The 57257-nt window shown below is 70.6% G+C and carries 49 protein-coding genes and 1 pseudogene; 25 read left to right on the top strand and 25 right to left on the bottom strand.

Annotation, left to right across the window (positions count from 1 at the left end; all coding sequences use genetic code 11):
• Window positions 1–1013, bottom strand: a pseudogene (gene rho / locus I004_RS34765) (transcription termination factor Rho); the annotation flags it as partial.
• A gap of 371 nt (window positions 1014–1384) precedes the next feature.
• Here rho and I004_RS34770 point away from each other — a divergent pair.
• The 4 genes from I004_RS34770 (at window position 1385) to katG (ending at window position 6390) form a co-directional block, all read left to right on the top strand.
• A complete protein-coding gene (locus tag I004_RS34770) occupies window positions 1385–2908 on the top strand; it encodes an MFS transporter (RefSeq protein ID WP_078511440.1) in 1524 nt (507 codons plus the stop codon).
• A gap of 71 nt (window positions 2909–2979) precedes the next feature.
• Complete coding sequence (locus tag I004_RS0118860) at window positions 2980–3603, top strand: LysE family translocator (protein WP_028436776.1); 624 nt, start codon at window positions 2980–2982, stop codon at window positions 3601–3603.
• Between the two features lie 121 nt (window positions 3604–3724).
• A complete protein-coding gene (locus tag I004_RS0118865; RefSeq protein ID WP_486580141.1) occupies window positions 3725–4129 on the top strand; it encodes a Fur family transcriptional regulator in 405 nt (134 codons plus the stop codon).
• A 29-nt stretch (window positions 4130–4158) separates the two neighbouring features.
• Window positions 4159–6390 (top strand): catalase/peroxidase HPI, encoded by a 2232-nt coding sequence (gene katG, locus I004_RS0118870; protein ID WP_028436778.1) that lies wholly within the window; start codon window positions 4159–4161, stop codon window positions 6388–6390.
• Between the two features lie 90 nt (window positions 6391–6480).
• Here katG and I004_RS34775 read toward each other — a convergent pair whose 3' ends face one another.
• Window positions 6481–7488 carry a GNAT family N-acetyltransferase gene (locus I004_RS34775; protein ID WP_051345232.1) on the bottom strand — a complete coding sequence of 336 codons (1008 nt, stop codon included), beginning with the start codon at window positions 7486–7488 and terminating at the stop codon, window positions 6481–6483.
• Between the two features lie 368 nt (window positions 7489–7856).
• On the opposite strand from I004_RS34775, the gene I004_RS0118885 reads away from it, so the two are divergent.
• Entirely contained in the window at window positions 7857–8435 is a 579-nt protein-coding gene (locus I004_RS0118885) for an FHA domain-containing protein (protein ID WP_028436780.1), read from the top strand.
• On the opposite strand, the gene glgX is transcribed toward I004_RS0118885, so the two are convergent.
• On the bottom strand, window positions 8383–10590 hold the full coding sequence (glgX, locus tag I004_RS34780; RefSeq protein ID WP_051345187.1) for a glycogen debranching protein GlgX: 2208 nt from the start codon (window positions 10588–10590) through the stop codon (window positions 8383–8385). The genes I004_RS0118885 and glgX overlap by 53 nt on opposite strands.
• Window positions 10591–10801: 211 nt before the next feature.
• Here glgX and I004_RS0118895 point away from each other — a divergent pair, with 211 nt between their 5' ends.
• The 3 genes from I004_RS0118895 (at window position 10802) to I004_RS0118905 (ending at window position 14159) form a co-directional block, all read left to right on the top strand.
• Window positions 10802–12064, top strand: a complete 1263-nt coding sequence (locus I004_RS0118895; protein WP_028436781.1) for an SAV2148 family HEPN domain-containing protein — start codon at window positions 10802–10804, stop codon at window positions 12062–12064.
• A gap of 49 nt (window positions 12065–12113) precedes the next feature.
• Entirely contained in the window at window positions 12114–12641 is a 528-nt protein-coding gene (locus I004_RS0118900; protein WP_028436782.1) for a DUF1697 domain-containing protein, read from the top strand.
• A gap of 285 nt (window positions 12642–12926) precedes the next feature.
• Window positions 12927–14159: a S8 family peptidase gene (locus tag I004_RS0118905; protein WP_028436783.1), complete on the top strand. Its 1233-nt coding sequence runs from the start codon at window positions 12927–12929 to the stop codon at window positions 14157–14159.
• A 78-nt stretch (window positions 14160–14237) separates the two neighbouring features.
• Here the strand turns inward: I004_RS0118905 and I004_RS39520 are convergent, their stop codons facing one another.
• Window positions 14238–14417: a hypothetical protein gene (locus I004_RS39520; RefSeq protein WP_028436784.1), complete on the bottom strand. Its 180-nt coding sequence runs from the start codon at window positions 14415–14417 to the stop codon at window positions 14238–14240.
• Between the two features lie 58 nt (window positions 14418–14475).
• Here I004_RS39520 and I004_RS40380 point away from each other — a divergent pair, with 58 nt between their 5' ends.
• Complete coding sequence (locus I004_RS40380; RefSeq protein WP_343070934.1) at window positions 14476–14559, top strand: putative leader peptide; 84 nt, start codon at window positions 14476–14478, stop codon at window positions 14557–14559.
• Window positions 14560–14866: 307 nt separating this feature from the next.
• Entirely contained in the window at window positions 14867–15418 is a 552-nt protein-coding gene (locus tag I004_RS0118915) for a winged helix-turn-helix domain-containing protein (protein WP_028436785.1), read from the top strand.
• A 91-nt stretch (window positions 15419–15509) separates the two neighbouring features.
• Here I004_RS0118915 and I004_RS0118920 read toward each other — a convergent pair whose 3' ends face one another.
• The 9 genes from I004_RS0118920 to I004_RS0118960 form a co-directional block, all read right to left on the bottom strand.
• On the bottom strand, window positions 15510–16274 hold the full coding sequence (locus tag I004_RS0118920) for a sirohydrochlorin chelatase (RefSeq protein ID WP_028436786.1): 765 nt from the start codon (window positions 16272–16274) through the stop codon (window positions 15510–15512).
• A gap of 135 nt (window positions 16275–16409) precedes the next feature.
• Window positions 16410–17792 (bottom strand): GTP-binding protein, encoded by a 1383-nt coding sequence (locus I004_RS0118925; protein WP_028436787.1) that lies wholly within the window; start codon window positions 17790–17792, stop codon window positions 16410–16412.
• 2 nt (window positions 17793–17794) lie between these two features.
• A complete protein-coding gene (gene cysD / locus I004_RS0118930; RefSeq protein WP_051345188.1) occupies window positions 17795–18730 on the bottom strand; it encodes a sulfate adenylyltransferase subunit CysD in 936 nt (311 codons plus the stop codon).
• On the bottom strand, window positions 18727–19284 hold the full coding sequence (cysC, locus tag I004_RS0118935) for an adenylyl-sulfate kinase (protein ID WP_028436789.1): 558 nt from the start codon (window positions 19282–19284) through the stop codon (window positions 18727–18729). The genes cysD and cysC overlap by 4 nt, the downstream gene beginning before the upstream one ends.
• Before the next feature lie 28 nt (window positions 19285–19312).
• A complete protein-coding gene (locus I004_RS0118940; protein ID WP_028436790.1) occupies window positions 19313–20023 on the bottom strand; it encodes a phosphoadenylyl-sulfate reductase in 711 nt (236 codons plus the stop codon).
• A complete protein-coding gene (locus tag I004_RS0118945) occupies window positions 20020–20259 on the bottom strand; it encodes a hypothetical protein (RefSeq protein ID WP_028436791.1) in 240 nt (79 codons plus the stop codon). Before I004_RS0118945 ends, I004_RS0118940 begins: the two co-directional genes overlap by 4 nt.
• Before the next feature lie 115 nt (window positions 20260–20374).
• Window positions 20375–22072, bottom strand: a complete 1698-nt coding sequence (locus tag I004_RS0118950) for a nitrite/sulfite reductase (RefSeq protein ID WP_028436792.1) — start codon at window positions 22070–22072, stop codon at window positions 20375–20377.
• Window positions 22073–22518: 446 nt separating this feature from the next.
• Window positions 22519–23157, bottom strand: coding sequence for a GNAT family N-acetyltransferase (locus I004_RS34785; RefSeq protein ID WP_051345189.1), 639 nt, complete (start codon window positions 23155–23157; stop codon window positions 22519–22521).
• Window positions 23154–25067, bottom strand: a complete 1914-nt coding sequence (locus I004_RS0118960; protein WP_486580127.1) for a P-loop domain-containing protein — start codon at window positions 25065–25067, stop codon at window positions 23154–23156. The genes I004_RS34785 and I004_RS0118960 overlap by 4 nt, the downstream gene beginning before the upstream one ends.
• A gap of 288 nt (window positions 25068–25355) precedes the next feature.
• Here I004_RS0118960 and I004_RS0118965 point away from each other — a divergent pair, with 288 nt between their 5' ends.
• Window positions 25356–26315, top strand: a complete 960-nt coding sequence (locus I004_RS0118965; protein WP_028436794.1) for a carbohydrate kinase family protein — start codon at window positions 25356–25358, stop codon at window positions 26313–26315.
• Between the two features lie 454 nt (window positions 26316–26769).
• Here I004_RS0118965 and I004_RS0118975 read toward each other — a convergent pair whose 3' ends face one another.
• Window positions 26770–28215, bottom strand: coding sequence for an NCS2 family permease (locus tag I004_RS0118975; protein WP_028436795.1), 1446 nt, complete (start codon window positions 28213–28215; stop codon window positions 26770–26772).
• Window positions 28216–28476: 261 nt separating this feature from the next.
• On the opposite strand from I004_RS0118975, the gene I004_RS0118980 reads away from it, so the two are divergent.
• Window positions 28477–29151 (top strand): DNA-binding protein, encoded by a 675-nt coding sequence (locus I004_RS0118980; RefSeq protein WP_028436796.1) that lies wholly within the window; start codon window positions 28477–28479, stop codon window positions 29149–29151.
• Window positions 29152–29218: 67 nt separating this feature from the next.
• On the opposite strand, the gene I004_RS0118985 is transcribed toward I004_RS0118980, so the two are convergent.
• Complete coding sequence (locus I004_RS0118985; RefSeq protein WP_028436797.1) at window positions 29219–30919, bottom strand: acyl-CoA dehydrogenase family protein; 1701 nt, start codon at window positions 30917–30919, stop codon at window positions 29219–29221.
• Between the two features lie 18 nt (window positions 30920–30937).
• Between I004_RS0118985 and I004_RS0118990 the strand changes: the two genes are divergently transcribed.
• The 5 genes from I004_RS0118990 to I004_RS34800 all read left to right on the top strand — a co-directional run bounded on the left by I004_RS0118990 (window position 30938) and on the right by I004_RS34800 (window position 37553).
• On the top strand, window positions 30938–32065 hold the full coding sequence (locus I004_RS0118990) for a YihY/virulence factor BrkB family protein (protein WP_028436798.1): 1128 nt from the start codon (window positions 30938–30940) through the stop codon (window positions 32063–32065).
• A 529-nt stretch (window positions 32066–32594) separates the two neighbouring features.
• Window positions 32595–33707 carry a ribosome small subunit-dependent GTPase A gene (gene rsgA, locus I004_RS0118995; RefSeq protein WP_028436799.1) on the top strand — a complete coding sequence of 371 codons (1113 nt, stop codon included), beginning with the start codon at window positions 32595–32597 and terminating at the stop codon, window positions 33705–33707.
• A gap of 221 nt (window positions 33708–33928) precedes the next feature.
• Window positions 33929–34477: a hypothetical protein gene (locus I004_RS34790; protein WP_486580142.1), complete on the top strand. Its 549-nt coding sequence runs from the start codon at window positions 33929–33931 to the stop codon at window positions 34475–34477.
• 153 nt (window positions 34478–34630) lie between these two features.
• Window positions 34631–35962 (top strand): MFS transporter, encoded by a 1332-nt coding sequence (locus I004_RS34795; protein ID WP_078511444.1) that lies wholly within the window; start codon window positions 34631–34633, stop codon window positions 35960–35962.
• Window positions 35952–37553 (top strand): AlkA N-terminal domain-containing protein, encoded by a 1602-nt coding sequence (locus I004_RS34800; RefSeq protein ID WP_078511446.1) that lies wholly within the window; start codon window positions 35952–35954, stop codon window positions 37551–37553. Before I004_RS34795 ends, I004_RS34800 begins: the two co-directional genes overlap by 11 nt.
• On the opposite strand, the gene I004_RS0119015 is transcribed toward I004_RS34800, so the two are convergent.
• Window positions 37540–37929, bottom strand: coding sequence for a PPOX class F420-dependent oxidoreductase (locus I004_RS0119015; protein WP_028436800.1), 390 nt, complete (start codon window positions 37927–37929; stop codon window positions 37540–37542). The genes I004_RS34800 and I004_RS0119015 overlap by 14 nt on opposite strands.
• A 151-nt stretch (window positions 37930–38080) precedes the next feature.
• Here I004_RS0119015 and I004_RS0119020 point away from each other — a divergent pair, with 151 nt between their 5' ends.
• Window positions 38081–39766: a protein phosphatase 2C domain-containing protein gene (locus I004_RS0119020; protein ID WP_028436801.1), complete on the top strand. Its 1686-nt coding sequence runs from the start codon at window positions 38081–38083 to the stop codon at window positions 39764–39766.
• 33 nt (window positions 39767–39799) lie between these two features.
• On the opposite strand, the gene I004_RS0119025 is transcribed toward I004_RS0119020, so the two are convergent.
• Both I004_RS0119025 and I004_RS0119030 read right to left on the bottom strand, forming a co-directional pair.
• On the bottom strand, window positions 39800–40828 hold the full coding sequence (locus I004_RS0119025; RefSeq protein ID WP_028436802.1) for a DUF2637 domain-containing protein: 1029 nt from the start codon (window positions 40826–40828) through the stop codon (window positions 39800–39802).
• 161 nt (window positions 40829–40989) lie between these two features.
• Entirely contained in the window at window positions 40990–41850 is an 861-nt protein-coding gene (locus tag I004_RS0119030; protein ID WP_028436803.1) for a (2Fe-2S)-binding protein, read from the bottom strand.
• A gap of 114 nt (window positions 41851–41964) precedes the next feature.
• Between I004_RS0119030 and I004_RS34805 the strand changes: the two genes are divergently transcribed.
• The gene (locus I004_RS34805) at window positions 41965–42855 is read left to right on the top strand and encodes an FCD domain-containing protein (RefSeq protein WP_078511448.1); all 891 of its coding nucleotides are present in this window, start codon (window positions 41965–41967) and stop codon (window positions 42853–42855) included.
• Window positions 42856–42977: 122 nt separating this feature from the next.
• On the opposite strand, the gene I004_RS34810 is transcribed toward I004_RS34805, so the two are convergent.
• A complete protein-coding gene (locus I004_RS34810; RefSeq protein WP_486580128.1) occupies window positions 42978–43793 on the bottom strand; it encodes a hypothetical protein in 816 nt (271 codons plus the stop codon).
• Between the two features lie 629 nt (window positions 43794–44422).
• Here I004_RS34810 and I004_RS0119045 point away from each other — a divergent pair.
• Together I004_RS0119045 and I004_RS0119050 are read left to right on the top strand one after the other, a co-directional pair.
• Window positions 44423–44626 carry a cold-shock protein gene (locus I004_RS0119045; RefSeq protein ID WP_028436804.1) on the top strand — a complete coding sequence of 68 codons (204 nt, stop codon included), beginning with the start codon at window positions 44423–44425 and terminating at the stop codon, window positions 44624–44626.
• Window positions 44627–44992: 366 nt separating this feature from the next.
• Window positions 44993–46540 carry a DEAD/DEAH box helicase gene (locus I004_RS0119050; protein ID WP_028436805.1) on the top strand — a complete coding sequence of 516 codons (1548 nt, stop codon included), beginning with the start codon at window positions 44993–44995 and terminating at the stop codon, window positions 46538–46540.
• Window positions 46541–46621: 81 nt separating this feature from the next.
• Here I004_RS0119050 and I004_RS0119055 read toward each other — a convergent pair whose 3' ends face one another.
• The 3 genes from I004_RS0119055 to I004_RS38285 form a co-directional block, all read right to left on the bottom strand.
• Complete coding sequence (locus I004_RS0119055; RefSeq protein ID WP_028436806.1) at window positions 46622–47203, bottom strand: HhH-GPD-type base excision DNA repair protein; 582 nt, start codon at window positions 47201–47203, stop codon at window positions 46622–46624.
• A gap of 532 nt (window positions 47204–47735) precedes the next feature.
• Complete coding sequence (locus I004_RS34815; protein WP_051345191.1) at window positions 47736–48203, bottom strand: SsgA family sporulation/cell division regulator; 468 nt, start codon at window positions 48201–48203, stop codon at window positions 47736–47738.
• Window positions 48204–48558: 355 nt separating this feature from the next.
• The gene (locus I004_RS38285) at window positions 48559–49143 is read right to left on the bottom strand and encodes a LysR substrate-binding domain-containing protein (protein ID WP_486580129.1); all 585 of its coding nucleotides are present in this window, start codon (window positions 49141–49143) and stop codon (window positions 48559–48561) included.
• Window positions 49144–49216: 73 nt separating this feature from the next.
• Here I004_RS38285 and I004_RS0119070 point away from each other — a divergent pair, with 73 nt between their 5' ends.
• Complete coding sequence (locus I004_RS0119070; protein ID WP_028436808.1) at window positions 49217–49768, top strand: TerB family tellurite resistance protein; 552 nt, start codon at window positions 49217–49219, stop codon at window positions 49766–49768.
• A 330-nt stretch (window positions 49769–50098) separates the two neighbouring features.
• Here the strand turns inward: I004_RS0119070 and I004_RS37610 are convergent, their stop codons facing one another.
• Window positions 50099–50992 carry a LysR family transcriptional regulator gene (locus I004_RS37610; protein ID WP_051345192.1) on the bottom strand — a complete coding sequence of 298 codons (894 nt, stop codon included), beginning with the start codon at window positions 50990–50992 and terminating at the stop codon, window positions 50099–50101.
• 135 nt (window positions 50993–51127) lie between these two features.
• On the opposite strand from I004_RS37610, the gene I004_RS0119080 reads away from it, so the two are divergent.
• The 3 genes from I004_RS0119080 to I004_RS39525 all read left to right on the top strand — a co-directional run bounded on the left by I004_RS0119080 (window position 51128) and on the right by I004_RS39525 (window position 54071).
• Window positions 51128–52315 (top strand): CoA transferase, encoded by a 1188-nt coding sequence (locus I004_RS0119080; RefSeq protein WP_028436809.1) that lies wholly within the window; start codon window positions 51128–51130, stop codon window positions 52313–52315.
• Window positions 52316–52330: 15 nt separating this feature from the next.
• Window positions 52331–53686 (top strand): SLC13 family permease, encoded by a 1356-nt coding sequence (locus I004_RS0119085; RefSeq protein WP_028436810.1) that lies wholly within the window; start codon window positions 52331–52333, stop codon window positions 53684–53686.
• A 124-nt stretch (window positions 53687–53810) separates the two neighbouring features.
• On the top strand, window positions 53811–54071 hold the full coding sequence (locus tag I004_RS39525; RefSeq protein WP_158677054.1) for a WD40 repeat domain-containing protein: 261 nt from the start codon (window positions 53811–53813) through the stop codon (window positions 54069–54071).
• Window positions 54072–54247: 176 nt separating this feature from the next.
• Here the strand turns inward: I004_RS39525 and I004_RS0119090 are convergent, their stop codons facing one another.
• Both I004_RS0119090 and I004_RS0119095 read right to left on the bottom strand, forming a co-directional pair.
• Window positions 54248–55135: an aminoglycoside phosphotransferase family protein gene (locus tag I004_RS0119090; RefSeq protein WP_028436811.1), complete on the bottom strand. Its 888-nt coding sequence runs from the start codon at window positions 55133–55135 to the stop codon at window positions 54248–54250.
• Window positions 55136–55448: 313 nt separating this feature from the next.
• Window positions 55449–55973 (bottom strand): hypothetical protein, encoded by a 525-nt coding sequence (locus I004_RS0119095; RefSeq protein ID WP_158677055.1) that lies wholly within the window; start codon window positions 55971–55973, stop codon window positions 55449–55451.
• Between the last annotated feature and the right edge of the window lie 1284 nt (window positions 55974–57257).

The following is a 57257-nucleotide window of genomic DNA, read 5'->3' on the forward strand; positions in this document are numbered from 1 at the left end:
GCGGGGAAGATCCGCTTCTCCGAGAGCTTGCGGTCCAGCTTCAGCTCCATGTTGCCGGTGCCCTTGAACTCCTCGAAGATCACCTCATCCATGCGCGAGCCGGTCTCCACCAAAGCGGCGGCCAGAATCGTCAGCGACCCGCCGTCCTCGATGTTCCGCGCCGCACCGAAGAACTTCTTCGGCGGATACAGCGCCGTGGAATCCACACCACCGGACAGGATCCGCCCCGAAGCCGGAGCCGAGAGGTTGTAGGCACGGCCCAGACGCGTGATGTTGTCCAGCAGCACCACCACATCGTGACCCAGCTCCACCAGCCGCTTCGCACGCTCGATCGCCAGCTCCGCGATCGTGGTGTGATCCTCCGCGGGACGGTCGAAGGTCGAGGAGATCACCTCACCCTTCACCGACCGCTGCATGTCGGTGACCTCTTCCGGCCGCTCATCGACCAGCACCACCATCAGATGGCACTCCGGATTGTTCACCGTGATCGAGTTCGCGATCGACTGCAGCACCATCGTCTTGCCCGCCTTCGGCGGCGCCACGATCAACCCACGCTGCCCCTTGCCGATCGGCGAGACCAGATCGATGATCCGCGAGGTCAGCTGGTTCGGCTCGGTCTCCAGCCGCAGCCGCTCCTGCGGATACAGCGGCGTCAGCTTGTTGAACTCCGCCCGCGACCTGCCGTCGGGCGAGGCACCGTTGACCGAGTCCAAACGCACCAGGGCGTTGAACTTCTCCCGCCGCTCCCCCTCACGGGGCTGCCGCACCGCACCGGTGACGTGGTCACCCTTGCGCAGACCGTTCTTCCGCACCTGCGCCAGCGACACATACACATCGTTCGGCCCCGGCAGATAACCCGACGTCCGCACGAACGCATAGTTGTCGAGGATGTCCAGGACCCCGCCGACGGGGATCAGCACATCGTCCTCGGAGATCTGCGGCTCGGCATCCTCACGCCCACCACGGTGCCCGCGACGGTCCCTGTACCGGCCCCGACGACCACGCCGGCCCTCGCGTTTGGACTGACGGCCCTGATCGGTGCCGGGGTGCGCGGACGTTTCAGTGGTGTCGTTCACAGAGGGCCTTCCGGATGGGGGATTCGAACACACGTCCTCGCCTGCTGAAGCGGAGAGGACGGAGCCTCTGCCGTGCCCCGCGAGGCGGACCGGAGGTCCGGGCGGGCGGGGGAGACGGCCGCAGGCTCAGGACGGTGGACGAACCACACCGTCATGCGTGGACTTCCCACGCTGGCCGCCGGGAAACACCTCCGAGCCCGCCTGCTCGTCCCTCCCGCGGCCCGGGCGGAATAGCCGGGCGGAGTGCGGCGGTTCGCTTGTACGTTACAAACGATCCGAACAGCCGTCCGTCACGCAACGGAGTCCGCATGACCCATGCCCGCAGTGCCGCACCGTCCTCCTCCGCCGAACCGCATCAGCGGGGCTCAGGGACGGACGACGCCGGGGGCGGCACGAGCACCGGTCGTAGGGCGGCGGGCGCCGGCCCGCCCGGGGAGGGAACCCCGAGCGCGAGCAGGGGAGTTGTGGCGATCCTGGCCTTCGCCGGCATCTCGGTCGCCGTCATGCAGACGCTGCTCGTACCCGTCGTGGCCCGGCTGCCGGAGCTGCTGGGCACCACCTCGTCCGACGCGGCGTGGGTCGTCACGGCGACGCTGCTCTCCGGTGCCGTGGCCACACCCATCATGGGACGGCTCGGCGATCTGTACGGCAAGCGCCGGCTCATCCTCGCGAGTCTCGCCGCGATGGTGGCCGGTTCGCTGATGTGCGCGCTGACCTCGTCGCTCGTGCCGATGATCGCGGGACGTGCCGTGCAGGGGTTCGCGATGGGGGCCATCCCGCTGGGCATCAGCATCATGCGGGACGAACTGCCTCCGGCCAGGCTCGGTTCGGCCATGGCGTTCATGAGCTCGTCGCTCGGCGTCGGTGGTGCGCTCGCCATGCCCGTCGCCGCGTACATCGCCCAGAACGCGGACTGGCACGTGCTGTTCTTCGGGTCGGCAGGTCTCGGCGCCCTGGCCATGCTGATGGTGGTCACCGTCGTGCCGGAGTCCGCGCTGCGCACCGGAGGCCGCTTCGACGTCCCCGGAGCGCTGGGCCTGACCGCCGGGCTCGTCATGCTGCTGCTCGCGATATCCAAGGGCGGCGACTGGGGCTGGAGCAGCGGGATCACGCTGGGCCTCTTCGCCGCCGCGCCGGTGGTCCTCGTGCTGTGGGGCCTCATGGAACTGCGCGTGCGCGAGCCGCTGGTCGACCTGCGCAGCACGGCACGCCGCCAGGTGCTGCTGACCAACCTCGCCTCCATCACCGTCGGCCTCGCCTTCTACGCCGCGACGCTGGTGCTGCCGCAGATGCTTCAGCTGCCCCGCTCCACCGGCTACGGCCTCGGGCAGACGATGGTCGTGGCCGGGTTGTGCGTGGCGCCCATGGGTATCGCGATGATGCTCGTCTCTTCGCTCTCGGCGCGCATATCCGAGACCCGCGGCCCGAAGGTCTCGCTGATGGCCGGACTTGTGGTCCTCGCCGTCGCCTATCTGACCGGTACGGCACTGATGGGTGCCGTGTGGCAGGTCGTGCTGACCGCCGTCCTCATCGGCGTCGGGATCGGCATCGCCTACTCGGCCATGCCCGCCCTGATCATCGGCGCCGTCCCGCCGTCCGAGTCGGGGGCGGCGAACGGGCTGAACACACTGATGCGTTCGATCGGCACCTCCACCTCCAGCGCCGTCGTCGGCGTGGTGCTGGCACGCATGAGCGTCCCGCTGGGCGGCACCGCCGTGCCGAGTCAGGAAGGCTTCCGCGTCTCGTTCCTCATCGCGGCCGGAGCCGCGCTGACCGGGCTGCTCATCGCCTCGTTCCTGCCGGGGAAGCCCGGACACGACGTGCGCGGCTGACCCGGCGGACCTGCGGAGGTTTTGGGGAAATCCGTTCGCAAAGGAGCGGACGCGCGGCAAGGATGGGCCGCATGCTCATGACCCTGCTGTCCTTCTTGGGTGCTTGCACGCTGGTCGCCCTGTCGCCAGGTCCCAGCACCGTGCTGATCATCCGCAGTTCCCTGCGCAGTCGCCGTTCCGGCTTCATGACCGTGCTCGGGAACGAGACGGGGGTCTTCATCTGGGGCGTCGTCGCGGCGTTCGGGCTGACGGCGCTGCTGGCGGCGTCCGAACTGGCCTATGACGTACTGCGGTTCGGGGGAGCGGCCGTCCTGATCGTCTTCGGTGTGCAGGCGATCCGCGCGGCGAGGCGGGGCGGCAGCTTCGAGGTGGCCGCGAGTTCCGGCCCGACGCAGGAGAGCGGATGGCGCTCCTACCGCGCCGGGCTGCTGCTGAACCTCGCCAACCCGAAGGCGGCGGTCTTCGCCATGTCCTTCCTGCCGCAGTTCGTCCCCAAGGGCGCTCCGCAGCTGCCGCTGATGGTCACGCTGGCGGCGATCTGGGCGGTCTACGAAATCGGCTACTACGGCATGTACGTGTGGTTCGTCGGGCGGATGCGGCGGGTACTGTCCCGCGCGGGGGTACGGCGCAGGCTGGAACAGGTCTCGGGCGGCGTGCTGCTGGCCCTCGGCATCCGGCTTGCGGTGGAGGGCTAGCGGCGGGCTCCGTCCGGCGAATCTCTTTCGAACAAGCGGCCGAAGCGTGACAGCTTTCTTGATTGATTCCAGTTTTTGAGGCACGCTTCGGATCGTGCCTACCACCTCGGACGTCGAGCGCATGCTGCGCGGGGCCTCGCTGCGAGTCACGCGGCCCCGGGTGGCAGTGCTGCACGCTGTGCACGACCATCCGCACGCCGAGACCGAATCGATCACCGGTGTCGTCCGTGAGAATCTCGGTGGGGTCTCCCACCAGGCCGTCTACGACGTGCTGCGTGCGCTGACGGCCGCAGGTCTGGTGCGACGCATCCAACCGCCGGGCTCCTTGGCGCGCTACGAGGCGCGGGTCGGGGACAACCACCACCATCTGGTGTGCCGGTCGTGCGGCGTCGTCGCCGACGTCGACTGTGCCACCGGTGAGGCTCCCTGCCTGTCCGCGTCCGACGACCACGGCTTTGTGATCGACGAGGCCGAGGTCATCTATTGGGGCTTGTGCCCCGGCTGTTCCGCCGTACCAAGCTCCTGATCATCCCTGATCCATGTGGAAGGAATTCCGTGTCTGAGAACCACGAAGCAGTCGTCGACCAGGCGAACACGGAGAGCGCAGGTGGCTGCCCGGTCGCGCACGGCCGTGCCCCCCACCCGACCCAGGGCGGCGGGAACCGCGGCTGGTGGCCCAACCGCCTCAACCTGAAGGTCCTCGCCAAGAACCCCGCCGAGGCCAACCCCATGGGCAAGGACTTCGACTACGCCGAAGCCTTCAAGTCCCTGGACCTCGCGGCCGTGAAGCGGGACATCACGGAGGTGCTCACGGACTCGAAGGACTGGTGGCCGGCCGACTTCGGCCACTACGGGCCGTTCATGATCCGCATGGCGTGGCACAGCGCGGGCACCTACCGCATCAGCGACGGCCGCGGCGGCGCCGGAGCAGGCCAGCAGCGCTTCGCGCCCCTCAACAGCTGGCCGGACAACGGCAACCTCGACAAGGCCCGCCGCCTGCTGTGGCCCGTGAAGAAGAAGTACGGCCAGAAGCTGTCCTGGGCCGACCTGATGGTCCTCACGGGCAACGTCGCGCTGGAGAACATGGGCTTCGAGACCTTCGGCTTCGCCGGTGGCCGCGAGGACGTGTGGGAGCCCGAGGAGGACGTCTACTGGGGCCCCGAGAACACCTGGCTCGGCGACGAGCGCTACAGCGGTGACCGGGAGCTCGAAAACCCCCTCGGCGCCGTCCAGATGGGCCTCATCTACGTCAACCCGGAGGGCCCCAACGGCAACCCTGACCCGATCGCCGCCGCCCGCGACATCCGCGAGACGTTCCGCCGCATGGCGATGAACGACGAGGAGACCGTCGCGCTGATCGCCGGTGGCCACACCTTCGGCAAGACCCACGGAGCGGCTCCCGACTCCCACCTGGGCCCTGAGCCCGAGGCCGCCCCGCTGGAGCTGCAGGGTCTCGGCTGGAAGGGCAACCACGGGACCGGCAGCGGCGGTGACGCGATCACCAGTGGCCTCGAGGGCATCTGGACGAACACCCCGATCACGTGGGACAACAGCTTCTTCGAGATCCTCTTCGGCTACGAGTGGGAGCTGACGCAGAGCCCTGCCGGGGCGAACCAGTGGCAGCCGAAGGACGGCGCCGGAGCCGGTACCGTCCCCGACGCCCACGACTCGTCGAAGAGCCACGCCCCGACGATGCTCACGACGGACCTCTCGCTGCGCATGGACCCGGTCTACGAGCCGATCTCGCGCCGCTTCCTCGAGAACCCCGCCGAGTTCGCCGACGCCTTCGCACGGGCCTGGTTCAAGCTGACCCACCGCGACATGGGGCCGATCGACCGCTACCTCGGCCCCGAGGTTCCGAGCGAGACGCTGATCTGGCAGGACCCCGTCCCGGCCGTGGACCACGAACTCGTCGGTGCCGATGACATCGCCGACCTCAAGAGCCGGGTCCGCGACTCGGGGCTGACGGTGTCCCAGCTGGTCTCCACCGCTTGGGCGTCGGCCGCGTCGTTCCGCGGCAGTGACAAGCGCGGAGGTGCCAACGGTGCGCGAATCCGTCTGGAGCCGCAGAACCGCTGGGAGGTCAACAACCCCGACCAGCTGGCGGCGGTCCTGGGCAAGCTGGAGGGCATCCAGGAGACCTTCAACTCCGCCCAGAGCACGAACAAGAGGGTCTCGCTGGCCGACCTGATCGTCCTCGCCGGCTGCGTGGGCGTCGAGGAGGGGGCCCGGAAGGCCGGCCACCAGATCGAGGTCCCCTTCACGCCGGGACGCACGGACGCGACGTCCGAGCAGACCGACGTGGACTCCTTCGAGGCACTGGAGCCGACCGCGGACGGGTTCCGCAACTACCTCGGGAAGGGCAACCGGCTTCCGGCCGAGTACCTGCTGCTCGACCGGGCGAACCTGCTCACGCTGAGCGCGCCCGAGATGACGGCGCTCGTCGGGGGTCTCCGGGTCCTGGACGCGAACTACGACAACTCGTCGCTCGGCGTGCTCACGGACAACCCGGGGTCGCTGACCAACGACTTCTTCTCGAACCTGCTCGACATGGGTACGAAGTGGGAGCCCGCGACCGAGGCCGCCGAGACCTTCGAGGGCCGCGACACCGCCACGGGCAAGGTCAGGTGGACCGGCAGCCGCGTCGACCTCCTCTTCGGTTCGAACTCCGAACTGCGTGCGGTCGCGGAGGTCTACGCGTGCGACGACGCCGAGGAGAAGCTCGTGCGTGACTTCGTCGCGGCGTGGGACAAGGTCATGAACCTCGACCGGTTCGACCTCGCCTGAGTGCGCCGTCCGGGCCGCCAACGCCGGCCCGGACAACCTGGGCCGGGTGTCCGGGCTCCCGCAACAGGAGCCCGGGCACCCGGCCCGTCTCTATGCGTCCTCCGGGGTGGCGTCGTCAGGGCCGTGCGCCGGCGTCATGCAGTAGCGGTGCTGGATGACGCGATAGCCCGCCTTCGCGAACGCGGCCGCCATCGGCGCGTTGCCCAGATCCGTGGATGCGGCGATCTTCCGTGCGCCCTCGTCGACGAGTAGCCGTGTGCAGTCGGCGAGCAGGTCGTAGGCGTAGCCGTTGCCGCGCTGCTGCGGCACCACGGCGATGAACCCGACGGCGTGGCCGCTCGGGATGAGGCCCGGCACGTGCAGACCGGCCAGCTCCCCGTCCGGCGTGTATGCCAGGCGCCACCATTCGCGCCCCCCGTAGGAGGTCATCCACTGCAGGTGTTCCAGATCCTCGCGGGCGGCCCGTTCGACGCCGGCGTCAGCGGTGTCCTCTGCGGCGAGGGCGTGCCGTGCGTGCGCGTCGAGGGTGCCGTGCTGGATCCGGCGCAGTACGTCGAGGATCACCTCGTCGTCCGGCTCGGGACGGAACCGGAGTCGGCCGGGCTGCTCGGGCAGACCCTCCCCCTCGGCCTCGTGGTCCGGGCCGTACCCAGTGGCCGTCCAGTCGTAGCGGAAGCGTTCGACGAGCGGGGCCCAGCCCGCAGCCGTCGCAGCGCCGATACGCGCCTCTGCCGCGGCCCTCACGGAGGCGTCGTCCCGCCAGCCCGGCGGCAGTACGAGTTCGAATTCGACCTTCGGTGAGAGGGCGCGCAGCAGCCGCACAGCCGCCTTGTCCTCGCCCGGCTCGAAGTCGAACCAGTCGAGGAGCAGCGGCTGTTGGACGTCGCGTCCCTCGCCCCAGCAGGCTGCGCGTGCGACGACGCGCCCCGCCCGCTCGGCGACCCACGTCCATTCGGGGCGGTACTCGCCGCCCTCGCCGAGGGTGCTGTACGGACGGCCGAGAAGAGCCCGGCCCACCAGGCCGGGGTCGTGCAGGGAAGTGAAGACGTCACGCGCCTCGGACTCACCGAGAGTGCGGACGACGAGTTCTCCGGTCATGCCGGTCATGGTCAAGTGGTCCTTCCGAAAAGAGCGTTGCGCTCCCCGGGCGGACTACCTGTCCTGGTGCCGCTGCTCGGACGACGCCCTGGAGACGAGTGGGGGGCACCACCCGGGCCGCATGACCCAGGGGGAGGAGCGCGTGGAGGTGAAGGTGCGCATCGGTTCTCGCCTCCTCTCCTCGGTCCTGGGCGTACCCCCGGCCGGAGCCTGGGGGAGGGCTGCAACGTAGCGCGGGTGGGACCGCACGTCCACGGAGTTTCTCGCGCCATGCTCCGGGACGAAGTGCCGGGCGCGGATGTATTGGTTCGGCTACTGCACAAGGCCGGGCCTGGACAGCGGGTTTGGGTGTACTGAGAATGCAGTACATGACATCTCTTGAGTTCGGTGCCCACCCGCCGCGGCTTTCCGACGCGGACCGGGAGCGTGCTCTCGAGGCGCTGCGTGAGGGGGCGGCGGACGGACGCATCTCGCACAACACCTTCGAACGGCGCATGGATGTCATCCTCAAGGCACAGTGGCAGGGCGAGTTGCACGAGGTGCTTCACGATCTGCCGACGCGGCGGCCGCGCAAGCGGTGGTTCGCGGAAGGGATCACCAGGCTTCTGTCCTTCCACCGTGCGCTCCGGCACGCGTGGCAGTCCGAACGCCTGCCGCAGCTGCTGCTTCCGGCGCCCGGATCGCACGCGTACTCCATAGGCCGCGCACCCGGTTCGATGCTGCGGCTCAACCACTTCAGCGTCTCCCGCACCCACGCGCAGCTGCGCGCGACCGGTGACGGCTGGAAGCTGCGCGATCTCGGATCGAGCAACGGCACGTGGGTCAACGGCAGCAGGGTCACGGGCTCGGTCAGGGTGCGTCCCGGCGACGTGGTGAGGTTCGGGCAGATCGGCTTCAAACTCGCCCCCGCGCAACCGCCCTCCCTGGAACTGCCGCCGCGGTCCTGACGCACCGCAGCACCACGAGGCTGCGGTCCGTCAGCGTGATCCGGTCGCCCGTCCCGGCCTTACGGGGCTCCTGTGCCGACGGCGGCAATTCGTCGGCGGTGTCCAGGACGAGCTGCCACTGGCCCCCGGAGCCGTCGGACCACCCTTCGGGCCCGTCCGGGACGGTGAAGTCCACAGGCGTGTTCCGCGAGTTGAAGAGCAGCAGGAACGAGTCGTCGGTGACGGGCTCGCCGCGGATGCCGGGCTCGGAGATGGCGTCGCCGTTGAGCAGCACCGTCAGCGAGTGGGCGTCCTCCTCGTCCCAGTTCCGTTGACTCATGGCCTCGCCCTGCGGGGTGAACCAGGCGATGTCCGCGGCCCGTCGGGGCTCCTCGCCGGTGCTCCCGTCCGCGGGCCCCCGGAAGAAGCGCCGCCGCCGGAAGACGGGGTGTTCGCGGCGCAGGGCGGCCATCTCCGCGATGAACGCGCTCAGTTCGCCCTCCGGACGGAGTTCGCGCCCTTCGGCATCGCCGTCCGGCCAGTGCACCCACGTCAGTTCGCCGTCGTGGCAGTAGGCGTTGTTGTTACCGTGCTGCGTGCGTGCGAACTCGTCGCCGTGAGAGATCATCGGCACGCCCTGCGAAAGCATCAGCGTCGCGACAAAGTTGCGCATCTGCCGCCGCCGCAGCCGCAGCACGTCCGGGTCGTCCGTGGCTCCCTCGGTGCCGCAGTTCCATGACCGGTTGTGGCTCTCGCCGTCCCGGTTGCCCTCGCCGTTGGCCTCGTTGTACTTGCCGTCGTAGCTGACGAGGTCGTGCAGGGTGAAACCGTCGTGGCACGTCACGAAGTTGATGGAGGCCAGCGGACGTCTGCCCTCCCGGTAGAGGTCGGAGGATCCCGTCAGCCGGCAGGCGAACTCCGCGAGAGTGCCCGGCTCGCCGCGCCACAGGTCCCGCACGGTGTCCCGGTAGCGGCCGTTCCACTCCGTCCACAGCGGAGGGAAGTTGCCGACCTGGTAGCCGCCTTCACCGACGTCCCACGGCTCGGCGATCAGCTTGACGCGGCTGACGACCGGGTCCTGCTGCACCAGGTCGAAGAAGGACGAGAGCCGGTCCACCTCGTGGAACTGACGGGCCAGCGTGGCGGCCAGGTCGAAGCGGAAGCCGTCCACGTGCATCTCGGTCACCCAGTAGCGCAGCGAGTCCATGATGAGCTGCAGTACGTGAGGGCTGCGCATCAACAGTGAATTACCCGTGCCCGTCGTGTCCATGTAGTAGCGCGGATCCTCCGTCAGGCGGTAGTACGAGGGGTTGTCGAGCCCCCGGAAGGAGAGCGTGGGACCGAGGTGATCGCCTTCCGCGGTGTGGTTGTAGACGACGTCGAGGACGACCTCGATTCCCGCGGCGTGCAGGGCGCGGACCGCCTGCTTGAACTCCAGCACCTGCTGGCCGCGGTCGCCCCACGAGGCATAGGAGTTGTGCGGGGCGAAGAAGCCGACGGTGTTGTAACCCCAGTAGTTCGCCATCCCCACGTCGGCCAGCCTGTTGTCGGTGACGGACTGGTGCACCGGCATCAACTCCAGTGCGGTGACGCCGAGTTGCGTCAGATGGTCGATGACGGCCGGGTGCGCCAGTGCCGCGTACGTGCCGCGCAGTTCGGGCGGCAGGCCGGGGTGCAGCATCGTGAGGCCCTTCACGTGCGCCTCGTAGATGACGGTGCGGTCGTATCCGGTGCGCGGCGGTCGGTCGTCTCCCCAGTCGAAGTAGGGGTTCACCACCACCGACGCCATGGTGTGCGGTGCGGAGTCGAGGTCGTTGCGGCGGTGCGGGGCGCCGAAGCGGTAGCCGTAGACCGCCTCGTCCCAGTCGACGCTGCCGCTCATCGCCTTGGCGTACGGGTCGAGCAGCAGCTTCGCGCTGTTGCAGCGCAGCCCGCGATCCGGGTCGTACGGGCCCTCCACGCGGAATCCGTAGCGCTGACCCGGCATCACACCCGGCAGGTAGGCGTGCCGCACGTAGCCGTCGGACTCGCGCAGCTCCACCGCCGTCTCCCGGCCCTCGTCGTCGAGGAGGCACAGCTGGATGCGGCGGGCCGCCTCGGAGAAGACCGCGAAGTTGGTTCCGGCGCCGTCGTAGGTTGCACCGAGGGGGTACGCCTGTCCCGGCCACACCTGCATGCGATGCTCTCCTTCCGCCGCTGCCGTCCGGCTGCTGCCGCCGCACCGGGGCATCCTTGCCCAGGTGAGGCGAAAGGGACGGTGCGTCGGGCTGCAATCCCTCGTACGGACGTACGGGCGGGGCAAGTTGATGGGGGTTCAGGGTGCGGCCCTTCCAGGGCCGCAGTAGTCTTCCTTGATCGCTCAACAGGGTCAGGAAGGCGGTGCGCGGGTGGGTGCGGGAGGGCTTGAGCTCCCCCCAGGTGAAGGCGGCGACGACGGTGACGGGGAGGCCGCCGGCGTACCGGCCGGTGCGGTGTCACTGGCGCGTCCCATGGAGATCGGCGCGGACCTCGACTGGGACGCCGACGCGTGGGCCGAGGTCCGCACCCGGGCCCGGCGTGCAGGGCGCGCGTACATCTGGCTGAATCTCGTCGAGCAGCGGCTGCGGGCCGTCGTGTCGGCCGTGCTGCGGCCCATCTACGAGCCAGTGCACGGCGACGAGTGGGTCATCGCCGCGGCCGGCCCGGCCGGGCAGGAGTGGGTCCAACGGGCCGTCGCCGTACGGGAGGTGAGCCGCCGCAAGGGCTATCTGCTCGACCCGGCCGACGACAACGTTCTCTGCTTCCTGACGCTGCCGCAGCTGCGCGAGCTGATGGTGCAGCACTGGCCTTGCTTCGAGCCGTACTTCGACGACCGCCGCGAGGTCGAACTCGCCCTGGACGAACTGGAGGTGGCGCGCAGCGCCGTCGCCCGCAACCGCGCGCTCTCCGAGACCGTGCTCGCGCAGGCGGAGCGCATGTGCGCCCGGCTGCTGGAACTGCTGGGCGCCTCCGGGGACGACGCTCCCTCCGCGCACCGGCTGCCCGTCGACGCGGTGGAGGATCTCGTCGGTGACCGCTTCGCGGACGTGGTGGGCGTCCACTCCGACCGTGTCCGCCTCCAGCGGCGGCTGCCCGCCGAGGACCTCTTCGGCGGCGCCCGGCGGCTGGACGCCATGGGCATAGGTCTCAATCTCCTGGTGCAGAACTACTCGGGCCGCCGCCTGGTCCGTCTGGCCGCCTCCGGGTGCCGGCTGCGGCTGCTCTTCCTCAACCCGGCCAGCAGCGCCGTACGCCGCAGGGAGCGCGAACTGGCCATAAAGAAGGGCGAGTTGAGCCGCACTGTGGAGATGAACATCCTCCATATGCGCCGCGTGCGGGCGCGGCTGCGCGACACCGGCGCCTTCGAGATCCATGTCTTCGACGAGACGCCGCGCTTCTCCGCGTACATGGTCGACGGTGACGGCGCGGACGGCCTGGCCGTCGTGCAGCCGTATCTGCGCCGGGTCCGCGGCATGGAGGCCCCCGTGCTGGTTCTGCGCGGCGGGGGAAGGGATCTCGTGCAGCGGCGCGGGGAGCACGACAAGCCGCAGGACGAGGGCGTGCACGGGCTGTTCCAGACCTACCGTGAGGAGTTCGAGTCCGCGTGGACGGACTCGCGTCCGGTGTCGTGAAAAGCGGTGCCGCCCACCGCCGAGGCCCACCTCTTCTAAGCTGCCGCACATGACGACTTATGCGGCGCTACTGCGGGGGATCAATGTGGGCGGCCACAAGAAGGTGCCCATGGGCGAGCTGAGGAACGTCATGTCGGGCCTTGGCTGGAGCGACGTCCGCACGTATCTGCAGAGCGGCAACGCGGTCTTCACCACCGACGACGCCGACCCGGGCGACCGCCTGGAGCGCACCATCGAGGAGCACTTCGGCTTCGAGGTCCGCTGTCTGGTCCGTACGGCTGAGGAGTTGCGCGCCGTGGCGGCCGCCTGTCCCTATCCGGCGGCGGAGCTGGACCCGGCCAAGCTGCTGGTCCTCTTCCTCGAAGAGGTCCCGAACAAGGGGCACTTCGACTCGGTGGAGGAGGCGAAGTTCGCCCCCGACACCTTCCAGCACGCGGGCAGCGCCGTGTACTGCTACTTCCCGGACGGGATGGGCCGCAGCAAGCTCCCTGCCGCTCTCGAGGCCGTGCGCCCCAAGGTGACGATGACCGGCCGCAATTGGCGAACGGTCCAGCGGCTGATCGAGCTGGCGAGCTGAACCGTTCGCGAGTCGAACGCGGCCCGCTCAAGAGTTGAACGCAGGTGAGTCATGTCGGTCAGATATGTGACCGAACTGACGCCTCGTCAGGCCAAGTTGGGGTGATACGGGGCGCTTTGGTGAGGCGCTTCGAAAGTTGTGTATGTCACACCCGCTCATACGGGTTGAGGTGAGCGGATCAATCAGACAGTGTTTCGAGTCACCCGGTTGCGGATCTTCGTGCCCGCGGACCGGGGGTGACAACAGACATAAAACCCCCCACACCTCACGAGGAGGACCCTCGTCATGGCAACCAACACGCCCAGAAGCCCGGAGAAGTCCGCCAGGCGTCGTCGTATCACTGTGGCCACCGGTGTCGCCGCGGCGGTGATCGGGGCGGCCACGCTGCTGACGCTGCCTGCCGGCGCCGCTCCGGCCGAGGGCCACGTGTTCGGCACCAAGGCCAAGGGCACTGTCGACGGCAGCTACATCGTCATGCTGAAGGACAACAAGGGTGCCAACTCCGTGAAGGCTGCGGGGAGCGACCTGGCCGACCAGTACGGCGGCAAGGTCAAGAACACCTACGACTCCGCCATCAACGGCTTCTCGGCGAAGGGCCTCAGCGCCAAGGAGGCCCGCCAGCTGGCCGGCAACTCCCAGGTCGAGAAGGTCGTCCAGAACCACACCTTCACGGTGAACGAGACGCAGTCCAACCCGCCGTCGTGGGGCCTGGACCGCATCGACCAGAAGGACACCAAGGGCGACAAGAAGTACACCTTCCCGGACACCGCCGGTGAGGGCGTGACCGCGTTCGTCATCGACACCGGTGTCCGCATGACTCACAAGGACTTCGGCAAGCGTGCGAAGTCCGGCTTCGACGCCATCGACGGCGGCGAGGCGGACGACGGCCAGGGCCACGGCACGCACGTCGCGGGCACCATTGCCGGCACCGACCACGGTGTCGCCAAGAAGGCCAACATCGTCGCCGTGCGTGTGCTGGACGACCAGGGCTCCGGCACCACCGAGCAGGTCGTCAAGGGCATCGACTGGGTGACCAAGAACGCCAAGGGTCCCTCCGTCGCCAACATGTCCCTCGGTGGCCCGAAGGACGAGGCGCTGGACGCCGCGGTGCAGAAGGCCGTCGACTCCGGCATCACCTTCGCCGTCGCCGCGGGCAACGAGAGCCAGGACGCCGACAACGCGTCGCCGGCCCGGGTGAAGGACGCCCTGACCGTCGCCGCCAGCGACGACGCCGACAAGCAGGCCGACTTCTCCAACTTCGGCAAGCTGGTCGACATCTACGCGCCCGGCGTCGACATCGTCTCCGCGACCAACACCGGCGACGACGCCACGGAGACGCTGTCGGGTACCTCGATGGCCTCCCCGCACGTGGCGGGCGCCGCGGCGCTCTTCCTGGGCGCGAACAAGGACGCCAAGCCGGCGGACGTCGCCAAGGGCCTGAGTGAGCAGTCGACGAAGGACGCGATATCCAACCCGAGCGAGGGCACGAAGAACGAGCTCCTGAACGTCGGCAAGTGACCGACCAGTCTGCCCGCTGAGCACTGAGCGGGCAGCTCCTGGAGCTCCGTCAGCACCACCGGCCGCCCGTCGCGCTCCTCAAGGGGCGCGGCGGGCGGCCGCGTTCGTGCCGCCCGCGTCCTGGCCGTACGGGGTCTCGGTGGCCGTTCCTGCTGCGGCCCAGCGCGGGTGTCCCGTGGACTTCTGCACCTGATCGTGTTCTTCCTCGCCCTCGGCCGGCCCGTGGCTGCGGTTGCCGCGCATTGCCTCTTCCGGCATTCGAGACGTTCCGTGAATTCATTGACGGCGCCCCGTAATTGCTGGCAAGCTCATTTCCGTGAATCAGTCTGCGATTCTTGTAGCGCGTCTGCACGTCGACCTGCGACGGCACGCCAGCGCCATCTGTGCCGCTGGTTCCTGAGCCCTGCGCTCGGCTGATTCCGGTTCCGCCCTGCTCTCTGCTCCGCCCCTCGCGGGGCCGATCCGAGCTGCGGTTCTTCCGTTCGTTCCATGACCACGCGAGGTCTCCGTGAACGACGGCTGTTTCCGGATTCGCCTTTCACCCGTCCACTGAGCGAATTCCCGCCGTTTCACCGCCGCCTGCCGCACGCGATCCGCAATTTCCTGGTCCGCGTGCCGGCGGTGTGCCGTGTTCCTCACGGCAGTTCGGACAGGGGCCTCACCCGTACCGGTCCACTCATGAGAATTCTCCGTGAAGGAGCCCCCGAATGACTTCCGCCCTTTCCGCCGCCGCGCGCCATCTGCGCGTGGTCGACGAGAAGGCCTCCGGCGATCCCGCCGCCCGCGATGAGCCCTGCGGACAGACGCCCCTCGTGGGCTACGTCGTGCTCGTCCCGCAGGGCACCGACCCGAACGAACTCTTCACCGCCGACGGCACGAGAGTCCGGCTGCGCCCCGCGCTGCCCGCGGATCTGCCCCCTGCGAGGCAGCTGCCCGATCAGCCGCCGCCGCAGCCCCCGGTCGCGGCGGCGGAGGGTCTGCACGTCGATCCCGACCGGCACACCGCGCAGGCTGACGGACGCCAACTCGACCTGACCTACCTGGAGTTCGAGCTGCTCGCCCACTTCGTGGCGCACCCGCACCGGGTGCACAGCCGCAGCCACCTCGTGTCCGCGCTGTGGGGCTACAGCCACGTCGGGGACGGCCGCACCGTCGATGTGCACGTGGCCCGGCTGCGGCGCAAGCTCGGCCGCTTCCGGGACACGATCGTCACCGTCCGCCGCGTCGGCTACAAGTACGAGCCGGCCAGGGCGCTGTGAGGTCGGGCGTGAACGCCTGCTGAGAGGTGGGCAGCCGGAGCCGGGCGCGCGGCCCTTTGGCAGGGGCCCGCCCGGCGCCGGACGCGGGCCGTCAGGCGCTCAGCGCCAGCGGCCCGCGCGCGGCCGCCTCGTCGTACCGCAGAGCCAGCAGCTCCGCCAGCTCCGGCGAGGGACCCAGCACCGGCGCGAGCACGTCGGCCCTCGCCTCGATCGCGCCGTTCCGGATGCGGTCGGGAAGATGACCGGGCGCGATGACGTACGGGGCCACCGCCACATGCCGGACGCCGTCGGCACGCAGTCCGCGCACGGCGTCCTCGGTACGGGGAAGGGAGGCGGAGGCGAACGCAGGACGCACGGCACACCAGTCACCGGTGCGCCGCCACTCCCGCGCGGTCTGTGCGATCACCGCGATCGCCTCCGGGTCGGAGGAGCCCGCCGAGGCCAGCACGACCCCGGTCGAGCGGTGCTTCCCCTGCCGCAAGCCGGCCTCGCGCAGCCGGCGCTCCAGAGCGCCGACGAGCAGCGGATGTGGGCCCAGCACGTCGGCCTGCCGCACGCGCAGCCGCGGTAGTCGGCACGTCACCTCGTTCAGCACGGCGGGGATGTCGGACTTGGCGTGGAAGGCGCGGCTGAGCAGCAGCGGCAGGGCGACGATGTCGCGGACGCCCTCCGCGTGCAGCCTCTCCAGGAGTCGCGGCACCGACGGGGCGTTGAATTCCAGATATGCCGCCTCCACGCGCAGCGCGGGACGCAGCGCCCTCACGCGCGCACACAGCGCCGCGACGGTCGCGGCGTGCCGCGGGTCGCGGCTGCCGTGTGCGATGACCACGAGGGTGGGTCGTGTCGCATCGTGCATGGCGGTCGTCCGTTCCTTCTACGTCCGTGTCGGAGCCCGGTCAGGCCGGGGCGGGTCCTCCCGGAGGCTGTCGGGCCTGACGGGGCGGTTCTGGGCCCGGGCCGATGTCGGGGCGGTGCGGGTAAGGGCTGCCGTCTAGAAGTCCCAGCCGTCGTCGTCCGGCGCCCGTCCGGCCTCGGCCTCGGCGGTCTCCCGCACGGCGTCGGCGAAGGCGTGGCCGGCCATGCCCGCGGTGAGCGTCGAGCCGTCCGCGGGGTCGATGAGGACGAAGGAGCCGGTGCGGCGCGAGTCGGCGTACGCGTCGACGGGCAGCGGCTCGGACGTGCGCAGCACCACGCGTCCGATGTCGTTGGCGACCAGGCGCCCCGGTTCGGGGTGCTGGGAGAGGTCGTCCAGCGTCAGCCGCGAGGGGATCTCCTTCACGATCGCCTTGACGGTGCGGGTGGTGTGCTTCAGCAGCACGCGCGCACCGGGCGTCAGAGGCGTGTCATGAAGGTGGCAGACGGTGGCGGTCAGGTCCTGGCTGGGAGTGACGGTCGCGTCGGACGGCACGATCATGTCGCCGCGGGAGATGTCCAGGTCGTCCGCGAGCAGTACCGTCACGGACTGCGGCGCCCAGGCCACGTCCACGGACTGGCCCAGCGCGTCGAGGCCCTCGATGGTGGAGGTACGTCCGGAGGGCAGCACGGTCACCCGCTGCCCGACACGCAGCAGGCCGGAGGCGATCTGGCCGGCGTAACCGCGGTAGTCGGGACGTTCGGCCGTCTGCGGGCGGATGACGTACTGGACGGGGAAGCGTGCCGGGTCGTCGCTGGGGTCGTCGCCGACGGCGACGGTCTCCAGGTGCTCCAGCACGGTCGGGCCGCCGTACCAGTCCATGTGGGCGGACGCGGTCACGACGTTGTCGCCGACGAGGGCGGAGATGGGAATGGCGGTGATCTCCGGGACCCCGAGGGAGGCCGCGTAGCGGGTGAACTCCTCGGCGATGCGCGCGAAGACGTCCTCGTCGTAGTCGACGAGGTCCATCTTGTTGACCGCGAGGACGACGTGCGGGACACGCAGCAGCGCGGCCACGGCGGCGTGCCGGCGCGTCTGCTCCACGACGCCGTTGCGGGCGTCGACGAGGACGACGGCCAGTTCGGCGGTCGAGGCGCCGGTGACCATGTTTCTCGTGTACTGCACGTGGCCCGGTGTGTCGGCGAGGATGAACCGCCGCCGCGGGGTGGCGAAGTAGCGGTAGGCGACGTCGATGGTGATGCCCTGCTCCCGCTCGGCACGCAGACCGTCGGTCAGCAGCGCCAGGTCGGGAGTGTCCTGGCCGCGGTTGCGCGAGGCGGTCTCCACCGCTTCCAGCTGGTCGGCCAGCACCGACTTCGAATCGTGCAGCAGCCGTCCCACCAGAGTCGACTTGCCGTCGTCGACGGAGCCGGCGGTCGCGAAGCGCAGCAGCGAGGTCGCCGCGAGCCCGGCGTCGGCCGCGGCGTCCGCCGGCCCCTGACCGGAGAAGGAGGTGGTCATGATCAGAAATACCCCTCGCGCTTGCGGTCCTCCATGGCGGCCTCCGAGAGCTTGTCGTCGGCCCGCGTCGCACCGCGCTCCGTCAGCCGGGACGCGGCGATCTCGGCGATGACCTTCTCGATGGAGTCGGCGTCGGAGTCGACGGCACCCGTGCAGGACATGTCGCCGACGGTGCGGTAACGCACCTTGCGCTGCTCCACCCGCTCGTCGTCGCCGGGACCGCCCCACTCGCCGGGAGCCAGCCACATTCCGGCGCGGGAGAAGACCTCGCGCTCATGTGCGTAGTAGATGGCGGGGAGTTCGATCTTCTCGCGGGCGATGTACTGCCACACGTCCAGCTCGGTCCAGTTCGACAGCGGGAAGACACGCACGTGCTCGCCCGGAGCGTGACGCCCGTTGTAGAGCTGCCACAGCTCCGGCCGCTGACGTCGCGGGTCCCAGCCGCCGAACTCGTCGCGCAGCGAGAACACCCGCTCCTTGGCCCGCGCCTTCTCCTCGTCGCGGCGTCCGCCGCCGAAGACCGCGTCGAAGCGGTTGGTCTCGATGGCCTTCAGCAGGGGGACGGTCTGCAGCGGGTTGCGGGTGCCGTCGGGGCGCTCCTTCAGCTCACCACTGTCGATGAACTCCTGCACCTCGGCCACGTGCAGCCGCAGCCCGTGCTGCGCCACCACGCGGTCGCGGTACTCGAGGACCTCGGGGAAGTTGTGCCCGGTGTCCACGTGCAGCAGCGTGAACGGCACCGGCGCCGGCGCGAAGGCCTTGAGCGCCAGATGCAGCATGACGATGGAGTCCTTGCCGCCGGAGAAGAGGATCACAGGGCGCTCGAACTCGCCCGCGACCTCGCGGAAGATGTGCACACCCTCCGACTCCAGCGCGTCCAGATGCGAGAGCGCGTACGGGTTCTCCCGTTCCTCCAGCGTCGTGACAGCCGTCCTCACAGCAGTCCCCTCTCACTCAGCAGCGCGCGCAGCGCCGCAGCGGATTCCTCCACGCCCTGCCGGTGTGCCTCGATCCGCAGATCCGGCTCCTCGGGGGCCTCGTACGGATCGTCCACGCCCGTCAGTCCGGAGATCTCGCCCGAGGCCTGACGCGCGTACAGTCCCTTCACATCGCGCTCGGAGCACACCTCCACCGGAGTGGCCACGTGCACCTCCAAATAGCCGGTTCCGGCGGCCTGGTGGCGCTTGCGCACCGCCTCACGGCTGTCCGCGTACGGCGCGATCACCGGTACGAGGACGGTCACGCCGTGCGAGGCGAGCAGCTCGGCCACGAAGCCGATGCGCTGCACGTTCAGGTCGCGGTCCTCGCGGGAGAAGCCGAGCCCCGAGGAGAGGAACGTACGGATCTCGTCCCCGTCCAGCACCTCCACGCGGCGGCCCTGCGCGGCGAGTTGCTCCGCCAGCACGGTCGCGATCGTTGTCTTGCCCGCGCTCGGGAGTCCGGTGAGCCAGACGGTGGCCCCGGCCTCCTGCCGCTGTGTCGCTGTCGTCATCTCCCGCTCCCTGTCACGGAGTTCACCTTCACAGGTGGATCCCGCACTCGGTCTTGGCCTGGCCCGACCAGCGTCCGGCGCGGGCGTCCTCGCCCTCGAGAACGCGCCGTGTGCATGGCGCGCATCCCACCGAGGGGTAGCCGTCGGAGAGCAGCGGATTGGTCAGCACCCCGTGTTCGGCGATGTAGGCATCGACGTCGGCCTGAATCCAGCGGGCGATCGGCGAGACCTTGACCTTCTGCCGGCGCTCGTCCCAGCCGACTACGGGCGTGCCCGCACGGGTGGGCGACTCGTCCCGGCGCAGTCCCGTCGCCCACGCGTCGTAGTGGCGCAGACCCTCCTCGAGGGGTGCCACCTTCCGCATCGCGCAGCACAGATCGGGATTCCGGTCGTGCAGCTTCGGGCCGTGCTCGGCATCCTGCTCGGCGACACTCTGCTTCGGCGTCAGCGTGACCACCTCGACGTCCATGACGGCGGCCACGGCGTCACGCGTGCCGATCGTCTCGGGGAAGTGGTAGCCGGTGTCGAGGAAGACGACGCGGACGCCCGGGACGACGCGTGACGCGAGATGCGCCACCACCGCGTCCTCCATGGACGAGGTGACGCAGAAACGGTCACCGAAGGTGTCCGTGGCCCAGCGCAGGACCTCCAGCGCCGGTGCGTCCTCCAGGTCCCGGCCCGCCTCCTCCGCGAGCCGCTGCATCTCCTCGGCGGAATGCCGTTGTGCGGCTGTCGTCATGGCGTGCGCCGTCCTTCCTGGCTGCCTTCGCCGCCCGCACTGTCCGGGCCGGCGCCTCCGCGCTGCAGCCCCCTGGCCAGCAGCCCGAGGAACGCGAGCTTGAACGCCCGGTTGCAGGCGGCGCACTCCCAGGCCGCGCCCTTGCCCGCGCCCGCTGCCTCGCCGGTCTCCTCGGAGGGGCGCAGGTCCTCGTCGCCGCAGTAGGGGCAGTAGAACGGCGCCGCACGCTCACTCACTGTGTCCCCCGTTCAGCCTCGGCGCGCTCTGACGCGTCGGCTTCCCTCGTCACTGCTCGCTCCTTCGTCGTTGCGCGGCTTCTCGGTCCAGCCGACGCCGCGCGCCGAGGCTCACTCACTTCAGCGCACCTTCTTCCGCGCGAGCCGCCCACTGGGCGAAGCGCTCGCCGTCCTCGCGCTGCTCCTTGAAGTTGAGCAGCACGCGCTCGATGTAGTCGGGCAGTTCCGTGGCGGTGACCTTCAGGCCGCGGACCTTCCGGCCGAAGCCCGGCTCCATTCCGAGGGAACCGCCAAGGTGCACCTGGTAGCCCTCGACCTGCTCGCCGTCGGCGTCCGTGACGAGCTGGCCCTTCAGACCGATGTCGGCGACCTGGATGCGGGCGCAGGAGTTGGGGCAGCCGTTGAGGTTGATGGTGACCGGCTCGTCGAACTCGGGGAGACGGCGCTCCAGTTCGTCGATGAGCGACGAGCCGCGTGCCTTGGTCTCGACGATGGCCAGCTTGCAGAACTCGATGCCGGTGCAGGCCATGGTGCCGCGGCGGAAGACCGACGGGCGGGCCGTGAGGTCGAGTGCCTCCAGCGCCTCCGTCAGGGACTCCACCTGGTCCGCGGCGACGTCGAGGACGATCATCTTCTGCTCGGCGGTGGTACGCACGCGGCTCGAGCCGTGCGTCTCCGCGAGGTCCGCGATCTTGGCGAGTGTCCCGCCGTCGACGCGGCCCACGCGCGGTGCGAAGCCGACGTAGTAGTTGCCGTCACGCTGCTCGTGCACGCCGATGTGGTCGCGCCACTGCTGGACGGGCGCCTCGGGCGCGGGGCCGTCCGCCATCTTGCGCAGCAGGTACTCGTCCTCCAGCACCTGACGGAACTTCTCCGCGCCCCAGTCGGCGACGAGGAACTTGATGCGGGCGCGGGTGCGCAGCCGTCGGTATCCGTAGTCCCGGAAGACCGAGACGACGCCCTCGTGCACGTCCGCGACATCCTCGATGGGCACCCAGGCGCCCAGCCGTACGCCCAGCTTGGGGTTGGTCGACAGGCCGCCGCCGACCCACACGTCGAAGCCGGGGCCGAGCTCGGGGTGTTCGACGCCGACGAACGCGACGTCGTTGATCTCGTGCGCCACGTCGAGCAGCGGCGATCCGGAGACCGCGGTCTTGAACTTCCGCGGCAGGTTCGAATAGGCGGGATTGCCGATGACCCTGCGGTGGATCTCGTCGATGGCGGGCGTGCCGTCGATGATCTCGTCGGCGGCGATGCCGGCGACGGGGGAGCCGAGGATGACGCGAGGAGTGTCGCCGCACGCCTCGGTGGTCGAGAGGCCGACGCCCTCCAGCCGGCGCCAGATCTCCGGCATGTCCTCGATGCGGATCCAGTGGAACTGGACGTTCTGCCGGTCGGTGATGTCCGCGGTGCCGCGTGCGAAGTCCTGGGAGACCTCGCCGATGGTGCGCAGCTGCTGTGTCGTCAGCTGCCCGCCGTCGATGCGCACCCGGAGCATGAAGTACTCGTCGTCCAGCTCCTCCGGCTCCAGGACGGCGGTCTTGCCGCCGCTGATCCCGGGCCTGCGCTGGGTGTACAGACCCCACCAGCGCATACGGCCGCGCAGGTCGGCGCCGTCGATGGACTCGAAGCCGCGGTGTGCGTAGATCGTCTCAATGCGTGTCCGCACATTGAGACCGTCGTCGTCCTTCTTCGTCTGCTCGTTGCCGTTGAGCGGAGTGAAGTGACCGGCGGCCCACTGCCCTTCGCCGCGATGGCGTCCGGCCTTGCGGCGGCTCGGTGAGGAAGCGGGACGCTTGGAGGTGTCGGCCATGGCAGTTGTCCTTCGGATCCTTCAGGTGTCCTTCGGGCGTAGCCCGGCCGGGCGGCCGGGCAGCCGGACACGGCCGGTCGTCGAAGACGGGTGCGTGTCAGCGGGTACGCGCGCGCGGCACACCTGTGACGTCCTTGCGTGGGGCGTTTCGCGCACGCGCGGAAGGCAGGGAGGGCCGCGGCGGTTCAGTCGGTGGGAGCGCAAGCCCGCGACGATGAGGGCGGCTCGTGATGGTTGGTGCTGGGACTGTCAGCCCGCGCGACAGATGGCGCTGGACATGCGGCCGAAGTCGACGTGGCGTCGACTCACCAAGGCGATTCCAGCGCGAGACATGACGGAAGCCTCGCACGGTGCCGAACGGGCAGTCCACCAATATCCAGTATGTGGACGATCCTGTCCCGAATAACGGGACGATGCCCTCTTGACAGCAAGCGAAAGGACGGTCCTCACTCCGGAGCCGGGCGCTGCGCCGGCGGCCTCGGGGCGGCCGCCGCATCCCCCTTCTCCCCGGCCGTTTCCCGCGTCACTTCCTTGGCGAAGATGCGGAAGCCGCGCCCCTGGTAGTTGCCCAGGGCGTACGGACCGTCCTTGCTGCATGTGTGCAACCACACGCGGGAGGTCGGCGGCCGCCCGTCCCACCGGTCCGCCAGATCCCAGGCGCGGCGGGTGCCGTGCGCGAGCAGCCGTCCGCCGATGCCGCGGCCCCGGAACTCGGGAAGCAGGCCGAAGTAGCTGATCTCCACGGTGCTGCCCGGAGGGGCGCCGCGCCCCGAGGTGTCCTCGGTCGCGCCGTCCAGCTCGATGTAGCCGGCGGGCGTGCCCCGTTCATAGGCCACCCAGGTTTCCACGCCCGGGCGCTCCAGCCAGAGGCGCCACTGCTCCCGCGTCCACGGCAGCCGGTCGATCCACTCCACGTCCTGGCCGACCTCGCTGTAGAGGAACCGGCTGAAGGCCACGGAGGGCAGCTCGGACCGCACGATCCGCAGTCCGGTCGCATCGTCCACGGGGCGGGCGTCGATCAGGTCCCCGGGAGCCGTCTGCTCCAGGGACCACGTGGTGACGGTTCGCGTCGCGTTCTCGCTCAACCGCTTCTCTCCGTACTCGCTCCAGGCGTGCTTGCCCCCCTGCGGACGCGCAGGCCGCGCACACGGTTGAGTGCCGCCGCCGTTTCGAAGCGCCGCGGCACGGCGAAGTCCTCGTCCCGCACGGCCAGCAGCGCATCCGCGCCCGCCGCCGCCAGATCGGCGTCGAGCAGGTCCAGCGCTTCCGCGAGCGTACGCGTGCCGTCCACATGCCCGCGGCGCACCATCAGGTCGAGCGCGAGGCCGATCCCCGCGACCTGCCGGGAGTCCGCGATCTGCTCCACGGAGCGCAGATCGACCTCGTGCTCCCCAAACGTCAGCGCGTCCTCGCCGCGCGAGCGCACACGACGGCGGCCCCGCGACTCCGGCTCCAGCGACGCCGGGTCGGGACTGCGGTGCACCACCGGCGGGAAGCTCTCGGCCTCGGCATGCCGTCCCGTCGGTACGGACGCGACCTCGCGCGCCCGCTCCGTGACGTCGGAGGGACGGTAGGCGTCCATCATCAGCACCAGGTCGGCGACCTCCAGGTAGTCGCCGGAGCCGCCCATGACCAGCACCGTCGAGACGCCGTGGTCGCGGTGGAGGGAGCGCACGGAGTCCACCAGCGGCGTCAGCGGCTCACGCTCCTTGGCCACCAGGGTCTGCATGCGGGCGTCGCGGATCATCAGATTGGTCGCCGCGGTGTCCTCGTCGATGAGCAGCACCCGCGCCCCCGCCTCGACGACCTCGCACAGGGACGCCGCCTGTGAGGTGGAGCCGGAGGCGTTGTCGGTCGAGAAGTCGGTGGTGTCGGAGCCGTCCGGGAGATGGCCCACGAACGCGTGTACATCCACCCGCTCCACGCGTCGCCCGTCCTCGGCACGCAGCTTCACCGTCTCAGGGCGTGAGACGACGAGTTCACGCCCGTCGCCTGGCACGTGGTCCCAGATGCCAGTCTCCAGGGCGCGCAGCAGCGTCGACTTCCCGTGGAAGCCGCCGCCGACGATCAGACTCACGCCCTCGCGCAGTCCCATGCCGGTCACGTTGCCGGCGTTCGGCAGCCGGACCGTCATGCGCATCCCCTCGGGCGAGGAGAACGGCACGATGCCCTCGCCCTTCGCCGGACGGTCGTCCACGCCGCTGCCCCGCGGCAGCACCGCTCCGTCGGCGACGAACGCGACCAGACCGAGCCCGGGCAGCGCCTCGCGGAGCGCGTCGGAGTCCTCGACCGTCTCCACGAACTCGTCCACCGCCGCCGCGTCCAGCGACTCGAACCGCAGCGCACGTTCGGCGATGTCCGGCACGAGCCGGCACAGCAGGCGCTGCGCGGTACGGGCGTCGATGCGGCGGCCGTTGCCGGGCAGCGCGAGACCGAACCGGAGCGTCACCGCGCCGTCCTCGGCGGAGACCTGGCACGAACCCCGGTCGAGCACCTCCTGGCCGCCCGCGTCGATCCGCAACGCCCGCTCACCGCCCGCGACCTGGGCCGCGCGGCGCGCGAGGAAACTCGCGAGGGCGCGGCGGCGGACCGGAGTGCTCCACAGCGCGGACGGGAAGCCGGCACGTTCCGCGGGCACCCGCACGGCCACGCGCGCCGGCGGCGCGAAGGGGTCGGCCTGGCCGCGCACGAGCCGCAGGCTCTCCCCGGTCGTCTCCGCGCCCGGCATCTCCCACGTACCGACGAGGCCCTTGTACCTGCCGTACGAGGCGCCCTCCAGGCGGGCGAGTTGCTGCTCCAGCCCTCCGCGCGGGGTTCCCTGGGTGTGCGACGTGCCGTCCTCGCGCGGTCCACGGCCGCCGGTACTGCCGGTACTGCCGTCGCGCCGAGCGTGCGGTCCGTGTCCCTCGCGCCGCGCGTGAGGCCCGCCGCGGCTGCTTCGTGCTCCGCGGTGCGCCCGGTGGCCGCCGGGGTCGCGGCCCTGCTCACGTGGCACTGCGCCTTCCCTTCCGCCGGAGGCTGTCTGCGTCCGGACGATACATACCGGACGGCTCATGGTCCGCCGCAGGGGAGCGGCTCGCTCCGGCGCGACCGGGTCACCGGCACGCACCTCGCCCGGTACGCATGCACGGCTGCCCGCATCCCGTCCGTATGCACGAATGCCTCGTTGACAGGGTCACAGGCGGCTGCTGGACTCCAGCGCGAGCCATGGCCGGGCCCGCCGCCCCCGGTCGCCGCGTCCCGAAGCCACCCCGGCCCCCGAGCCCGAATCCGTGAGGTCCGCATGCCCGCGCCAGTCCCCGCCGCCGCTCCCGTCGCCGTGCTCGGTGAATGCGTCGCCGACGCGTTCGTCAGGCCCCCGGCCACGGAGGCTCAGACCCCGGCGATCGGACTGGACGTGCTGCCCGGCGGCGGCCCCGCCAACACCGCCGTCGCACTGGCGCGGCTTGCCACGCCCACCCGCTTCCTCGGACGCATCTCCGGGGACGTCTTCGGGAGGCTCTTCCGCGACCATCTGGCCGGCTCCGGCGTCGACTTGAGCCGAACGGTCGCCGCGCGCGAACCCAGCACCCTCGCCGTCGCCGACGTCGACGAGGACGGCCGCGCCGACTACTCCTTCCACGCGGAGAACACCGCCGACTTCCAGTGGACGCCGCAGGAACTCGCCGCCGCGTCCGACGGGCCCCTGTCCTGCCTGCACACCGGTTCGCTGGCGCTCGTACGGCCGCCCGGCGGGAAGGCCGTCGAGGACCTGCTGGCGGACGTACGGGAGCGCGCGACCGTGTCGGTCGACCCCAACGTCCGTCCCCTGCTGGTGGATCCGGCCGCCTACCGCAGCGCCCTGCCGCGCTGGTGCGCCGCCGCCGACATCCTGCGTCTCTCCGACGACGACCTTGCGCACCTCGACCCCGGCGCCACCCCGGAGCAGGCCGCCGAGACCTTCCACGCGCAGGGCGCCCGCCTCGTCGTCGTCACGCTCGGTGCCGACGGCGTCTTCGCCTCCGTCGACGGCGAGCGGCTGCACGCGGCCGCGCCGCCGGTGAGCGTCGTCGACTCGGTCGGCGCGGGGGACTCCTTCATGGCGGGCTTCCTCCACTCCTTGCACGGCGCCGGTGCGCTGGGCGGCCGCCTGTACGCCCTGACGCCCGAACAGGTCGCCGCCGCCCTGGACTTCGGCGCCCGCGTGGCCGCCGCGGTGTGCGCGGTCCGCGGGGCGAATCCGCCCTGGGCGGGAGAGGTGTAGCGACCCGATTCCGCAAACGCTTTCCTCGGTTCGCGCATCAACTGCATGGAAATGTGGGCCAGTTGAAAGCGGGGGGGTGGTGAGGAGAACCCAATGAATGGGTCGTCGCCCGACGACAGGGCTTACCGAAACCGCCGTCCGGACAAAGCTGTTGGGGTTATCGGACCAAGAACGAGAATTCCACGGCGATCTCTACGGGCAACTCGTCGAACTCCTCGGCAGCCAGGGGGCGTTCCTGGAGCGAGCCGTGCACCTCGCGGTGAATGCGATCGGCGACTCCGCGCATCGCTTGTACGGGCCCGGGGAGGAGCCTCGGGCTGGACTTCGGCGCCCGATCCCGCGCCGAGGTGTGCTCGGGCCAGTCGGCCGGAGTGGCGCGCGGCCGCCACCAACGCCACCGGGGGTGGCCTCGGCGCCGCGCCGAGGCCACCCCCGGTGGCGGATGCTCGGGCGCCTACTGCGCGCCGAGGAGGGACTTCACCGGCTCGATGGCGAAGTAGACGAGGAACAGCGCCGCGCTGCCCCACAGCAGCCAGTGGACTTCCCGGGCCCTGCCCATGCACGCCTTGATGACCACGTACGCGATGAAGCCGGCGCCGATGCCGTTGGTGATGGAGTACGTGAACGGCATGACCGCGATGGTCAGGAAGGCGGGGATGGCGAGCTCGTAGCGGTCCCAGTCGATGTGCTTGACCTGGGTCATCATCAGGAACCCGACCACGACGAGCGCCGGGGACGCCGCCTGGAGGGGCACGATGGTCAGGACCGGGGTGAGGAAGAGGGCGAGACCGAACAGGCCGCCGGTGATGAGGCTGGAGAAGCCGGTCCGTGCGCCTTCGCCGACACCTGCTGCGGATTCGATGTAGGTGGTGGCGGACGAGGCCGATGAGGCGCCGCCGGCGACCGCGGCCGCACCGTCGATGAGCAGGACACGCCCCAGGCCGGGGACCTGGCCGCGCTCGTCGAGGAGCCCGGCCTCGGCGGTGACGCCGACGATGGTGCCCATGGTGTCGAAGAAGTCGGACAGGATCAGGGCGAAGACGAGCAGGACGACCGTCAGGATGCCGACCTGTCCGAACGCGCCGAAGACGTCGAAGGCGCCGATGAGCCCGAAGTCGGGGGCGGCGACGGGGTTGTCGGGCAGGGTCGGGGAGGTGACACCCCAGTTCTTCACCTTGGCGAACTCGTTGATGACGATGGCGACGACGGTCATCAGGATGATGCTGATGAGGATCGCGCCCTTGATCTTGCGGGCGACGAGAACGATCGTCACGAGCACGCCGAGGCAGAAGACCAGCATGGGCCAGCCGGTGAGGGTGCCGGTGCCGAGCTGAACGGGAACGGTGGTCTTCGCGGCGTCCGGGATGCGGGTGACGAAGCCGGCGTCCACGAAGCCGATGAAGGCGATGAACAGGCCGATGCCGACGCTGATCGCCTGCTTGAGGGGTTGCGGGATGGCGTGCATGACGGCCTCGCGCAGCCCCGTCATCACCAGGATGCTGATCAGCACGCCCTCGAGCACGATGAGGCCCATCGCGTCTTCCCAGTGCATGAGGGGAGCGACCTGGAAGGCGACGATGACGTTGATGCCCAGACCGGTGGCCAGGGCGAGCGGCAGGTTGCCGCCGACGCCCATGATCAGGGTCATCACGCCGGCCACCAGGGCGGTGGCGGTGGCCAGTTGGGCGCCGTCCAGCTGGTTGCCGAACTTGTCCTCCGCGCTGCCCAGGATGATCGGGTTGAGCACGAGGATGTAGGCCATCGTGAAGAACGTGGCGAACCCGCCGCGTATCTCCCGGTTGAACGTCGAACCGCGTTCGCTGATGCGGAAGAACCGGTCGATGGGGCCCCCGGCTCCGGTGTGCGGCGCCTCGGGTGGGCGATGCGTGCTCGTTTGCATGTCTGCGTCTCCTGGACCAACAGGTGTGAGGGGGAAGCGGGGCGCCTGGAGCGTGTGACGGTCGGTGTTACGCATGTGACGCCTTGCCGAGCGGATCATACTGGGCAGCGGGAATTTCACAATTGTCTCGCCGCATCAGAGGTTTAAAGCCCCGAGTCGGCCTCGTGGGTTCCTACAGAATCACCCCCGATCTATCTCCCAAAAGGGATGCAGGGACTGCAACCCATGGAGTTGCCGTGTGTAACCCCCTACTCTCTCCCCGTGCATCCACCGATCTCCTTCAACGCGCGCGCCGCCCGAACCATGCGCGAGAGACTGGGGATGGCCCCTGGCCACGTCGCTTACGGCATGCGCGCCTCCTACGGCATGAGTCACGTCAGCCCCGACCACATAACCGCATGGGAACGCGGCGACGCCTTCCCCAGCGCCAACGAGGTGACAGCCCTGGCGGGCGCCTTGTGGTGCCACCCCGGCGAACTCATGGGCCGGCCCCGTACGTTGCTCGAACACCGGCTCGCCCGCGGCATGTCCGCCGACGACGTCGCACGCCTCATCGGCCTCGACCTCGATGCGTACCGGCGCATGGAGGAATCGGGCCGTTGGACGGGCGACAAACGGCAGGCCGCCAACCTCGGCAGCCTCCTCAAGCTTCCGCCACGTGACTTCATCGCGGTCACCGGTCAGGAGGAGGAGCTCGCCCGTCTCCTCACCGAAGCCGTCAACACCCGCTGGCAGGCCCACGTCCGCGCCATCGCCCGGCTGGTCGCCATCGATCGCAAGGAGCTCCAGGAACCCCTGCGGGACATGCAGCAGGAGTACCAGGGGCTCATGGCCGCCACCCTCGGCCGCGCCAGCACCAACGCCACCGCGGAGGAAGGGCGCCGCTTCATGGAGGAGATCGTCGAGCGCTTCTGGGCCCGGCTCCCCGAACACTGACGGCGCTGCCCTCAGCCCCCGGCTCCGCGCGCGGCGCTTTCCGGGGTTCCGCGACCGCCTTCCGGGATCACCGCACCTCCGGCCGGGCCCGGTCGGCGATCGCGGCGAGGTCCAGCGTGCGTGGCAGCGTGCCGAAGGCCGATCCCCAGTCGCCGCCGAGGCGCGAGGCGCAGTACGCGTCGGCGACGGCCGCGGGCGCGTACCGCACCAGCAGCGAGCCCTGCAGGACCTGTGCCATGCGCTCCACGAGGCGCCGGGCGCGCCCCTCGATGCCCTCCAGGTCCGACAGCTCGGTCAGCAGGTCCTTCATCGCCGCGTCCAGCCGGTGGTCCGCGCCGCGGGCGTGGCCGGTCTCGACGAGGAACGCGTCCAGCGCCTCCGGCGAGCGCTGCAGTGCACGCAGCAGGTCGAGTGCCTGCACGTTGCCCGAGCCCTCCCAGATCGAGTTGAGCGGCGCCTCACGCAGGAGCCTGGGCATCCCGGACTCCTCGACGTACCCGTTGCCGCCGAGGCACTCCAGCGCCTCACCCGCCACCGGTGTCGCGCGCTTGGTGACCCAGTACTTCGCCGCCGGCAGCGCCAGCCGCAGCAGTTGCCGCTCCTGCTCGGCGTTCCCACCGCCGCCGTGCGCCGCGTCGAACGCCGAGGCGAGCCGCATCGTAAGCGCCGTCGCCGCCTCGGACTCCAGCGCCAGGTCCGCCAGCACGTTCTGCATCAGCGGCTTCTCCGACAGCAGGCCTCCGAACGCGCTGCGGTGCGCTGCATGGTGGGTGGCCTGCGCGACGGCCTGACGCATCAGCGAGGCCGAACCCGTCACACAGTCCAGACGCGTCGCGGCGACCATCTCGATGATCGTGGCCACCCCACGGCCCACGTCGCCCACGCGCCGCGCCCACGTCGTCCCGTCGAACTCGACCTCGCTGGAGGCGTTCGAGCGGTTGCCGAGCTTGTCCTTCAGTCGCTGGATGCGGAACGTGTTCCGGGACCCGTCGGGCAGCACGCGCGGCACCAGGAAGCACGTCAGTCCCTCCTCGCGGCCGTCCCCGCCACCTTCACCGGTGACCTGTGCCAGCACCAGGAAGACGTCGGACATCGGTGCCGAGCAGAACCACTTGTGGCCGCGGAGCGTGTACTCGCCGCTCCCGGCGCCGTCGCCCGTCAGCGGCACGGCGACCGTCGTGTTGGCCCGTACGTCGCTGCCGCCCTGCTTCTCGGTCATGCCCATCCCGGCGATGGCACCGGCCTTCGCCCGCGCCGGACGGTCCAGCCCCGGCTCGTAGACGTGCGAGGAGAGCAGCGGCTCCCATTCGGCGGCGACATCGGGCTCCCTGCGCAGCGCCGGCACCGCCGCGTGCGTCATCGAGACCGGGCAGCCGTGGCCCGCCTCGACCTGACTCCACACGAAGAAGCCCGCGGTACGCCGCAGTTGGCCGTCCGGCCGCGACCAGGCGTCAGTCAGACCCGCACCGACGGCACGGTCCATCAGACGGTGCCAGGCGGGGTGGAAGTCGACCTCGTCGATGCGGTTGCCGTAGCGGTCGTGCGTACGCAGCACGGGCGGCACCTCGTTGGCCTGCCTGCCCCACTCCTGGACCTCCGCGGAACCGGCGCTGAGGCCCAGCTCGCTCAGTTCGGCACGCACGGCCTCGGAGTGCTCGGGCGAGCCGTTCCGGTCGACCGCCTCGGTGAGGGCGGGGTCCGCCGCGAAGATGTCGTAGTCGACAAGGGGGGGCGGCTGATTGGTCACGGTGTGAGTCGAGGCTGGCATGGCAGATACGTTAAGGAGGTGCAGCCAGCCGACGAAACCCCACCGCGCCAGGGCGGACGCTTCCGCAGGGTGCGCGTCGTCTACAGGAACGTACCCAAACGCAAGATGTCGTGGCTGTTGCTCAAGGACACCGTCAACTCGTGCGTGGAGTACCGGGTGCTCGGCCTCGCGGCCGAGGCGGCGTTCTTCACCCTGATCTCCATCCCTCCGCTGCTGCTGGGCCTCATCGGCCTGCTGGGCTATCTGGACGCCTGGATCGGCACCGACACCATCGCCTCGATCAGGCAGAACTTCCTGGACGCCTCCGCCGCGGTGCTCTCCGACCGCGGAGTGAGGCAGCTGGCCAGGCCCCTGATCGACGACGTCATCCGCGGCGGGCGGCCCGACGTGATCTCTCTCGGATTCGCGCTGGCCCTGTGGTCCGGGTCGCGTGCGGTCAACGTCTTCATCGACACCATCACGGTGATGTACGGGCTGGACGGGCAGCGCGGCATCGTCAAGACCCGGCTGCTGGCCTTCCTGCTCTACCTCGTGGCCCTCCTCGTCGGCGCCGTCGCGCTGCCGCTGATGGTGGCGGGGCCGGAGGCCGTGGTGCGGCTCGTCCCGCAGGCGCAGTGGGCGGTCACCGCCTTCTACTGGCCCACGGTGCTGCTGCTGTCGGTGGCATTTCTCACCACGCTCTACCACGTGTCCGTGCCCGTGCGTTCCCCGTGGCGGGAGGACATTCCCGGCGCGCTCGTGGCGCTGGTGATGTGGGTGGTCGGCAGCGTGCTGCTGCGTCTCTACATCACCAACACCGTCGAAGGGCCCACGATCTACGGGTCGCTGGCGGCCCCTGTCGCCGTGCTCCTGTGGATCGGTGTCTCCGCGTTCGCCGTTCTGGTGGGCGCGGCCGTCAACGCGGCGATCGACCACGTGTGGCCGTCCGTCGCGACGGCCGCGGCCCGGCGCATGAACGAGCGGGCGCGTGAGGAGGCCGCCGCGGAGGTCGTCGCGGCGGCGGCCGCGCGGCGCGCGATGCGCAGCGCGGAGAGCACGGGCGGCGACGACGAGTCGGACGCACCCGCTGAGTTCCCCGAGCGCTGGACGAAGTTCCTCCCGCACGGCGACTTCCGGGCGCGGCTGCGTTCACGCCGCCACCGCTGAGGGCGCGTGGGCGGTGCTGTTCCTCGTCGCGCGCATGACTCCGCTCGGCGATGACTCCGGCCGGCCATGACTCGGCCGGGTGCGCTGCGGACCGGGGGGAAAACCGTTCGCGGTGGGCTGGAGGTCTGGTTAGGCTCCCGGACGAGTGACGAGCGGCCCCTGTGACGCGGGGGCGTCCGTGAAACCGCGAGTGAGCAGGAGGTGAGGACCGATGGCCGTCGTTGTGGTGGGCGCTGCCCGCATCCCGAAGTCCGTTGACTCCACCTCCGTGGTCCCCGGCTGACCCACGGCCGAGTGCCGCCGGCGCGCTGACCGTGCCCCATCCGGCCCGGCCCGTACCGGAAGCGCGCACAGCCGGAGCCACCCTTCGCGAAGGGTCACTCCCGTGAACTCTCTCAACAGTTCAGATCTCCATGGCTCCATCAACTCCCCGGATCACCAGGGCTCCCCGGACTCCCCGGGCTCGTCCGATTCCGCGGACCCCTCTGCCCCTGCCCCTGCCTCCACTTCGGCTTCCGATCCGCATCCGCTGCGGCGCTACGGCTGGGACAGCCGCGTCGCAGACGCCTTCGCCCCGTACGAGGACGAGGGCATGCTTCCCGCGCGCATCGTCCGCGTCGACCGCGGGCTGTGCGACGCCGTCACCGCCGAGGGCGTCGTACGCGCCGGCACCGGCCCCGTCGCGACCAGCGATCCGACCCGGGCCGTGTGCACCGGCGACTGGGCCGCGCTGAGCCCGGGTACGGCACCGGACGCCTCCGGACCAGAAGCAGGACCGGGCGGAATGCCGGAGGTGCGGGCGCTGCTCCCGCGGCGAACCGCCTTCGTGCGCTCGACGTCCAGCAATCGCTCCGAGGGCCAGGTGCTAGCCGCCAACGTGGACATCGCCCTCATCGCGGTGTCGCTCGCGGAAGAACTCGAACTCGCGCGCGTCGAGCGGTTCGTGGCGCTGGCGTGGACAAGCGGCGCCCGGCCGCTGATCGTCCTCACCAAGGCCGATCTCGTCGGAGACCCGGGCACGCTCGCTCAACTCGCCGCCGACGTCGAGGCATCGGCGCCCGGCGTCGAGGTGCTGGCCGTCAGCGCCGCCGAGGACGAAGGGCTCGAAGCACTGACCGCGGTCGTCGGCGGCGGCACGTGCGTACTGCTGGGCCGGTCCGGCGCGGGCAAGTCCACCCTGGCCAACGCGCTGCTCGGTGAGGACGCGCAGGACGTACGGGCCATCCGCGACAGCGACGGCAAGGGCCGGCACACCACGACCACCCGCGATCTGCTGCCCCTGCCCGGGCCCGCGGGCGGCGTGCTCATCGACACCCCGGGTCTGCGCGGAGTGGGCCTGTGGGACGCGGAGGCCGGCGTCGGCAGCACCTTCTCCGAGATCGAAGCGCTCGCCGAGGAGTGCCGCTTCCACGACTGCCGGCACGAGTCCGAGCCCGGCTGCGCGGTTCTCGCCGCCGTCGACGACGGCACGCTGCCGCAGCGCCGCCTGGAGAGCTACCGCAAGCTGCTCCGCGAGAACGCCCGCATCGCGGCCCGTACCGACGCGCGGCTGCGGGCCGAACAGAAGCGGCGCTTCAAGGAGATGTCGGCGGAGGGACGGTACAACGCGGAACGCAAACGCGGACCGCAGCGGAAACCCTGACCGACCGACGGCAGGACGCCGGACGGCAGCCCGGAGCACGGCTCGAAAGCGACCAGAGGAGAGGGGAACGCGAGAGGGGCGTGCGACAGGGGCGGGGTGCGGCGGTTGCTACCGTCACCGGTGCTCCGCCCCGCCGATGCCCTCAGCGGCAGGACACCATCGAAGGGCCCCCGTTGACCACGTTCGGACCTCGCGAGTTCCAGCTCGTACTGCTGCGCCGCATGGCCGACTTCCAGCAGGACCTCGTTCTCGAGGCCCTCGCCGAACTGGGTTCCGGGCGGGCGGAGATGAGGGAGGCCAACCGGCGCTGGCAGGCCATGCTGCACGCGCAGCGCGGGCGGCGCAGCGCGGTGGGCCGCTACCGCTCCGTGCTGGGCCCGCCCGAACGGTTCGAGCACCGCCCGCTCGGGGACCTCGACTGCGAGGTGCTGGCCTGGCCGGTCCCGCTCTGGCCGGACCTGCGCTTCGAGGTGCTGACGGTGCCGGGCGGCGGCGTCGTGACCGAGTGGCTGGTGCGCGCCGCCGGGGCTCCGGCTCCCACCCTCCGTACGGTCGAGGACCTCCGCCCCTGGTCCTGCACCGTCGACGAGGCCGCGCGCGCGTTCGCACCCGCCCGGCCGCTGGAGGGGTCGGCGCCGACGCGCTGGCGGCTCGGCTTCGTCGCCCCGGACGCGGCGGGGGAGCGGTGCGACGTGATCGCGGAGTTCTCGTGGGGCCTGCTCCAGCGGCTGCCGCGCATGGAGTGCCTGGAGCCGGCGGAACGAGAGTGAAGCGGGGGCTCGCGGGGTCGCGCTGCCGGACCCGCGGAAAACGGCGTGCACCGACGCTGTGCGCGGGCTTAGGCTGAACACATGATCTGGCGACATTGAGCCTCATCCGAGACTTCCGCGACAGCTGCGGCGAAGGCAGCACCGGCCGCCGCAGTGGCCGGGCTTGCCCGCCGGCTCTACGCGTACGCGTTCCTCGAAGACCTGATCCTGCTCTACCCGGTCTATGCGCTGCTCTTCGCCGAGCACGGACTGTCCGCCGCAGAGATCTCGACGCTCTTCATCATCTGGTCGTGCGTGACGTTCGTCGTGGAGATCCCGTCCGGCCTGTGGGCCGACGTCTTCTCCCGCCGGCGGCTGCTGATCCTCGCCCCGCTCGTCACGGGAGCGGGCTACGCGCTGTGGACCTGGCTGCCCTCGTATCCGGCGTTCGCGGCGGGATTCGTGCTGTGGGGCGTGGGCGGTTCGCTGTGTTCGGGGACCCTTCAGGCCCTGGTGTACGAGGAGTTGGAGCGGTGGGGGAACGCCGGCTCGTACGCCCGGCTCATGGGCCGCTCCCAGGCCCTGGGCATGACGGCGATGATGGCGGCGACCGCCCTGGCCGCGCCCGTGATGCACTTCGGCGGCTACGCGACCGTGGGGTCGGCGAGCGTCGCGGTCAGTCTGCTCGGCGCTCTCGTCGGCCGGTCCTTCCCGGAGACACGCGGCGAACGGGACGAGGCACGGGCACCTGAGCAGACGGCCACCGCCTCCCGTGAGCTGGACACCGCGGCGCACGCGCCCGGCTTCCTCACGGTGCTCCGCACCGGCCTCGGAGAGCTGCGCGCCTCGCGCTCCGCCCGTAACGCCGTGCTGCTGACGTCGGCGGTCACGGGTGCGCTGATGATCGACGAGTACGTACCGCTGCTGATCGGATCCATGGACGTCGGCGACTCGTCCGTACCGCTGCTGATGCTGCTCGTGACGGTCGGCGTCGCCGTGGGCGGCTGGTGCGCCGGGCGAGGAGCCCGCCTGCTCGGCCCGGCGCTGGCAGTTGCCGCACTCGCGCTGGCGGCGGGCGCGCTGAGCGGCCCCTCGGGTGCGGTGCTGCTCGCGCTCGCCTTCGGCATCTTCCAGTGGGCGATGGTCACGTGCGACGCGATGCTCCAGGAGCGCGTCACCGACCGTGCCCGCGCCACGGTCAGCTCCGTCGCCGGCGTCGGTGCCGAGGTCATCTCGGTGCTGCTGTGCGCCGGTTACGCCCTGGGCTCGCAGCTGTGGGACCACAGCACGCTCTTCGTCCTCGCGGCCGTGCCCTATCTGCTGATCGCGCTCGCCCTGCAAGGGCACGCGCGGGCGCGGGTGCGCGGCCGGACGCGGGCAGGGAGCCGTGAGAAGCGCCGGCGCAGGAGGTCAGGCCGGAGGAATCCAGGCTCCGGGCATCGTGTCCGATTTCCGCGAGTGGATGCCTCGGAGCAGGCGCACACTGGGTGGCGTGATGACGGATGAGAGCAGGTACGAGGCGGTACGAAGCCGGGACGCGCGCTTCGACGGGGTGTTCTTCCTCGGAGTTCGCACCACCGGCATCTACTGCCGTCCGAGCTGCCCCGCGGTCACCCCGAAGCGGGAGAACGTGCGCTATTACCCTTCGGCGGCCGCCGCTCAGCGCGCGGGATTCCGTGCCTGCCGCCGCTGCCGCCCGGACGCCGTTCCGGGCTCGGCCGAGTGGAACGTGCGGGCGGATCTCGTCGGGCGTGCGATGCGGATGGTCGCGGACGGCGTCGTGGACCGGGAGGGCGTCGCGGGCCTTGCCACCCGCCTCGGCTACAGCGCCCGGCAGGTGCAGCGTCAGCTCACCGCCGAACTCGGTGCGGGGCCGGTCGCCCTCGCACGCGCACAGCGAGCCCACACCGCCCGGGTGCTGCTGCAGACGACGCCGCTGCCCGTGACGGAGATCGCCTTCGCGTCGGGCTTCGCGAGCGTGCGGCAGTTCAACGAGACGATGCGCGAGATCTACGCCCGTACGCCCAGCGCCATGCGGGACGCGGCCGCGCGCGGCGGTCACGGCCGGCTCACCCGGCATGCTCGCGGCGGAGGCGGACCCGGGCCCAGGGGAGTGCCGCTGCGCCTCGCGCACCGCGGCCCGTACGCGCACGGGCAGATCTTCGGCTTCCTGGAACGCCGTGCGATCCCCGGCATGGAGGAGATGACGGGCGAGCCCGGCGCGCGCACCTACCGGCGCACCCTGCAGCTGCCGTACGGAAGCGGAATCGCGGAGGTGGATGAGCCGTCCACCGGGGCGGTCGACGCGGGCCGGTGCGGCGGATGGCTCGACTGCCGGCTCCACCTCACGGATCTGAGGGATCTGACGACCGCCGTGCAGCGCGTCAGGCAGCTGTTCGACCTGGACGCCGACCCGTACGCGGTCGTCGAGCGGCTCGCCACGGACGCCGTGCTGCGCCCCCTCGTCGAGGCCGACCCCGGCCTGCGCTCTCCCGGCGCCGCCGATCCGCACGAACTCGCGGTACGAGCCGTGCTCGGGCAGCAGATCACCGTGGCCGCGGCCCGTACGCTCGCGGGGCGACTCGTCGCCGCGTACGGAAAACCCCTCGCGGCGCCCGACGGCGGCCTCACACACCTCTTCCCCGAAGCCGACGCGCTGGCCTCGGCGTCCCTCGGCGAACTCGGCATGCCGGAAAGCCGCCGGGCGACGCTGCGGACCGTGGCGGAGGCCGTCGCCGACGGCACCGTCGCCCTCGGTCCCGGAGCGGACCGTGACGAGGCGGAGCGTGCGCTGCTCGCGCTGCGCGGTATCGGCCCGTGGACCGCTGGCTATGTGCGCATGCGCGCGCTCGGCGACCCGGACGTCTTCCTCGAAGGAGACGTGGGCGTGCGGCACGGGCTGGCCCGCAGCGGTGCCGACGCGGGGCGGGCCGAGTCGTGGCGGCCGTGGCGCTCGTACGCGCTGCACCACCTGTGGCAGGTCGCCTCGAACGGCGGGCCGGAAGCGGCGGACGGCGGGGGCGGCGGTGCTGCGGGCCCGAACGGCACGCACCGTGCCGGCACCACCCGCAAGTCCGCGCCCGTCAGAGGCCGATGAGGCCCCAGCTGTGCACCCAGTGCGGATGCACCCGGATCAACTCGTCGCTCATGCCCTGCGCCAGGTCGTGCGGCCCGACGAGCAGCTCCGCCTCACCGCGGATCTCCACGCCCCGTACCGTCCAAGGGTCGACGCTCACCAGGTCGTCGATCACGAGGGCCAGACGCGGGTTGGCGTGGAGGTTGCGCCAGCGCTTGGTCTCGGCGAGGGCGAGGCCGCCGGAGAGGATCGTGCCGTCGTCCTGGAGGAAGAAGCCGACGGGATTGACCTGCGGCTGGCCCGAAGGGTCCACGGTGGCCATCCGGCACAGCCGCTGGATCGCGAGATAGGCGCGCTCGGCCTGGTTCAGGCCGCGCCGGCGGGTGGTAGCGCTCATACCCGAAGGCTCACACGCACAGGGCCACCGCGCATCGGACGCCGGTCCGATCAGGGGCTGCGCCCGAGGGCCTGCGTCGCCGGACCGAGGACGGGCCGCGGGGTGCCGGAAGCGGTCATGCCCGGCCCGAAGGCGGGGCAACAATATGAGCATGAGTCAGCAGGGGTGGTCGCGGAATCCGCATTCCGGCCAACAGGACGACTGGTGGAGCCAGTTGTACGACCCGGGATCCCCCGACACGGGTCGCGGAGGCTCGGGGGACACCCTCGACGACCGGTACGCGTCCGTGCGGCGCACCGTGGGACCCGGCACCGCCCCGGGCGGGACAGCGGCGGGACGAACCGTTCGGCCGGACGAGCCCGACGTGGAGGACGGCAGACCCGAGGGGGAATCCGGCCCCGGACCCGACCTGGAAAGCGACTCCGAACCTTCGTCTGACGGCGCGGCGGAGACCGGCGGGGAACCCGGACCCGGACCCGGACCCACGGACGAGGGACCGCCGCCCGACCCCGACCCCGACCCCGGCCCCGGCCCCGGCCCCGGCCCCGGCCCCGACCCCGGCCCCCGCGCCTACGCAGCGCGTTCGCCGCAGGCGCCGCCCGCTCAGAACCCTCCGCCGGGACAGGGCGGCTCCCTGCCGACGGCCGCCGGGCTGACATTCCCTGACGCACCGCCGACGCAGTACGAGGCCCCCGCCGCAGACGAGGCCGACGGCCCCGCGCAGCGCGTCGCCCCACTTCGTCCGGACCACGTCGGTGACCGCCCGCCGACCTACGAGGCCGAACCGGCCACCTTCCCCGCCGCCGACCCCTCGTCCCTGTCCGAACTCGTCCCCGACACCGTCCTGGACGGGGCCCACTACGGCGGACTCACCCTCCGCGCCGCCTCGATACGCGGCGACTCGGCCCGCCACCGGGGAGCGCTGCGCCGCGACGCCCTGCTGACCGCGCGCTTCGGCTCGGGGGAGTCCGCGCTGCTGCTGGTCGCCGTCGCGGCCGGGGGCAGGGCCGCCACCGGCGGCCACCGGGCGGCCCGCGAGATCTGCCACTCCATAGGGGGCGTCGTCGGACGGAGCCACGCACGACTCGCCGAGGACATACGCGCGGACAGGCGCGCCGAGCTGAAGTCCGGACTGCAGCGGCTGACCGACCGCTGCTACGGCAAGCTGCGCGCACAGGCAGCCGCCTGGGAGATGCAGCCCGAGGAGTACACGGCGGATCTGCGCTGCCTGCTGCTCTCCGCCGACCCCCGGTGCCGTACGCGTGTCTTCTTCGGCGCGGGCGAGGGAGGCCTGTTCCTGCTGCGCTCCGGTGCGTGGCGTGAGATCGAGCCCGGTGCGCGCCCACAGGACGGCGGCCGCCCGCTGCCGGCTCCGGGCCCCGGCGCGGACGCCGCCCTGAACGCTCTCGACCCCTCGGAACTGGGCGACCCGGCGGCGCTCAGCGTCCCCCTCGGCCCGCGCAGCGGGAGCCGGCCGCCAGAGAAATCGGACCGCTCCGGGCCGACGGGCCGGCGGGAGACGGACGCGCCGACCATGGACCTGTCCGCGGCGGCCGCCGCCGCGCGCACACGGTCACCGCTCCCGCAGCCCGCGCAGCCCGAGCCCGAACCGTTCCGCTTCAGCGCGACCGTCGCCCGGCGCGGCGACACACTGCTGCTGTGCAGCCCGGGACTCGCCGAACCGCTGCGTGCGGAGCCCCCGTTCGCGCAGCGGCTGGCCCGGTCGTGGAACGACCGGGAGGAGCCACCGGGCCTGGCCGCGTTCCTCGCTGACGTGCAGCTGCGTGTACGGGGCTACGCGGACGACCGCACGGCCGTCGCCGTCTGGGAGTCGTGACGGTCCCAGGCGGGGAGCGGCCCGTGCGGCCGCTCAGCCGAACTGCCGCTCGATCTCGGCGAGTTTCTCCTCCAGCGAGTCCAGCCGCGGACCGGCGGGTCCGGCCGCGCCGTCGTCCCCGCGTCCGCCCGTGCTCTGCGCCGGCAGCGACGGCATCGCCAGGGCCGGGTCCGCGGCCGGTGCGGCCACCTGGGACGCGGGAACCGCGGCCTGGTACTCCACCCTCGTGCCGTCCGGCTTCCCGTGTCCACGCCGGCCGTGCCCGCGGTGCTGCCTGCCCAGGGCCTTCACCTTGGCCCGGTCGAGTTTCTGCTGCTCCTTGCGGCGGAGACGTTCCTGCTCGTGCTGCCGGCGCTCGTCCCGCACCTCCTCGACGGCCTGGTCCAGCGTCCGTACGCCCTCGAGCAGCATCAGCGACCAGGCGCGGAAGGTCTCGCGGGGAGCCCGGAGCCACCGTACGACCCGGATCTGCGGCAACGGCCGTGGAACCAGGCCCTGTTCGCGCAGCGCGGCGCGACGTGTCTGCTTCAGCGCGCGGTCGAAGAGGATCGCCGCGGAGAGCGACATCCCCGCGAAGAACTCGGGCGCCCCGGCATGGTCGATGCCGCGCGGCGCGTGCACCCAGTTGAACCAGGCGGCCGCACCCGCGAACGCCCACACCAGCAGACGCGATCCGAGCGACGCGTCGCCGTGGCTCGCCTCGCGCACGGCGATGACGGCGGAGAACATCGCCGCGCCGTCCAGCCCGAACGGGACGAGGTACTCCCAGCCACCCGACAGCCGGAGGTTCTGCCGCCCGAAGCCGACGAGGCCGTGGAAGGAGAGCGCCGCTGCCACCGCCGCGCAGCAGAACAGCAGCAGATAGGCGGCCGTCGCGTAGACCGTCTCCTTGCGGCGGCGGCGCTGCTCCATCTGCTCCCAGGAGTCGGACGGACCGTCATCGCCGCCCGCGCGCCTGTTCGCCCGTCTTCCCCGTGCCATGAGTACGACCGCCGCCAGGGCGCCGACGAGCAGCACCGCGCCGGCCACCACCCCGCTCAGCGGTAGATCCGTCATTGTCATCCGATGCCCCTCGCCGCCCGTCGGCCGCCCGTTGCGCCGGCCTGGTCCGCTCTGACGCGAGGCATCCTGGCGCAGCGGACCGCGCATCACGGGGGATTCGGCACAAGAGAACGCCAACGGGGGCCAGTGGGTGCCGAGTTGGGCGTTTGGGGTCGAACTTCTCAGCGAGTCGTGGACAGCCGCTCGATACGCTCCGCGTCGCACGTGCGGGGGCACGTCACACAGGTGTCCTCGGGCCGCAGCGTGTAGTAGAGGCAGCAGCTCGCCCTGTCGCGGGTGGGCAGCAACTCGCCGCTCTTCCCGGTCAGTTGACGGAAGCCCGCGGACTGCGCGTACGGGAGGACGGCGCCCGGCAGCAGCAGCCCGGCCTCATGCACGGCCCGCTTCTCCTCACCGAGCAGATGACCGAGATACCAGAGTCCTTCGGTGATCTCGTCCGTCGCCAGGCCCCACAGGGCCCTCGGGCCCCGCCGTATGCGCGGACGGAATCCCTCGAGCACCGGGGTGAGATGCTCCGCCAGCGCGGCCCGCACCTCCGCGCGCAGCGCTTCCTCGTCCGGGACGACGCGCGCGCCCGGGGACTGGGCGGCCGCATCGCCCGGCAGGCAGGCGAACTCCTCGATCCGCACGGCCAGTTCGCCGGGGGTACGACGGCAGGCCACCGCCTCGACCGGGACACGGGGGACCCGGCGGTGCAGGAACCACGGGATGGTGACCAGCAGGCACACCGGCCAGGCGTACCGGTGCAGGCCGAACGTCGCGGCGACGTCGCTGCGCGGCCGGCGCCCGTAATCGCTCAGGGCCTGCTCCGCATCCTGGGCGATGAACTCGTCGAGAGTCGCCCTGCCTTCGGCCAGCCGGGTGGCGGGCACCCACTCCGCTCCCATGGGAAGAGCGCCACCGGGACCGACCTCACGCACGCGCAGCCCCTGGAACACATCGCTCAGCCGTGCGTACGCCGCGGTGAGCGGCGAGATGCCGGCAGGCTCTGCGGGGGCCGGGGCGAACGTGGGCATGGCCATGGGGGGACCACCGATCGACGATCAACAGCAGGTTAGCCTTACCTTAGCCGATGCCGCGAAGGTTTGATCTCGCGCCGGGTCCGCCTATGGTGCACAGCGAGACCTGGAGGGCACATGGAGCAGACCGCAGCGGATGCGCCCGTACCGGCGGGAGACGCCGCACTCCACCCCTACAGCTCCCCTCGTCCGGTCCCGGCCGGACAGCAGCACCCCGCCGGGGTCGACGGCGACGAGGGGGCACGGGGAGAGCATGTGCACAGCGAACCCGCGGCGCCGCAGGTGACGGGCGCCGTCACGGCTGCTGAGCCGAAGGAGCGGGGCGCTCCCGGACAGCCAGGACTGCCCGGCGGGCGTCCTTCCCACGTCCGGCAGCCCCGCGCGGCGAAGCAGCCCGAGCGGCACTCCGTGCGGGCCCAGGTGCTCACCGCCCTGCGCGAGGCCCTGCTCTCGGGTGAACTCGCCCCCGGCGAGGTCTACTCCGCGCCCGCGCTCGCCGAACGCCTCGGCGTCTCGGCGACGCCCGTACGGGAGGCGATGCAGCGCCTGGTGTGCGAGGGCGCCGTCGAGACCGTGCCCAACCGCGGATTCCGCATAGCGGTGTGCAGCGACCGGGACGTGGCCGAACTGGCCGAGATACGGGTCCTGTTGGAGATCCCCTCGGTGCTGGAGACGGCCCGTTCGATGCCGCCGGAGTGCTGGGAGAGCCTCCGCCCGTACGCCGACGAGGCTCTGGCCGTTGCCGGACGCGGCGACCGCGCTGCCTACGCCGACGCCGACTGCGCCTTCCACTGCGCGCTGCTGGAGCTGACCGGCAACCGCCAACTCGTCGCCATAGCAGCGGACATACAGCGCCGCGCCCAGCGTCGTCCCGCCCCCGCGGCCCGTTCGCTGCGCATCGAGGAGCTCCTCAGGAACGCCTCCGACCATATGGCTCTGCTGGACGCGCTGCGCGACCGGGACCTCGCCGCGGTCGAACGTCTCTTGCGCGCACACGTCACGGCCTGAGCGGCCTCGCGCGGCCGGGACCGGCGGCGCGAGGGCAGCACCAGTTCACTTCGATTCAGCAGCCTTACAATCAGGGCGGGTTCAGGCCGAGCGAGTTTTCCGCCCGGCCTGTTCAGGCTCGATCAGGCCGGAGGGAACTCTCCGGCCAGCCATGTCGGGACGCCGCCCAGCAGCCGGAAGAGGCGCCCGGCCTCTTCGCGCAGACGCGTCGCCTCCGGCTCCGGCTCCACGTCCGCCAGCGCCGTGAGGGCCGGTGCCATGCCGACCAGGAAGCCCAACTCCTCGCGCAGTCGCAGCGATTCGGTGAATCCGTGCCGCGCCTCCGCGATCTCGCCCTCCCGCAGAGCGAGCCCCGCCAGATGCCGCCAGGTGAAGGAGCACAGCAGCAAGTCGTCGAGCGCTGCCGCCGCGGCGTGCGCACGCCGGTAGGCGGCCTGTGCCGACTGCGGTGTGTCGCTGAGGTGTTCGGCCAGCAGCCCGCGCCGGTAGTCCAGCATTGCCCGCCCGCGAGCCGTCGGTGGCAGCAGGGCGGCTGCCCTGCCCAGCGCGGCGCGAGCCTCGTCCGAGCGGTCGCGTACACCCAGGACCGTTGCTGTGTAGGCGAGTTGGCCCCGTTCGCACGCTGCCGCCCCGCGCTCCTCGTCGTCCTGCGCGAGCGCCTCCGCGGCCCGCAGCGCGGACTCCGCGGCGTCCCAGCCGTCGTTCGTGAACATGCACTGCTCCACCAGCAGCGCGGCCCGCCGCAGGGAAGCCGCCGTGTCCGTCGCCGCGTAGGGCTCCAGGAGTGCGGCTGCGTCCTCCCAGCAGCCGCGTGAGCGCAACCGCCACACCGCACCGTCCACGGGCGAGAGCTTGCCCGGCCCTTCCGGTGGCGCGCCAGCACCGAACACCGGAGACGGTTCTCCGTCCCCGGCCTCCAGCTGTACCGAACGTGACATGGCGGTTTCCGCCACAGTTGCCCTCCCAAGCGCGCCATTGAGCTTCGAGCCGGATGTGAGCGCATCTCAGCACGGAGTAAGGGACCCGGCCAAGGGTTTACTGTGAATCAGTTCACAAAGTTTTACTCGGCACCCCTGTTTGCCAACCGTGAGGCCACCGGAGCCGCTGCAGAAGAGGCCAGGCATTGGCACACATGGAGCAGCGCGTCCTGAGTCAGGCGGGGCCCGGCAGCGGCGTTCCCGCGCCGATGGCTGCAGGTGCCGGCTCCTGCATGGCCGCAGGTGACGCGGGGCCGGCCACGCTCCGCGCCCCGGAGAGCCAGGCCGCCTGTCCGGCAGCGCCCCGTGAGCGGGCGGGCGGCCCGGCACAGGCGCTCGCCCTGATCAACGTGAGGCGCATCACTGCCCAGGCCAGTGGGACCGCAGTGACGGGCCCGCCCGGTCGCTCGGCGTGTTACCGTTCATTTTGGTTGCAGTTGTGGTTCCCGAATACTTCAAGTGCTCTTACCGGCCTGTGAGCTGGTGAGCACTTTTTTGTGAGGCCGGTACTTTCCCGGACGGGGCATCATCGCGGCGACGCGAGGTTCGCAGGGTGCGGGCCTCGGGCACTGCCCCGAAGGAGAAAATGCATGGCTACTGGCACCGTGAAGTGGTTCAACTCGGAAAAGGGCTTCGGCTTCATCGAGCAGGATGGTGGCGGCGCTGACGTCTTCGCCCACTACTCGAACATCGCCGCCCAGGGCTTCCGTGAGCTGCACGAAGGCCAGAAGGTGAACTTCGACGTCACGCAGGGCCAGAAGGGCCCGCAGGCGGAGAACATCACTCCTGCCTGACACTGAGGCGTTCTTCGAAGCTGGGCCCGCACCCTCGGGTGCGGGCCCAGCTCGTTGGTCTTCCGAGACCCATCCATCGTGCGCGGCAACGGCGCCGCCGACATCGAGAGGCAACACCCTCCTGTCTCTCCGGTACGGGCGGAACTCCCCTTGGGGCCCCGGTCGCACGCCGCCCGCACCGACTCGCTTTCCCGGCACCCGGGCCGCAGGCCCGTCAGGTGCCGCTCCCCTCGAAGTCCGGGACTCGGCCCGGTACCGAGCAACCGCGCTTCTTTTCATCTTGCTTTTCGGCTCGTTCTTGCGATTCCCCGCGCCACATGGCTGCCGCGAATTCCTCGATACGCGCCGCATCGAGGAAGGTTCTGCATGAACCGCACAGCACGCACGAACGACCGCAACCCCCTCAACCGCTCCGCCGGCTCCGGCAAGGGTGGCGGGCGCCGCTTTCAGTCCCCGAGTGGCAGGAGCGGCCCGAAGCGCTCCGGAGCCCCCGGCCGTTCCGGCGGCAACGGACGCCGCCCTGCCGCACGGCCGGGAGAGTTCGCGCTCCCGGAAACCATGACCCCGCCGCTGCCCGCCGCAACGGCGTTCGATGAACTGGACATGCCCGCGCCCCTGTTGGCAGCGCTGCGCGCCGAGGGCGTGACCGTACCGTTCCCCATCCAAGGGGCCACCTTGCCCAACTCCCTCGCGGGGCGGGACGTCCTGGGCCGCGGACGCACCGGGTCGGGCAAGACCCTCGCCTTCGGCCTTGCCCTGCTGGCCCGTACCGCGGGCCAACGAGCGGAACCGCGCCAGCCGTTGGCTCTGGTCCTCGTCCCCACCCGGGAGCTCGCACAGCAGGTCACCGACGCGCTGACCCCGTACGCCCGGTCGATGAGCTTGCGGATGGCCACCGTCGTCGGCGGCATGTCGATCGGCCGTCAGGCCGGCGCACTTCGCGCGGGAGCCGAGGTCGTGGTCGCGACGCCTGGCCGGCTGAAGGACCTCCTCGGGCGTGGCGACTGCCGGCTGGACCGAGTCGCCATCACCGTGCTGGACGAGGCCGATCAGATGGCCGACATGGGCTTCATGCCCCAGGTCACCGAACTGCTCGACCAGGTGCGTGCCGAGGGCCAGCGGATGCTGTTCTCGGCCACCTTGGACCGCAACGTCGATCTCCTTGTCCGCCGTTACCTGCACGACCCGGTCGTGCACTCGGTCGACCCGTCCGCCGGCGCGGTCACCACGATGGAACACCACGTACTGCACGTCCACAGCGCGGACAAGTACGCCACCACCACTGAGATCGCCGCCCGCGACGGCCGGGTGCTGATGTTCCTGGACACCAAGCACGCCGTGAACAAGCTCACCAAGCACCTTCTGAAGAGCGGCGTACGGGCAGCCGCCCTGCATGGGGGCAAGTCCCAGCCTCAACGCACCCGCACTCTCGCCCAGTTCAAGTCCGGCGAGGTCTCTGTGCTGGTGGCCACCAACGTCGCGGCCCGCGGCATCCATATCGACAGCCTCGACCTCGTCGTGAACGTCGACCCGCCGAGCGACCACAAGGACTACCTGCACCGCGGTGGCCGCACCGCCCGTGCCGGCGAGTCGGGCAGCGTCGTCACGCTGGTGCTGCCCGAACAACGCCGCGACCTGACACGCCTGATGGCTGATGCCGGCATCACGCCGAAGATCGCCCAGGTCCGCTCCGGCGAGGCCGAGCTGAGCCGCATCACCGGTGCCCGGGCGCCCTCCGGCGTCGCTGTCACCATCGCCGCCCCCGTGGCCGAACCCGCCAAGCCAAGCGCCTCTTCGGCTCGCAGCCGGCGCAGCCGCCCCGGCCAGGCCCGGCGCGCCTCCGGGTCACCCCAGGGCCGCACCGGAGCGCCGAAGCGCCAGTCGGTTCCCCAGCCGCGGCGACGGGCGGCATAGCCCGGGGCATGACGTGCGCCTCGTCGTGACACACCGTTCCGATCTGCCGGTATTGCCGACCACGATTGCCGGGGCCGCCCGCTATGCCTTCTTCCGGGCGGCCCGCTTCGCCTCCTGCTTGAACGCCCGGACCTGATCCAGCGTCTCCGGACCCGTGATGTCGGCGGCCGAGCGGTGCGCGTCCGCGTCGCCGTACGGGCCGGCGGCCTCGCGCCAGCCCTCCGGGGTCACGCCCATCTGCTTGCCGAGCAGCGCCAGGAAGATCTGGGACTTCTGCTTTCCGTAGCCGGGCAGGGCGTTGAGGCGCTTGAGCACTTCGGCGCCGGTGGGGATGTCGCGCCACACCGCGCTCGCGTCGCCGTCGTAATGATCGACGAGGTACTGGCACAGCTGCTGCACGCGCTTGGCCATCGATCCGGGATAGCGGTGCACGGCGGGCTTCTGCGACAGCAGCGCGGCGAACTGCTCCGGGTCGCTCGCGGCGATCACGTGCGCGTCCAGATCGTCCGCGCCCATGCGCTGCGCGATGGTGTACGGGCCCGCGAAGGCCCACTCCATCGCTACTTGCTGATCCAGAAGCATCCCGGTCAGGGCGGCGAGGGGACTGCGGCTGAGAAGCTCGTCGGCTTCGGGCTGCTGCGCGAGGCGGAGGGTGATGGTCATGCCCCGATGATCGCGCGCTCGCCGTGGTATCGCACGTCTGCCGCCGCGTCTGTCGCAGGGCGTGACCGGCCGGTTGGCCTGAGCCAGGTATGTCGGCTGCCCGCATTCTCGAACGGCAACGACAAGACCCCCGCCTCGCGGAAGCCCAGGCAGCAACGCAGAAGGCGCGCATCCGGTGACGACGTTGCTGGAACAGGTTTTCGTCCGCGATTGCGTCACTGATCTTCGCCTCGTAGCGCTGTACCTCCTGAAACGCGTACGACTCGCGCGGGAATGGCTTAGCGCCTCCGCCCGTCCGGCTTGATGACATAGACGTGAGGCTCACCGCCAGGGACGGTGAGCTCGCAGGACACCCCGGCCAGTACCACGTCCGCTGTCGGAGGCGTAGGCAGACTGCTATCCGACAACGAACGATCCCGGCTGTCAGTTGGTCACCGCGACTGGAGCCCAAACGATGGGGCAGGTCACCAAGCTGTCAGGCGCCCCCAACCCTGATCCCGAGAAATGGGCGGGTGGCCGTCGTACTGTGGTGCTACCAGGAATCCTGTTGCAGATCCCTTACCAGGGCGTCCGTGTCGAGGAGGCGGTCCTCATGCCCGTACGGGACCAACTGGCAAGTTTGCTCGAGCCATTCGGCCAGTGGGACCGCTGCGGTCTCCAGCACTGCGTCGCCGGACGGCGAGTACAGCCTCAGATTGATCTGCGTGCCTCCGTGAGTGGGCCACACGCGCACGTCGCCGCGTCCCACAGGGCGATCCAGGCCCGTCGTCAGCAACTTACGGGAGAAGATCCAGCGGACTGAACTCTGTGTGGCCAGGTGAAAGTCGAGTTGAACGGCGAAGGGGTCGGCGGTCCGGTAGGTGAAACGCGCGTGCAGGGGTGCCGCGCAGTCCGCGGAGAGCACCAGGAAGACTTCCAAGTCGCGGGTCACGCTGGCTGTTCCGGGGTGCTCCCCGCCGTCGCCGTTGCCGCCATTGCCGTCGTCGACGGTGTTGTTCATCGCTCTCACATCCTCCTGCGATCCCGGCCCCGGCTGCCGATTGCTCGCCCGAGCGCCCGATGCGGCCGACAGGACCGGGGGACGGCGCGCCGTGAGTGCGAGGGGACAGAGGCGGGCGGGGAACGCAAATGACCGGGCATGCCGCACGGTGACAGTGGGTGGGTGCTGTCGAGGGGGCGCCGAACGGACGCACGACCCGGATCGTCTCCCGGGCAGCGGCTGGGCGAGGCAGCAACACCTGTGCCATCGGGCGTACTTCGGACAGAAAGCCACCGGGGTCTGGGGCGACGGGCCGTCAGAGTACTCCCCGGGCCTGCCTTGCCGGAATGGGACTTTCGCTGTGAGGGCCGTTGTGCTAAGGGGGAGACGCGGCGGCCCCGGCCCGGAGTGGAGACCTCTCCGCCGTATCTGCACGCCGGCATCCCGGCTTGGAGATCCAGTCACTGCTCGGGAAAGCGTCAAAGCCGGTGCTCGGTGACTGTGCGGATCGCGCTTGAGACCGCGGTGGTGGCGCGGCTCGGGGGAACGTCGGCTGAACCGATGAGTGCGATTCGCCGCGGGCTGTGCGCGCGGATCTCCCGATCGCCGTGACCGCGGGGTCACGGGCGGCTTCGAGCGCGAGAGCGCGCAGCAGGGCGACGCCGAGTCCGGTGGAGACGAGGGTCTGGGTCACGACATAGTCGTCGGTGCTGTGGCGGACGTCAGGCAGGAAGCCGCATCCGGCGGCCGCGGTTCTCAGGTGCGCGAGGCAGCTCGGACAGCCGGCGATCCAGCGCTGGTCGCGGGCGTCGGCGAGGTCTGCTTCCGGGTGCCCCGCGAGAGGGTGCCCGGTGGGCACCTGTTGTCGGTCATCGCGCAGCGGTCCGCGGGATGATGGGTGCCCCGGCTGCTCCCGAGTGTCTGACGGCAGGCAGGCGCTCGCCCGGTCGCGGAACTTCACCGGGGCGGGCCAACGTTGGCAGGGTGCCGCGTGACGGGCGCGGTCGACGCACTCCGAAGTCGAGGTGGCAGCAGTGGCGATGTGGGACCGACTCAAGGATCAGGCCAAGGGGCTCCAGCAGCAGGCGCCGGGCAGGCGTGGGGTGGGTCAGGCGCGACCCGGCGGAGGATCCAGCTCGGGAGGTTCCAAGGCGCAGCTCGTCAGCGCCCTGAAGGCCCAGCTGACCACGCTCAAGGCGGAACTCAAGAGTGGCGGGTTTCGGGACGCGAGCATGGCCGCGTGCGCCCTGGTCGCCGCCGCGGACGGGCATGTCGATCCGGCCGAGCGCCAGCACGTTGAATCCCTCATCCTGAACAATGACGTCCTGCAGAACTTCCCTCCGGCCCAGCTCCGGGAACGGTTCAACAAGCACGTCGACCAACTCGCGGCGAACTTCGCGCATGGCAAGGCCGAGGCGCTACAGGAGATTGCCAAGGTGGCGAAGAAGCCGACCGAGGCCCGTGCCGTGATCCAGACCGGCATCGTGGTGGCCGGGGCAGACGGTTGGGTGGCCCCCGCGGAGGAGCAGGTCCTGCGCGAGGTGTGCGCGGCTCTCGGACTGTCCCCCACGGAGTTTGGCCTCTGAGTCGACTGCCGTATAACTCCCTCCGGGGTCACTCCTCCTGACCACGGCGGCATTCCGGCGTCCTGGTCTTGTGCACTGGCAGCCTCCGTGACGCACTGCCGGGGGAGACGGGAGACAACGCACGTCAAGTGCCGTACGTTTGGGGTTAATTGACTGAATTGACGAGGCATCAGGCGAACCTGAGTCCGGGAGATGGTTTCGTTCACCGATCCGCATCCTGTGCAAGGCCTGCCGATCGTCCACACTCCTTGTCTGTGTCACTGCTATGCCGACCGGGCGCTGACCTGTAAGTCGCAGCCTCCCGTGCTGGGTTCGTGCCAACCCCTGAGTTCAGCGGGGTCCCGGGTCCGAGAGCTCGTCGGCCTTGGCCCGTATGAGCTGCCGGACGATCAGGGCCGATCGCGACGGCTGGCCGTCCTGACGCTGGGTCATGCACAGGTGTACGGGGCGGGCGTCACGCAGGGGCAGCCAGGCCAGGTCGGGGATGTCGGCCGAGGTGTCGAACCCGGCGAGAAGGCCGAGCCCGGCGCCCTGCCCGGCCATCACCTTGACGGTGCGGGCCGACATGGCCTCGACGACGACGTCCGGGGCGGCCACGTGCCGGTGCAGCGTCTCCCACATCACGGTGCCTGTCCGCATGGTGACGACGGGCCAGCTTTCGAGATCGTGCCAGTGGACGTGGTCGCGCCCGGCGAGGGGGTGGTCGGTGCGCGCGTAGACCCCGACGGGGGCCGAGACGAGCGGTACCCGGCGCAGCCCTGCCGCGGCCGGGCTCATCGGCATGGTGATCACTCCGAAGTCGAGTCCGCCGTCGAGCACGGCGGCTTCGATGTCGGTGGATGCTCCCTCGCGGACGGTGAACCGCAGGCCGGGATGGCTCTCGCGGAGGCGGCCGACGACGGGAGCGATGATCGTCTCCGCTGTCACGGAGACGCCGCCGATATGGACGCGGCCGCGGTAGGCGGCGCTCGATTCCATGGCCGAGTCGCGTACCGCGTCCTCGGCCGCGACCAGCCTGCTCAGCGGTTCGAGCAAAGCCTGTCCGGCCGGTGTCGGCTGCACACCGTGCCGGCTGCGCGTGAGCAGGACGACGTCGAGTTCCTCTTCGAGCAGCGCGATCTGCTGGCCGACGGTGGGCTGGCTGACTCCGCACCGAACCGCGGCCGAACGCAGCGATCCCTTCTCGACGGCGGCCAGGAAGTACCGCGCTCTCTCCACCCGCATGGGGCGGACTATAAGGCTGGAGCCTTTCACCTGTGAACTGCTGTCGCGCCTTCCCGGCGCTCAGACGGCAGGGCATTGTGACGGGTGCCCTGGTAGCAGGGCCGGTCCCAGTTCTCCCCGTGAAAGGAATACATAGTGTCCGGTGGCCCGCTGAGCGGAGTTCGCGTTCTGGACGTCTCGACGATCCTGGCCGGTCCTCTCGCGTCCTCGCTGCTCGGCGAATTCGGGGCCGAGGTGATCAAGGTCGAGCATCCCGAGGAGGGCGATCCGGCGCGGCTCTACCCGCCGCTGGAGGACGGCGTCTCCGTGGCGTGGACGATGCACGGCCGGGCCAAGCGCAGCGTCACCGTCGACCTGCACCGTCCCGAAGCCGCGGATCTCGTCGGCAGAATGGCCGGGGCCGCGGACATCGTGGTGACCAACTTCCGCCCCGCGACGCTGCGCCGGTTCCGTATCGACTTCGACGACCTGCGCGCGTACCGGCCGGACCTGGTGATGATCCACGTCAGCGCGTTCGGCCGCACCGGCCCCTACGCCGACCGTCCGGGCTTCGCCCGCGTCGCGGAGGCCTTCGCCGGCCTGACGTACCGCACGGGCGCACCGGACCAGCCGCCGGTATTCGCCGGCTACCCCGTGGCCGACGGCGTCACCGGAATCTACGCCGCGTTCGCGGCCCTGCTCGCGCTGCGTCAGCGGGACCTCACCGGCGAGCCTCAGCTCGCAGACATCCCCCTCTACGAGCCGCTGCTGCGGATGATGGAGGACTTCGTCGTCGAGTACGGCGCGACAGGTGAGCAGCGCGAACGTCAGGGCAATGAGAATCCGCACATCAGCCCCAACAACCTTTACGTGACCCGGGACGGCCGGTGGCTGGCGCTGCCCGCGTCGACCGAGCAGATGTGGCGGCGGCTCGTCGATGTCATGGACGCCCCGGACCTCGCAGTGCACGACTCGATCACGGCACGGCTGGAGCACCGTGAGGAGATCGAGGCTCGCGTCGCCGCCTTCGTCGCGGCTCACGACCTGGAGCCGCTGATGTCCCGGCTCCTGGAGGCCGGCGTGGCCGCGGGGCCGGTGAACTCGGCGGCGGACATCTGTGCCGACCCGCACATCCGCGCCCGCGGGTCGGTGGTGGAGGTACCGGACGAGGACGGGGGACGTCCCCGTCTCATGCAGGCTCCAGCCGGCCGCTTCTCGGGCTTCGACAGCACGATCGGCCGCGACGCCCCGCTTCTCGGTCAGCACACCACCGACGTGCTGCGGGATCTCGTCGGGCTGGCCGAGCCGGAGATCGACGAACTGCGCCACCGCGGAGTGGTCTGAGGAGAGAGCTTGCTCATGACTGTCGCTGTCCTGTCCATCATCGTCCTGGTCGTCCTTTTCGCGGCGACCCTGATATCCGGTTTCGACCTGGGACTGGCCGCTCTGTCCGCGGCGTTCCTCATCGGTCTCGCCGCCGGTGTTCCGGCGGACGACGTGACGAAGTTCTTCCCGGCCGACTTCTTCGTCCTCATCGTCGGAGTGACGGCCCTGTTCGCCGTCGCCCATCTCAACGGAACCCTCGACTGGCTGCTCGACCTGATGCTCCGGCTCGTCGGCGGGCGGCTGATGCTGGTCGCGCTGGTCCCGTTCGTGATCGGCGCCGTGCTGACCGCGGTCGGCACCCTGCCGGCCGCCGCGACCGCCATCGTCGCCCCGATCGCCCTCGGCCTCGCCGCGCGGTACGGGATCTCGCCACTGGTGGCAGCCGTACTCGGCATCACGGGAATCATCAGCGGACTGCTCTCGCCGCTCGCGGTCTACGGCGTCACCGCCCGCGAGCTGAGCACCAAGTCCGGTCTCGGACTGCCCGGTTCGGCCCCGGTGACCTTCCTGCTCGGCGGGCTGGTGACAGGGCTGGTCGTCTGTGCGGGCTGCCTGTTCATCGCTTCACGGGCGGGCGCCGTGCCGCGCGGCGGGGTCTCCGCTCCGGCAGGCGCGGGCGGTACGGGCGGGGGCAAGCTCCCCGAGGGCACCTCTCCGGAAACGAAGGACGCGCCCCGTCCGTACGGCACGGCAGAGAACACCGGGCAGGCAAACGCCCCGGCACTCTCCGAAGCAGGTCCGGGAAGCCGTGGAACCCGCACCCTCACGCTGCTCTGCCTGCTCACCGTCGTCGTTCTCTCGGTCGGCTTCGAGATGAACGTGGGCTACCTCGGCCTGACCGCAGCGGTCGTTCTCCAGTTGGTGCTCAGGCTGAAGCCCGGCGCGATCGTGTCGAAGATCCCATGGGGCGTCGTCCTGCTGATCGGCGGCCTGCTGACGTACGTGGGCCTGATGGAGGATCTCGGCGCGTTCAAGCAGATCAGCGACCTGCTTCAGGTCCAGGGATCGCCGGTCCTCAGCCTGCTGGTTCTCTGCTACATAGCGGGCCTCACGTCGTTCGCCGCCAGCTCCATCGCCGTGTTCGTGACCACCATGCCGCTGTTGCCCCCACTGGTGGCTGACGGCGTCTCCCCCGTCGGCGGCGTGCTCGCCCTGGCGCTGGCCTCGGTACTGGTCGACATAAACCCGCTCGGCATCACCGGAGGACTCATCCTCGGTGCCGCCGAACCGTCGGTACGGCCCCGGCTGTTCCGCCAGCTCCTCACCTACGGCATCGTCTCGATCGTCCTCGCGCCGTTCCTCGCCTGGCTGGCGTTCGGCTGGTGGTAAGGGCCCGACGGACGGGCGGGCAGCCAGCACGCATGGGGCGGCGGTCCAGCCGTTCCGCGTAAGACGATCTTGGATGGGGTACAGGGTGCCTGAGCCGAGGCCACAGCTGGCGGGAAGCTGGCTGGTGCCTCACGTTCGAGTCGATCCCCCGCCGCGCCAGTTCGCTTCCGGCTCCCACGCTCAGGGCTGGGCCACCGCACAACTGGTCGACGGGAAGACCCTCGCCACGGGCAGCACCGACAACGTCATGCGCCTGTGGGACGTGAAAACCGGCAAGGTGCTGTCACCCTTGAAAGGCCACAAAGAGGCTGTCGGAGCAGTGGCGTTCAGCCCCGACGGAAGCGGGGAGTCGACGACACCACAGCGGTGCACGCCATCGCGTTGACCCCCAACTTCCGCTGCACGAATGAGGGTTACGGCGCGCTGGTGACCCATGACATCGTCATCGGTCTTCGTCGGATCGCTGGAGAGCCAGGCAGTGTCCGGCGGATCCGGTCGTGCGCACCGTCCGGTCCACGCCCAGAGGCCGGCGGGGCGAGCGGGCCAGTCCCTGACAGGTGACTACGCCGTGAGGCGGTCCGCTTCGGCCAGCAGCAGATCGCCAAAGGGCTGAAAGCCAATACTGCAGGCGTAGACGCCGCTGACGACTCGGTGGATAGTTCCCCATTCCCAGATGGCGGTGGCATCCACACCGGTACGAGAAGCCAGTTGCTCAGTCCGCGGCCAGAGGTCATCGCCGAGGTCCGGGTTGCAACGCACGATTGTGCCGAGATCGCACGCCGGCTCGGCCCGCAGTCCGGCTGGATCGATGAGCTTGTAGCTGCCGTCACTCGCCTGCAGGGCGTTCATCTCGTGGATATCACCGTGGACCAGAACCGCGGACCGATCGTCGTGGGCAAGGCGACGACGATTCATGCAATTCAGCGCGTCCGCCACTGTGGCAGGCGCACACGGTCGCCCCGCCTGCTCCCATAGTTTTGGCAGCCGATCGGCGTACTGCTCAGCCAACTTCGCGCCGGTCGGAAGGTCAATGTCGGGACCGATCGGACGCCACAGGCGAACGGCCACTTCGCACAGCAAGTTGAGGCGGCTTGCGGGGTCGGCGACGATGTCGTACATCGGAGCCCCAAGGCGCTCCAGCAGAAGGGCTTGTCGACCCACGTCTTCGCCCAACAGCTTGGCGCATCCCACTCCTTCCGCCAGGCGCAACACCATGGCCTCCTGCCCGACGTCCCGACCTGGCACGCCGATCTTGAGGACCGCCGGAGTTCCGCCCACAAGCGTCACCTCGACGACCAGGGCGGCGTGACCGCCCGCGAAGCTGGACCCGATCATCAGAGACCACTCCTGGGCCAGCGAGTCGACCAAGCCTGGCAGTTCGTCCAGCCAGGATTCGTTCCCGTCGGCCATGACCGTCTTGCGGACCTGGTCAGGAATGTCGAGGCTCATACCGCCAACCTAGTGCCGTGATCGCATTGGTTCGCCGGATTGGTTCAGCTTCTCCGAATAAGGGTCGAAGCGGTCGAACTCGCCAAGCAGGTCTCCGGGTGTCGAGTCCGAGCCGTACTGATCCTCCACCCGACCTGTTCATACTGGGGGTTGAAGACAGCTCACCGTGTGACCCTGAGACGGTGCCCCGCTGCTCCAACAACGAGCAGCGGGGCACCAGTTGCTCTCTTGCTGGGACCCGACGCCACCTGAGCGTTGCACGATATGGACCTTCAACAGGTCTGATCGTGTGGGGCAGCAGCGTTTTCTCGCTTCAGCGCCCTTCCCAACCGGGCAGGTTCGCCGACGCCACACCGTTGTTCCTGACCAGGTCGGCCACCTCGTCCGTCGAAACGCGCTTCCAACCCGAATTGCTCGGAAAGTTGATCTCGTTGACGATTACGTTGGTCCCCTTGCGGACCTCGTACTGATACACGTAGTTCACCCGGGTGACGGGTTGACCCTCCGGCGTCAGCATCTGCTGGGATTCCACCGGTTCCATCCCGACCGCTCGAATCTGGTAACTCTGGTCCACGGAGACGTCGATGGCTTCCAGTTTGCCCGGCTTGGTCACGGAGCGCCCATTGACCAGTTCGGTCTCCCCCCGAAGTGACACGGGGATGCTCACTTTCTGACCCGTGAGGTTGGGGTGCCACGCGCTCAACAGGCCGTTGTCCCAACTGGCTTCCGGCAGGGTGCCCGCACTGGGTGGGGCAACATGGCCCGGGACGTACACCTGGGCCGAATACGGAGAAGTGATGCCCCCATCGGGGCTCGGCGGAAGCTTGTAGGCGTCCACCCCAGGCACCTCATACGTCGGGGAAAGAACGTCCCGTCCCTGCTGATATATCGGCTCGGGGAGGTTTCCTGGAGCTGTCGGTAGCGGGGCCCGACCGGCAGGGGCCGGAGCGGCCGGGAGGCCGTCCGCAGCGTGACGTTCGGGTTCCGCAACTGGCCCAGGAGCGGGCGCAGGCGGAGCCCCGAGCAGGCCGCCGAGGTCGGTCGGCGCAATAGTCCCCGGCGGGGGACCCGCGGGCGCCGGACCGGGACCCGCAGGCGCCGGAACCGGAGCGGGAGTGTCCGGGAGGCCGTCGGCTGCGTGACGTTCGGGTTCGGCAACTGGCCCCGGAGCGGGAGCCGGGGGCGGATCCGCAGGTGCCGGGGCAGCCGGAGCTGGGAGGCCGTCGGCTGCGTGACGTTCGGGTTCGGCAACTGGGCCCGGAGCCGGCGGAGGATCTGCAGGGGGTGGGCCCGCCGGGGCCGGAGCCGGACCGTCCGGCCCCGATGCCGGTGCAGGCGGTGGTGCCGGAGTGGGAGTGTCCGGGAGGCCGTCGGCTGCGTGACGTTCGGGTTCGGCAACTGGGCCCGGAGCGGGCGGAGGATCTGCAGGCGGTGGACCCGCCGGAGCCGGAGCCGGACCGTCCGGCCCCGATGCCGGTGCAGGCGGTGGTGCCGGAGTGGGAGTGTCCGGGAGGCCGTCGGCTGCGTGACGTTCGGGTTCGGCAACTGGCCCCGGAGCCGGCGGAGGATCTGCAGGCGGTGGACCCGCCGGAGCCGGAGCCGGACCGTCCGGCCCCGATGCCGGTGCAGGCGGTGGAGCTGGAGTACCGGGGGCCGGTGCTGGCGGGGGTGCCGGGGGGTCAGCAGGCGGCGCAGCCGGGGCGGAGCGGGCGTCGCCGAGTGACTGTGCCGGACCATCGCCGACCGGTGATCGCGGTTCGTCTGCAGGTTTCCGTTCCGGCGAGGAGAAGCGGTTGGTGCCGTGCTGGCTGGACAGTGTCCTTGTCCCGTCCCCATTGTCCCGGACGGTGATCCGGGTGTTGCTTGACCTTGGTGCGTCGTGCGAGGTCGACCCGCCTGTGCGGGTCTGTTGCGCGCTCGCGCCGCCGGCGTTCCCCGGGGTCGCCTTCATGCTCGATCGGACGCTCCCTTGAGCACTCGTACTCGAATCCGGGGCGCTCGCACTGGAGTTGGGCCCGGTGTCGGCTGCGGATGCCGTCCCCGCCGCCGCGAAACTTGCAGCGAAGGCACCCGCTATGACAAATCCACTGCGCTTGGTGGCATACCTGGCCAAAGTACGTTG

The sequence above is a fragment of the Streptomyces sp. TAA486 genome (assembly GCF_000426165.1).

Coding starts and splice junctions, on each gene's coding strand:
- I004_RS34770 (WP_078511440.1), top strand. CDS start 1,385: ATGACCCATGCCCGCAGTGCCGCACCGTCCTCCTCCGCCGAACCGCAT.
- I004_RS0118860 (WP_028436776.1), top strand. CDS start 2,980: ATGCTCATGACCCTGCTGTCCTTCTTGGGTGCTTGCACGCTGGTCGCC.
- I004_RS0118865 (WP_486580141.1), top strand. CDS start 3,725: ATGCTGCGCGGGGCCTCGCTGCGAGTCACGCGGCCCCGGGTGGCAGTG.
- I004_RS34775 (WP_051345232.1), bottom strand. CDS start 7,488: ATGACCGGAGAACTCGTCGTCCGCACTCTCGGTGAGTCCGAGGCGCGT.
- I004_RS0118885 (WP_028436780.1), top strand. CDS start 7,857: ATGACATCTCTTGAGTTCGGTGCCCACCCGCCGCGGCTTTCCGACGCG.
- glgX (WP_051345187.1), bottom strand. CDS start 10,590: ATGCAGGTGTGGCCGGGACAGGCGTACCCCCTCGGTGCAACCTACGAC.
- I004_RS0118900 (WP_028436782.1), top strand. CDS start 12,114: ATGACGACTTATGCGGCGCTACTGCGGGGGATCAATGTGGGCGGCCAC.
- I004_RS0118905 (WP_028436783.1), top strand. CDS start 12,927: ATGGCAACCAACACGCCCAGAAGCCCGGAGAAGTCCGCCAGGCGTCGT.
- I004_RS39520 (WP_028436784.1), bottom strand. CDS start 14,417: ATGCCGGAAGAGGCAATGCGCGGCAACCGCAGCCACGGGCCGGCCGAG.
- I004_RS0118915 (WP_028436785.1), top strand. CDS start 14,867: ATGACTTCCGCCCTTTCCGCCGCCGCGCGCCATCTGCGCGTGGTCGAC.
- I004_RS0118920 (WP_028436786.1), bottom strand. CDS start 16,274: ATGCACGATGCGACACGACCCACCCTCGTGGTCATCGCACACGGCAGC.
- I004_RS0118925 (WP_028436787.1), bottom strand. CDS start 17,792: ATGACCACCTCCTTCTCCGGTCAGGGGCCGGCGGACGCCGCGGCCGAC.
- cysC (WP_028436789.1), bottom strand. CDS start 19,284: ATGACGACAGCGACACAGCGGCAGGAGGCCGGGGCCACCGTCTGGCTC.
- I004_RS0118940 (WP_028436790.1), bottom strand. CDS start 20,023: ATGACGACAGCCGCACAACGGCATTCCGCCGAGGAGATGCAGCGGCTC.
- I004_RS0118950 (WP_028436792.1), bottom strand. CDS start 22,072: ATGGCCGACACCTCCAAGCGTCCCGCTTCCTCACCGAGCCGCCGCAAG.
- I004_RS0118965 (WP_028436794.1), top strand. CDS start 25,356: ATGCCCGCGCCAGTCCCCGCCGCCGCTCCCGTCGCCGTGCTCGGTGAA.
- I004_RS0118975 (WP_028436795.1), bottom strand. CDS start 28,215: ATGCAAACGAGCACGCATCGCCCACCCGAGGCGCCGCACACCGGAGCC.
- I004_RS0118985 (WP_028436797.1), bottom strand. CDS start 30,919: ATGCCAGCCTCGACTCACACCGTGACCAATCAGCCGCCCCCCCTTGTC.
- I004_RS34790 (WP_486580142.1), top strand. CDS start 33,929: ATGGCCGACTTCCAGCAGGACCTCGTTCTCGAGGCCCTCGCCGAACTG.
- I004_RS34800 (WP_078511446.1), top strand. CDS start 35,952: ATGACGGATGAGAGCAGGTACGAGGCGGTACGAAGCCGGGACGCGCGC.
- I004_RS0119015 (WP_028436800.1), bottom strand. CDS start 37,929: ATGAGCGCTACCACCCGCCGGCGCGGCCTGAACCAGGCCGAGCGCGCC.
- I004_RS0119020 (WP_028436801.1), top strand. CDS start 38,081: ATGAGTCAGCAGGGGTGGTCGCGGAATCCGCATTCCGGCCAACAGGAC.
- I004_RS0119025 (WP_028436802.1), bottom strand. CDS start 40,828: ATGACAATGACGGATCTACCGCTGAGCGGGGTGGTGGCCGGCGCGGTG.
- I004_RS0119030 (WP_028436803.1), bottom strand. CDS start 41,850: ATGGCCATGCCCACGTTCGCCCCGGCCCCCGCAGAGCCTGCCGGCATC.
- I004_RS34805 (WP_078511448.1), top strand. CDS start 41,965: ATGGAGCAGACCGCAGCGGATGCGCCCGTACCGGCGGGAGACGCCGCA.
- I004_RS34810 (WP_486580128.1), bottom strand. CDS start 43,793: ATGTCACGTTCGGTACAGCTGGAGGCCGGGGACGGAGAACCGTCTCCG.
- I004_RS0119045 (WP_028436804.1), top strand. CDS start 44,423: ATGGCTACTGGCACCGTGAAGTGGTTCAACTCGGAAAAGGGCTTCGGC.
- I004_RS0119050 (WP_028436805.1), top strand. CDS start 44,993: ATGAACCGCACAGCACGCACGAACGACCGCAACCCCCTCAACCGCTCC.
- I004_RS0119055 (WP_028436806.1), bottom strand. CDS start 47,203: ATGACCATCACCCTCCGCCTCGCGCAGCAGCCCGAAGCCGACGAGCTT.
- I004_RS34815 (WP_051345191.1), bottom strand. CDS start 48,203: ATGAACAACACCGTCGACGACGGCAATGGCGGCAACGGCGACGGCGGG.
- I004_RS37610 (WP_051345192.1), bottom strand. CDS start 50,992: ATGCGGGTGGAGAGAGCGCGGTACTTCCTGGCCGCCGTCGAGAAGGGA.
- I004_RS0119085 (WP_028436810.1), top strand. CDS start 52,331: ATGACTGTCGCTGTCCTGTCCATCATCGTCCTGGTCGTCCTTTTCGCG.
- I004_RS0119090 (WP_028436811.1), bottom strand. CDS start 55,135: ATGAGCCTCGACATTCCTGACCAGGTCCGCAAGACGGTCATGGCCGAC.